Annotated in this window: 53 protein-coding genes (2 of these 53 only partly in view); 21 read left to right on the top strand and 32 right to left on the bottom strand. The window is 65.4% G+C overall.

What is annotated here, in order from left to right; genetic code table 11:
* A protein-coding gene (locus tag XH83_RS04015) for a PAS domain-containing hybrid sensor histidine kinase/response regulator (protein ID WP_194405786.1) crosses the window boundary here: on the top strand, positions 1-1,407 show its final stretch. It extends 2,103 nt beyond the left edge of the window; only the last 1,407 of its 3,510 coding nucleotides appear in the window; its start codon lies off the left edge, out of view; the stop codon is at positions 1,405-1,407.
* A gap of 113 nt (positions 1,408-1,520) precedes the next feature.
* Here the strand turns inward: XH83_RS04015 and XH83_RS04010 are convergent, their stop codons facing one another.
* The 4 genes from XH83_RS04010 to XH83_RS03995 all read right to left on the bottom strand — a co-directional run bounded on the left by XH83_RS04010 (position 1,521) and on the right by XH83_RS03995 (position 4,565).
* Positions 1,521-2,189 carry a hypothetical protein gene (locus XH83_RS04010; RefSeq protein WP_194405785.1) on the bottom strand — a complete coding sequence of 223 codons (669 nt, stop codon included), beginning with the start codon at positions 2,187-2,189 and terminating at the stop codon, positions 1,521-1,523.
* A 261-nt stretch (positions 2,190-2,450) separates the two neighbouring features.
* A complete protein-coding gene (locus XH83_RS04005) occupies positions 2,451-3,011 on the bottom strand; it encodes a cytochrome P460 family protein (RefSeq protein ID WP_194405784.1) in 561 nt (186 codons plus the stop codon).
* 69 nt (positions 3,012-3,080) lie between these two features.
* A complete protein-coding gene (locus XH83_RS04000) occupies positions 3,081-4,112 on the bottom strand; it encodes an alpha/beta fold hydrolase (RefSeq protein WP_194405783.1) in 1,032 nt (343 codons plus the stop codon).
* 33 nt (positions 4,113-4,145) lie between these two features.
* The gene (locus tag XH83_RS03995; RefSeq protein WP_194408156.1) at positions 4,146-4,565 is read right to left on the bottom strand and encodes an organic hydroperoxide resistance protein; all 420 of its coding nucleotides are present in this window, start codon (positions 4,563-4,565) and stop codon (positions 4,146-4,148) included.
* A 197-nt stretch (positions 4,566-4,762) separates the two neighbouring features.
* On the opposite strand from XH83_RS03995, the gene XH83_RS03990 reads away from it, so the two are divergent.
* Positions 4,763-7,603 (top strand): tetratricopeptide repeat protein, encoded by a 2,841-nt coding sequence (locus XH83_RS03990; protein ID WP_194405782.1) that lies wholly within the window; start codon positions 4,763-4,765, stop codon positions 7,601-7,603.
* Positions 7,604-7,609: 6 nt separating this feature from the next.
* Here XH83_RS03990 and XH83_RS03985 read toward each other — a convergent pair whose 3' ends face one another.
* Positions 7,610-8,281: a response regulator transcription factor gene (locus XH83_RS03985; RefSeq protein ID WP_194405781.1), complete on the bottom strand. Its 672-nt coding sequence runs from the start codon at positions 8,279-8,281 to the stop codon at positions 7,610-7,612.
* A 338-nt stretch (positions 8,282-8,619) separates the two neighbouring features.
* Here XH83_RS03985 and XH83_RS03980 point away from each other — a divergent pair, with 338 nt between their 5' ends.
* The gene (locus XH83_RS03980) at positions 8,620-10,245 is read left to right on the top strand and encodes an MFS transporter (protein WP_194405780.1); all 1,626 of its coding nucleotides are present in this window, start codon (positions 8,620-8,622) and stop codon (positions 10,243-10,245) included.
* A 59-nt stretch (positions 10,246-10,304) separates the two neighbouring features.
* On the opposite strand, the gene XH83_RS03975 is transcribed toward XH83_RS03980, so the two are convergent.
* Both XH83_RS03975 and XH83_RS03970 read right to left on the bottom strand, forming a co-directional pair.
* Positions 10,305-10,781: a secondary thiamine-phosphate synthase enzyme YjbQ gene (locus XH83_RS03975; RefSeq protein WP_194405779.1), complete on the bottom strand. Its 477-nt coding sequence runs from the start codon at positions 10,779-10,781 to the stop codon at positions 10,305-10,307.
* Positions 10,782-10,886: 105 nt separating this feature from the next.
* Positions 10,887-11,348, bottom strand: a complete 462-nt coding sequence (locus XH83_RS03970) for a hypothetical protein (protein ID WP_194408155.1) — start codon at positions 11,346-11,348, stop codon at positions 10,887-10,889.
* Positions 11,349-11,791: 443 nt separating this feature from the next.
* On the opposite strand from XH83_RS03970, the gene XH83_RS03965 reads away from it, so the two are divergent.
* From XH83_RS03965 to XH83_RS03945, 5 genes are all read left to right on the top strand, one after another.
* Positions 11,792-12,166: an AtpZ/AtpI family protein gene (locus XH83_RS03965; protein WP_063197865.1), complete on the top strand. Its 375-nt coding sequence runs from the start codon at positions 11,792-11,794 to the stop codon at positions 12,164-12,166.
* A 109-nt stretch (positions 12,167-12,275) separates the two neighbouring features.
* Positions 12,276-13,025 carry a F0F1 ATP synthase subunit A gene (locus XH83_RS03960; protein WP_007605089.1) on the top strand — a complete coding sequence of 250 codons (750 nt, stop codon included), beginning with the start codon at positions 12,276-12,278 and terminating at the stop codon, positions 13,023-13,025.
* A 53-nt stretch (positions 13,026-13,078) separates the two neighbouring features.
* The gene (locus XH83_RS03955; RefSeq protein WP_007599451.1) at positions 13,079-13,309 is read left to right on the top strand and encodes a F0F1 ATP synthase subunit C; all 231 of its coding nucleotides are present in this window, start codon (positions 13,079-13,081) and stop codon (positions 13,307-13,309) included.
* Between the two features lie 62 nt (positions 13,310-13,371).
* Positions 13,372-13,938, top strand: a complete 567-nt coding sequence (locus XH83_RS03950; RefSeq protein WP_194405778.1) for a F0F1 ATP synthase subunit B — start codon at positions 13,372-13,374, stop codon at positions 13,936-13,938.
* A gap of 6 nt (positions 13,939-13,944) precedes the next feature.
* The gene (locus tag XH83_RS03945) at positions 13,945-14,430 is read left to right on the top strand and encodes an ATP F0F1 synthase subunit B (RefSeq protein WP_194405777.1); all 486 of its coding nucleotides are present in this window, start codon (positions 13,945-13,947) and stop codon (positions 14,428-14,430) included.
* 154 nt (positions 14,431-14,584) lie between these two features.
* On the opposite strand, the gene XH83_RS03940 is transcribed toward XH83_RS03945, so the two are convergent.
* From XH83_RS03940 to XH83_RS03920, 5 genes are all read right to left on the bottom strand, one after another.
* Positions 14,585-15,235: a hypothetical protein gene (locus XH83_RS03940; protein ID WP_194405776.1), complete on the bottom strand. Its 651-nt coding sequence runs from the start codon at positions 15,233-15,235 to the stop codon at positions 14,585-14,587.
* Positions 15,236-15,355: 120 nt separating this feature from the next.
* Entirely contained in the window at positions 15,356-15,943 is a 588-nt protein-coding gene (locus XH83_RS03935) for a GNAT family N-acetyltransferase (protein WP_011084002.1), read from the bottom strand.
* A 39-nt stretch (positions 15,944-15,982) separates the two neighbouring features.
* Positions 15,983-17,272 (bottom strand): pitrilysin family protein, encoded by a 1,290-nt coding sequence (locus XH83_RS03930; RefSeq protein WP_194405775.1) that lies wholly within the window; start codon positions 17,270-17,272, stop codon positions 15,983-15,985.
* Positions 17,269-18,687 (bottom strand): threonine synthase, encoded by a 1,419-nt coding sequence (thrC, locus tag XH83_RS03925; RefSeq protein WP_194405774.1) that lies wholly within the window; start codon positions 18,685-18,687, stop codon positions 17,269-17,271. Before thrC ends, XH83_RS03930 begins: the two co-directional genes overlap by 4 nt.
* 568 nt (positions 18,688-19,255) lie before the next feature.
* Positions 19,256-19,900, bottom strand: coding sequence for a response regulator transcription factor (locus tag XH83_RS03920; RefSeq protein WP_194405773.1), 645 nt, complete (start codon positions 19,898-19,900; stop codon positions 19,256-19,258).
* 87 nt (positions 19,901-19,987) lie between these two features.
* Here XH83_RS03920 and XH83_RS03915 point away from each other — a divergent pair, with 87 nt between their 5' ends.
* Complete coding sequence (locus XH83_RS03915) at positions 19,988-21,328, top strand: histidine kinase (protein ID WP_194405772.1); 1,341 nt, start codon at positions 19,988-19,990, stop codon at positions 21,326-21,328.
* A 96-nt stretch (positions 21,329-21,424) separates the two neighbouring features.
* Here XH83_RS03915 and XH83_RS03910 read toward each other — a convergent pair whose 3' ends face one another.
* The 9 genes from XH83_RS03910 to coxB form a co-directional block, all read right to left on the bottom strand.
* The gene (locus XH83_RS03910) at positions 21,425-21,793 is read right to left on the bottom strand and encodes a nuclear transport factor 2 family protein (RefSeq protein ID WP_194405771.1); all 369 of its coding nucleotides are present in this window, start codon (positions 21,791-21,793) and stop codon (positions 21,425-21,427) included.
* A 114-nt stretch (positions 21,794-21,907) separates the two neighbouring features.
* A complete protein-coding gene (locus XH83_RS03905; RefSeq protein WP_194405770.1) occupies positions 21,908-22,660 on the bottom strand; it encodes an SURF1 family protein in 753 nt (250 codons plus the stop codon).
* Positions 22,657-23,058: a DUF983 domain-containing protein gene (locus XH83_RS03900; protein ID WP_194405769.1), complete on the bottom strand. Its 402-nt coding sequence runs from the start codon at positions 23,056-23,058 to the stop codon at positions 22,657-22,659. Before XH83_RS03900 ends, XH83_RS03905 begins: the two co-directional genes overlap by 4 nt.
* Positions 23,059-23,156: 98 nt before the next feature.
* Positions 23,157-24,053, bottom strand: a complete 897-nt coding sequence (locus tag XH83_RS03895; protein WP_194405768.1) for a cytochrome c oxidase subunit 3 — start codon at positions 24,051-24,053, stop codon at positions 23,157-23,159.
* Positions 24,054-24,132: 79 nt separating this feature from the next.
* On the bottom strand, positions 24,133-24,786 hold the full coding sequence (locus XH83_RS03890; protein ID WP_194405767.1) for a cytochrome c oxidase assembly protein: 654 nt from the start codon (positions 24,784-24,786) through the stop codon (positions 24,133-24,135).
* A gap of 5 nt (positions 24,787-24,791) precedes the next feature.
* Positions 24,792-24,968, bottom strand: a complete 177-nt coding sequence (locus XH83_RS03885) for a hypothetical protein (protein ID WP_063197888.1) — start codon at positions 24,966-24,968, stop codon at positions 24,792-24,794.
* A complete protein-coding gene (locus tag XH83_RS03880; RefSeq protein WP_194405766.1) occupies positions 24,965-25,909 on the bottom strand; it encodes a heme o synthase in 945 nt (314 codons plus the stop codon). The genes XH83_RS03885 and XH83_RS03880 overlap by 4 nt, the downstream gene beginning before the upstream one ends.
* A gap of 60 nt (positions 25,910-25,969) precedes the next feature.
* Positions 25,970-27,589, bottom strand: coding sequence for a cytochrome c oxidase subunit I (gene ctaD / locus XH83_RS03875; RefSeq protein WP_194405765.1), 1,620 nt, complete (start codon positions 27,587-27,589; stop codon positions 25,970-25,972).
* An 87-nt stretch (positions 27,590-27,676) separates the two neighbouring features.
* On the bottom strand, positions 27,677-28,516 hold the full coding sequence (coxB, locus tag XH83_RS03870) for a cytochrome c oxidase subunit II (RefSeq protein ID WP_194405764.1): 840 nt from the start codon (positions 28,514-28,516) through the stop codon (positions 27,677-27,679).
* A gap of 461 nt (positions 28,517-28,977) precedes the next feature.
* Here coxB and XH83_RS03865 point away from each other — a divergent pair, with 461 nt between their 5' ends.
* The 4 genes from XH83_RS03865 to XH83_RS03850 all read left to right on the top strand — a co-directional run bounded on the left by XH83_RS03865 (position 28,978) and on the right by XH83_RS03850 (position 32,423).
* The gene (locus XH83_RS03865) at positions 28,978-29,523 is read left to right on the top strand and encodes an invasion associated locus B family protein (protein WP_194405763.1); all 546 of its coding nucleotides are present in this window, start codon (positions 28,978-28,980) and stop codon (positions 29,521-29,523) included.
* A 116-nt stretch (positions 29,524-29,639) separates the two neighbouring features.
* Positions 29,640-31,067, top strand: a complete 1,428-nt coding sequence (gene tldD / locus XH83_RS03860; protein ID WP_194405762.1) for a metalloprotease TldD — start codon at positions 29,640-29,642, stop codon at positions 31,065-31,067.
* Entirely contained in the window at positions 31,064-31,840 is a 777-nt protein-coding gene (gene lepB, locus XH83_RS03855) for a signal peptidase I (protein ID WP_194405761.1), read from the top strand. Before tldD ends, lepB begins: the two co-directional genes overlap by 4 nt.
* 16 nt (positions 31,841-31,856) lie before the next feature.
* Positions 31,857-32,423, top strand: a complete 567-nt coding sequence (locus XH83_RS03850; protein ID WP_194405760.1) for a nucleotidyltransferase family protein — start codon at positions 31,857-31,859, stop codon at positions 32,421-32,423.
* Between the two features lie 125 nt (positions 32,424-32,548).
* Here XH83_RS03850 and XH83_RS03845 read toward each other — a convergent pair whose 3' ends face one another.
* The 3 genes from XH83_RS03845 to XH83_RS03835 form a co-directional block, all read right to left on the bottom strand.
* A complete protein-coding gene (locus XH83_RS03845) occupies positions 32,549-33,139 on the bottom strand; it encodes a PAN domain-containing protein (RefSeq protein ID WP_194405759.1) in 591 nt (196 codons plus the stop codon).
* 105 nt (positions 33,140-33,244) lie between these two features.
* Positions 33,245-34,615 carry a glutamate--cysteine ligase gene (locus tag XH83_RS03840; protein WP_194405758.1) on the bottom strand — a complete coding sequence of 457 codons (1,371 nt, stop codon included), beginning with the start codon at positions 34,613-34,615 and terminating at the stop codon, positions 33,245-33,247.
* 99 nt (positions 34,616-34,714) lie between these two features.
* Positions 34,715-35,212: a MarR family winged helix-turn-helix transcriptional regulator gene (locus tag XH83_RS03835; RefSeq protein ID WP_194405757.1), complete on the bottom strand. Its 498-nt coding sequence runs from the start codon at positions 35,210-35,212 to the stop codon at positions 34,715-34,717.
* A 126-nt stretch (positions 35,213-35,338) separates the two neighbouring features.
* Between XH83_RS03835 and gstA the strand changes: the two genes are divergently transcribed.
* The gene (gene gstA / locus XH83_RS03830; RefSeq protein ID WP_194405756.1) at positions 35,339-35,953 is read left to right on the top strand and encodes a glutathione transferase GstA; all 615 of its coding nucleotides are present in this window, start codon (positions 35,339-35,341) and stop codon (positions 35,951-35,953) included.
* A gap of 81 nt (positions 35,954-36,034) precedes the next feature.
* On the opposite strand, the gene XH83_RS03825 is transcribed toward gstA, so the two are convergent.
* The 4 genes from XH83_RS03825 to XH83_RS03810 form a co-directional block, all read right to left on the bottom strand.
* The gene (locus XH83_RS03825; RefSeq protein ID WP_194405755.1) at positions 36,035-38,248 is read right to left on the bottom strand and encodes an FAD-dependent oxidoreductase; all 2,214 of its coding nucleotides are present in this window, start codon (positions 38,246-38,248) and stop codon (positions 36,035-36,037) included.
* A gap of 18 nt (positions 38,249-38,266) precedes the next feature.
* A complete protein-coding gene (locus tag XH83_RS03820) occupies positions 38,267-39,475 on the bottom strand; it encodes an acetyl-CoA C-acetyltransferase (protein WP_194405754.1) in 1,209 nt (402 codons plus the stop codon).
* A gap of 73 nt (positions 39,476-39,548) precedes the next feature.
* On the bottom strand, positions 39,549-41,339 hold the full coding sequence (locus tag XH83_RS03815) for an acyl-CoA dehydrogenase C-terminal domain-containing protein (RefSeq protein ID WP_194405753.1): 1,791 nt from the start codon (positions 41,337-41,339) through the stop codon (positions 39,549-39,551).
* Positions 41,340-41,441: 102 nt separating this feature from the next.
* Positions 41,442-41,825, bottom strand: coding sequence for a nuclear transport factor 2 family protein (locus XH83_RS03810; protein ID WP_194405752.1), 384 nt, complete (start codon positions 41,823-41,825; stop codon positions 41,442-41,444).
* Positions 41,826-42,025: 200 nt separating this feature from the next.
* Between XH83_RS03810 and XH83_RS03805 the strand changes: the two genes are divergently transcribed.
* The 4 genes from XH83_RS03805 (at position 42,026) to XH83_RS03790 (ending at position 48,485) form a co-directional block, all read left to right on the top strand.
* Positions 42,026-42,613 (top strand): PadR family transcriptional regulator, encoded by a 588-nt coding sequence (locus XH83_RS03805; RefSeq protein WP_194405751.1) that lies wholly within the window; start codon positions 42,026-42,028, stop codon positions 42,611-42,613.
* 348 nt (positions 42,614-42,961) lie between these two features.
* Positions 42,962-46,444 carry a tetratricopeptide repeat protein gene (locus XH83_RS03800; RefSeq protein WP_194405750.1) on the top strand — a complete coding sequence of 1,161 codons (3,483 nt, stop codon included), beginning with the start codon at positions 42,962-42,964 and terminating at the stop codon, positions 46,442-46,444.
* Between the two features lie 356 nt (positions 46,445-46,800).
* Positions 46,801-47,718 carry a sulfite exporter TauE/SafE family protein gene (locus XH83_RS03795; protein ID WP_194405749.1) on the top strand — a complete coding sequence of 306 codons (918 nt, stop codon included), beginning with the start codon at positions 46,801-46,803 and terminating at the stop codon, positions 47,716-47,718.
* On the top strand, positions 47,715-48,485 hold the full coding sequence (locus tag XH83_RS03790) for a TIGR02186 family protein (RefSeq protein WP_194405748.1): 771 nt from the start codon (positions 47,715-47,717) through the stop codon (positions 48,483-48,485). Before XH83_RS03795 ends, XH83_RS03790 begins: the two co-directional genes overlap by 4 nt.
* A 233-nt stretch (positions 48,486-48,718) precedes the next feature.
* Here XH83_RS03790 and XH83_RS03785 read toward each other — a convergent pair whose 3' ends face one another.
* Together XH83_RS03785 and XH83_RS03780 are read right to left on the bottom strand one after the other, a co-directional pair.
* Complete coding sequence (locus XH83_RS03785) at positions 48,719-49,492, bottom strand: MBL fold metallo-hydrolase (protein WP_194405747.1); 774 nt, start codon at positions 49,490-49,492, stop codon at positions 48,719-48,721.
* A gap of 14 nt (positions 49,493-49,506) precedes the next feature.
* Positions 49,507-50,418 carry a DMT family transporter gene (locus tag XH83_RS03780; RefSeq protein WP_194405746.1) on the bottom strand — a complete coding sequence of 304 codons (912 nt, stop codon included), beginning with the start codon at positions 50,416-50,418 and terminating at the stop codon, positions 49,507-49,509.
* A gap of 98 nt (positions 50,419-50,516) precedes the next feature.
* Between XH83_RS03780 and XH83_RS03775 the strand changes: the two genes are divergently transcribed.
* Positions 50,517-51,380 carry a LysR family transcriptional regulator gene (locus tag XH83_RS03775; protein WP_194405745.1) on the top strand — a complete coding sequence of 288 codons (864 nt, stop codon included), beginning with the start codon at positions 50,517-50,519 and terminating at the stop codon, positions 51,378-51,380.
* A gap of 47 nt (positions 51,381-51,427) precedes the next feature.
* Here the strand turns inward: XH83_RS03775 and XH83_RS03770 are convergent, their stop codons facing one another.
* Positions 51,428-51,673, bottom strand: coding sequence for a hypothetical protein (locus XH83_RS03770; protein WP_194405744.1), 246 nt, complete (start codon positions 51,671-51,673; stop codon positions 51,428-51,430).
* Positions 51,674-51,871: 198 nt separating this feature from the next.
* Between XH83_RS03770 and XH83_RS03765 the strand changes: the two genes are divergently transcribed.
* Both XH83_RS03765 and XH83_RS03760 read left to right on the top strand, forming a co-directional pair.
* Entirely contained in the window at positions 51,872-54,397 is a 2,526-nt protein-coding gene (locus tag XH83_RS03765; protein WP_194405743.1) for a glycogen/starch/alpha-glucan phosphorylase, read from the top strand.
* A gap of 94 nt (positions 54,398-54,491) precedes the next feature.
* Positions 54,492-55,307 (top strand): acyl-CoA thioesterase II, encoded by an 816-nt coding sequence (locus XH83_RS03760; RefSeq protein WP_194405742.1) that lies wholly within the window; start codon positions 54,492-54,494, stop codon positions 55,305-55,307.
* A gap of 96 nt (positions 55,308-55,403) precedes the next feature.
* Here XH83_RS03760 and XH83_RS03755 read toward each other — a convergent pair whose 3' ends face one another.
* A protein-coding gene (locus tag XH83_RS03755) for a phosphoenolpyruvate carboxykinase (protein ID WP_194405741.1) crosses the window boundary here: on the bottom strand, positions 55,404-55,792 show its 3' portion. 1,228 nt of this gene lie beyond the right edge of the window; the window shows 389 of its 1,617 coding nt (coding positions 1,229-1,617); the start codon falls outside the window, past its right edge; its stop codon occupies positions 55,404-55,406.

The following is a 55,792-nucleotide window of genomic DNA, read 5'->3' as shown; positions in this document are numbered from 1 at the left end:
GACCATCAGGCCGACCGTGAGGCGATGATCGAGCAGCGGCTCATAGCCTACACCACCGACAGCGAGCCGTATCTCGAACGCCTGCCGGAACGCCACATGGTGATCGAGGTGCTCACCAACCGCATGCCCGGCGGCGGCTTCGTTATAACCTTCACCGACGTCACGCCCAGCTTCGAAGCGGCGGAAGCGCTGGAGCGCGCCAACGCGACGCTGGAAAAACGCGTGCGCGACCGCACCGAGGAGCTGACGCGGCTGAACTCCGAGCTGGCCCTGGCCAAGAGCACGGCGGAGGACGCCAGCATCTCCAAGACCCGCTTCCTCGCCGCCGCCAGCCACGACATTCTGCAGCCGCTGAACGCCGCGCGGCTCTATGTCACGAGCCTGGTCGAGCGCCAGCACAGCGGCGAGGAGACGCGGCTGGTCGAGAACATCGACGAATCGCTGCAGGCGATCGAAGAGATCCTCGGCGCGCTCTTGGACATCTCGCGGCTGGACGCCGGCGCGATGACGACCTCGATCTCGAGCTTCAAGATGGCCGATCTGATGCGCTCGCTGGAGATCGAGTTCGCGCCGATCGCGCGCGCCAAGGGCCTGGAGCTCGCCTTCGTGCCCTGCTCGCTGCCGGTCGAGTCGGATCGGCTGCTGCTGCGCCGCCTGCTGCAGAATTTGATCTCGAACGCAATCAAATACACCCCGCGCGGCCGCGTGCTGGTCGGCTGTCGCCGCCAGGGCCCGTCGCTCAAGATCTGCGTCTACGACACCGGCGTCGGCATCCCCCAGGTCAAGCGCGGCGAGATCTTCAAGGAATTCCATCGCCTCGAGCAGGGCGCGCGGATCGCGCGCGGGCTGGGGCTCGGCCTCTCCATCGTCGAACGGCTCGCGCGGGTGCTCAAGCACGGCATCGCCATCGACGGCAACAAAAGCGGCGGCTCGGTGTTCTCCGTGACGGTGCCGACCGCCAAGGCGATCACCCACACCGCCGCCGTGACCAGCGCGACGCCGCTGGCGCGCACACCGATCTCGGGCGCCCTGATCGTCTGCATCGAGAATGACGCGGCGATCCTCGACGGCATGCGCACGCTGCTGAAAGCATGGGATGCCGAGGTGATCGCGGTCGCCGATCCCGAAGGCGCGATCGCCGCGATCGAGACCGCCGGCCGCCGCGTCACCGGCCTTTTGGTCGATTATCATCTCGACCGCGGCAACGGCATCGCCGCGATCCGCGAGATCCGCCGGCGTTTCGGCGACGGCATTCCCGCGATCCTGATCACCGCCGACCGCAGCCCCGCCGTGCAGGTCGCGGCGCGGGACGAAAACGTCGCGGTGCTGAACAAGCCGGTCAAGCCGGCCTCGCTGCGCGCGCTCCTTGGCCAGTGGCGCACGCAGCAGATGGTGGCGGCGGAGTGAGGGGCGCGGCCGGTCAATAGCGGCAACTGCATCGAATGAGGCCCGCGCCTCGCGACGACGTACGATTGCCCCTTTGTCTGCTTCAGCTTCCGGGAAGTCGCCTGGCCGCCACTTCAATTCGTCGTGGTCTTGCCGCCGCGCATGGACACGAGCTTTTCCTCACGAAATCGGAGAATGAGCCATCCGGTTTCATCGAAACCGTCTGCGAGCTTTCCGGCGTGAGAATGCACCATCCGGGCAGCGTCCGACTTCGACGGCGGTCCCAGCGCCCTGACCACCTCCAAACGCGACATCCCTAAATGCAGCCTGCCGTCGAAGACGAGCGGCCCGAACTTTTCCGGGACGATGGCGCAATCGGTCGAAGCCTCGGTGTCCTTCTCGGCGAGCTCTTCGACAATCTCCGTGACGCGATGGTCCGGGCCGCCCATCTCTCCGCTGGACACGACCCATATTCGATGCTGCGCGCGCCGATAACACAGCCAATAGATGCTGTCTCCAGCATCGCCTCGATGTTGGATGGTCCCTTCGCCCACGGTGTCGCGGACCGCGCCGAGCGGCGTCTCCTCGAAGCGGCCGGCGAACGCGCCTAACGAAAAGCGGGTCGCCAATCTCTTCTTGATCGTCGGCGACACGCGCTCCAACGCATGTCCGTCGACTGGCGGCGGTGGTGTCTGCGCAAAGCCGTCATCCGCGGGGATCGCGAAAAGGAGAAGCAGCAGGAGGAGCGTCTTTCGACCATCAGCTCCGAATCGCCTCACATTGGAGATTGAGCGCTTCTGCATGGCTCAATTGCTCATCATTCTGTGCTCAACGCTTTCTTCGCTCGCCGGATCGCTTCTGGCGCGTCGGGACCCCGCGGATCAAGTTTGGAAGCCGCGTCATGATCCGCCCGCGCTTTTTGGAGAAACACTCTTCCGACCCTTGGTCGGGGTCAGAATTCAAATGGTTCATACATCGCCTCGGTCAGCTTCCCCGGGTCAAAACCGGCAAAGCTCCGAGCGCCGGATGATTCCGCTTTGCTCTTGCGCCGGCAGAGGCCCGCTTCAGGGCGCCAGCCGCGTGAAGACGTAATCGCGGCTCTTGGCGCGGGCTTCGTGGCAGCCCCAGCAGGTACGATGCTGGGCTTCGTCAACCGGCTTGCCGTTGACGAAGCGGCCAAAGCCCCAGCCGCCGGTCGCGGCGTACTTCCTGGAATCCTTGACCATCACCTGGACCGTGGTGGCGGCGCCGGGAATCGTCGCTGATGCAAACTCGGGCGACTGTTTCCGTTTCCAGGCGCGCTTGACCAGGATGCTGCCGTCCGGGAACGGAAGTTTACCGGCCTGATAGGCGTCGACTGCGGTCTGGTTGCCGACGACGGCGCGAAGCTCGTCGAGCGGGGCGGCCTCCTCGGCCGGAGCGATCAACTCCCATTGCCTGTAGCCGGGCGGAATGGTGACGCCGAAGATCGGCGAGGCTTCCGTCGAACTCTGCGCGGGCGCCTCGGCAAGGGCGATCGAAATCAGGTAAGGCACAAAGGTCAGGAGAAGGACGAGAACAAGCGCCGCCAGCGTGATCGCCGTGGCATAGGAGCGCTTCTGCGTTTCAGGTTCGCTGGACGTCATGTCATTTCTGCAGGTTGGGGGCGGCACATCCTCGGTCCAGCCACGCCGGACCGAGGATCGCATCAATAATCAGACGCCGTCGGCGTCGATGACGGCCTTGGCGAAGGCTTCTGGCGCCTCTTGCGGCAGATTATGGCCGACGCCGCCGGTGATCAGGCGAAACTCGTACCGGCCCGAGAACTTCTTGGCATAGGCGCTGGGATCGGGATGCGGTGCGCCATTTGCGTCGCCTTCCATGGTGATGGTCGGCACCTCGATGACGGGAGCAGCCGCCAGCTTCCTTTCGAGATGTTCGTATTTCGCTTCGCCCTGGGCGAGCCCGAGCCGCCAGCGGTAATTGTGGATCGTGATCGCGACATGATCCTTGTTGTCCAGCGCCGCCGCGCTGCGGGCGAAGGTGGCGTCGTCGAACTTCCACTGCGGCGAGGCGAGCTTCCAGATCAGCTTGGCGAAATCGTGCGTGTACTTCTCGTATCCGGCGCGGCCGCGCTCGGTCGCGAAATAGAACTGGTACCACCATTGCAGCTCGGCCTGCGGCGGCAGCGGCATGTTGCCGGCGGCCTGGCTGGAGATGAGATAGCCGCTGACCGACACCAGCGCGCGACAGCGCTCCGGCCACAACGCGGCGATGATGTCGGCGGTGCGAGCGCCCCAGTCGAAGCCGGCAACGACCGCCTTCTTGATATCGAGCTTGTCCATCAGCGCGATGATGTCGGCGGCCATCGCCGCGGGCTCACCGTTTCGCGGCGTCTCGCCGGAGAGGAAGTGCGTCGTGCCGTAGCCGCGCAGATGAGGGATGATCACGCGATAGCCGGCCTTCACCAGGATCGGCGCGACGTCGATGAAGGCGTGGATGTCGTAAGGCCAGCCATGCAGCAGGATCGCCACGGGACCGTTCGAAGGTCCGGCCTCGGCATACCCGACATTGAGGACGCCGGCATCGATCTGCTTGATCGCGCCGAATGACGCGGTCGATCCGGATGATCGCGGCGCTTCCGTTTCGGCGCGTGCGAGGTCGATCACGCCGAGGCCGACGGCGACGGTTCCGGCGGCCACGCCGAAAAACTTGCGACGATGCTGGTCGATGATTGGTGGCTTCATGGTCGTACCTCGTGGTGCTTGGTGATCGTTGCGTCAGATCAGCATGACCGTGACGTCGATGTTGCCGCGAACGGCCTTGGAATAGGGACAGGTCTGATGCGCATCATCGACGATGCCGCGCGCGATCTCGGGGTCGAGGCCCGGCAGGCTGACATTGAGGCGTGCCCGGAGCGAATAGGCGCCGTCGTCGAGCACGAGATCGATCTCCGCATCGACAGCGCATTTCCTGGGAAGCTCGAGCTTGCGCTTGCGGGCGGCGATCTCCATCGCGCCCTCGAAGCAGGCCGACCAGCCGGCGGCGAACAATTGCTCGGGATTGGTACCGATGCCGGTGCCATCAGGCGGCGACAGCTTGACGTCCAGGCGGCCGTCAGAGCTGCGCGATATGCCGTCGTGCCGCCCGCCGCTGGTGTGGGTCCTGGCCGTGTAGAGTAACTTCGCCGCCTGCGTCATCATGGTCTCCTCGTCGTCACGCCACTGACTAGCAGCGGCTGCGACGGCACACCCGTTTGGACTTGTGAGAAGTTGTGAGGTCTCGCCTGGCGCCTCACAAAGGCCTGCATCCGCGGTCTGATGCCGATGCAGGAGCGGCCTTGCCGGATCGCGATCATCTGGCTATCGGGTCCTTCCGAAGGGACCAAGATTTCGCCATGACAGAGCCGGCCGTCACCGCGACGGGAACATTGTCGTTCGGGCCATTTTCCGTGACGCCGCATGAAAGGCTGGTGATGCGCAACGGCGTCGCGTTGCCGCTCGGCGCGAAAGCCTTCGACACGCTGATGGCGCTGATGTCGCGGCCGAATGAGGTCGTCAGCAAATGGGACCTGATGGCGCTGGTGTGGCCCGGCATCACCGTCGAGGAGACCAATCTGCGCTTTCATGTCGCAGCGCTTCGCAAGGCGCTCGGCGACGGCAAGGATGGCGCCCGCTACATCACGACGCTTTCCGGCCGCGGCTATTGCTTCGTGGCGCCGATCTCGCAGACAAATATCGCCCCGATGCAGCGCCTCGCGCCGCGGCTGGAATTGCCGCCCGTGAAACTGCCGAACCGGCTGCAGCGGATGGTCGGGCGCGACGATGCGATCGCCGCCGTCTCCGGCAAGCTCCTCGCCTCGCGCTTCGTCACGATCGTCGGCCCCGGCGGCGTCGGCAAGACCGCGGTCGCCGTGGCGATCGCGCACGACCTGCTCGAATCATTCTCCGATGCCGCGCACTTCGTGGACCTTGCCTCGCTCAGCGATCCCGATCTCGTGATCACCTCGATCCTGCTGATGCTTGGCCTGCCGGCGGAGACCGACGATCCCCTGCCCGCGCTGCTCGCGCATCTCAGGGACAAGCGGATGCTGTTGATCCTCGACAATTGCGAGCACGTCATCGCAGGGGCCGCACCGCTGGCCGCGGAGATCTTCCATGCGGCGCCGCACGTCCATATCCTCGCGACCAGCCGCGAAGCCCTGCGCGTCGAGGGCGAGCAGGTCTATCGATTGGCGCCGTTCGCCGTCCCGCCCGACAATTCCGGCCTGACCGCCGCCGCAGCACAGACCTATCCCGCACTTCAACTATTCCTCGAACGTGCCACAGCCGGCGGCGCGCAGATCACGCTCGACGATGCAAATGCCGCAGTCATCGCGAGGATCTGCCGCAAGCTCGACGGCATGGCGCTGGCGATCGAGCTCGCCGCGGGCCGGGTCGAAGCCTACGGCCTCGCGCAGACGGCCGCACTGCTCGACGAGCGTCTCAACCTGCTCTGGCAAGGCCAGCGGACGGCGCCACCCCGGCAGAAGACATTGCAGGCCACGATCGACTGGAGCTACGGGCTATTGTCGGATCGCGAACGCCTGGTGCTGCGCAGGCTCGCGGTCTTCGCCGGCCATTTCACCCTCGACGCGGCGCTCGAGGTCGTGCCGGACGGGCGCGTCGACCACGCTCATTTGTTCGATGCCGTCGACAGTCTCGTTGCCAAATCGATGGTCGCCCCGCGCCCGATCGGCGCCATGATGCGCTACCGCCTGCTCGACACCACGCGCGCCTATCTGCGCGAGATCGAGCCTGATGACGCGGCGCTCGCCGTCCGCCACGCGACCTACTACCGGAGATGGCTGGAACAGGCCGGCATGAGCTGGGCCAATGTGCCGAGCGCGGACGAACGGGCGGCTCACTTCTCCGCGCTTCACAACGTGCGCGCCGCGCTCGACTGGTGCTTCGGCGCGGGCGGCGATCTCGGCGCCGGCATCGCGCTCGCCGCCGCCGCGGCGCCGATCTTCCTGGCGATGTCTTTGTTGATCGAATGCCGGCGCTGGTCGGAACGTGCGCTGCTGGCAATGGTGCCCTCCGCGCGCGGCAGCGCCGAGGAAATGCACATCCAGGCCGCGCTCGGACTGACCTTGATGTTCACCCGCGGCGGCAGCGAAGCGGCGCGCAACGCCCTGAGCCGGAGCCTTGCGATCGCCGAGGCGCGCGGCGACCAGATCAACCAGCTCCAGCTGCTCGGCCGGATGCATATCTTTCACGAGCGGATGGGAGAGTTCGACGCCGCGCTTGGCTATGCGCAGCAGAGCCTCGCCGTCGCAAGGTCGCTAGGCGATGCGGCCTCGATCGCCCTCGCCCATTCCCTCCTCGGCGTCTCGCTGCATCTGGCAGGCAGGCATCGCGACGCGCTGAAGATGCTGGAGATGGCCTGGCGGGGACCGGGCACGGAACGAATCAGCACGGTCTACGGCTTCGATCATCGCAACCGGGCCGGCATCACGCTGGCCCGGGAGCTCTGGCTGCAGGGCCGGCCCGCGGATGCGCTGCAACTGGCGCGGCAGACGGTCAGCGAGGCTGCGCAGATGGATCATCCGATCACGCTCTGCATCGCGCTGATCTGGGCGGTCGCCATCGAGCTCTGGAGCGGCGACCTCGACGGCGCGGAGGAGGACATCGACCGCTTCATCGCGCACGCCAATTCGCGCTCGATGGGGCCCTATCTTGCGGTCGGCCGCGGCGTCAAAGGCGAGCTGGCGATCCGGCGCGGCGATGCCGCCGGTGGCGTCGAGACGATCGCGACTTGCCTGCGCGAGCTCCACGATGCCGGCTACGAGCTGCTGACCACGACCTTCAACATCGCGCTGGTCCAGGGCTTGCTCGCGCTCGGACGGTTCGAGCAGAGCGCGCACCTCATCGACGATGCGATCCGCCTGGTCGAGCGGAGCGGCGACCACCTCTACATGCCCGAACTGCTGCGGATGAAAGGCAAGGTCCTGTCACACCAGCCGGCGCCGCGGATGCAGGACGCCGAGGCCTGCCTGCTGCAGGCGCTGCAGCTCAGCCGCGCCCAAGGCGCGAAAGCCTGGGAACTGCGGGCGGTGGTCGATCTCGCCGGGCTCATCGGCGAACGCGGCCGGCGCGAGGAAGCGAAGGGATTGCTGCAATCGTCGCTTGAAGGCTTTGCCGAAGGTTCGGAGACGGCGGATATCCGGGCTGCCGATGCGCTTCTGAAGATGTTGTAGCGAGGCTTACCCCGTCGGGGTGCCCTGCTTCCACTGGCCGCCGGCGATCTTGGCGGCGGCGATCACCGCCTGGGTGCGGCTCTCGACGCCGAGCTTTTGCAGGATCGCCGAGACATGCGCCTTGATGGTGGCCTCGGAGACCCCGAGCTCGTAGGCGATCTGCTTGTTGAGCAGCCCCTCCGACAACATCATCAGGACCCGGACCTGCTGCGGCGTCAGCGTCACCAGGCGGTCGCGCAGGCGCGTCATGTCGGGATCGCTGGCTGCGGACAGGTCGGTGTCGGCGGGAACCCAGACGTCGCCCTCCATCACCTTGAGAATGGCGTCGCGCAAGGTCTCGACGCCGAACCGCTTCGGAATGAAGCCGGAGGCGCCGAAATCGAGCGAGCGGCGGATCGTGGCACCGTCGTCGGACGCCGAGACGATCACCACCGGGATCGCCGGATATTGCGCCCGCAGGTAGATCAGGCCGGAAAAGCCCGAGATCCCGGGCATCGAGAGGTCGAGCAGAATCAGATCGACGTCCGAGGCCTGTTCCAGGAGCTTGGTCAGATCCTCGAACGACCCGGCCTCGTCGATTTGGGCCGAGTTCAGGACGCCGGCCACCGCCTGTCGCAGCGCGTCGCGGAACAAGGGATGGTCATCGGCGATGACGAGATGGGTCGAGGGAGCGTTCATCGTTCTCTTGCTGTCGTTCGCGGGCCGGCAGACCGATCCCGGATGAACCAATTCTTCCCCGAGCGGACGTGGCATGCAAGTGCACATTATCCCTTTGCTGCAAAGGGGTTAATCTTGGAATCTCCGTGGCGGCACGCCGTTGCCCGATACCGGACGTCAGCTGCACGTCAGTGCGCAAGGCCGAAAGTCGTATTGGGGCGGCTTTCACGCCGATGTTACCTTGCGGGCAAGACCTGGGTTGATCCGGCATGTCCGGACATCCGGGGCGCGAGGAAACGCATTTCGGGGAGCGATTCAATATGTCGACGATGGCTGTGTCTCAAGCACGCGCGGGAGGGATGACAAAGGACGAACGGTTCGTCATCCTCGCTTCCTCGCTCGGTACCGTCTTCGAGTGGTACGACTTCTACCTCTACGGTTCACTCGCCGGCATCATCGGCGCGCAGTTCTTCTCGGCCTATCCGCCGGCAACCCGCGACATCTTCGCGCTGCTGGCGTTCGCAGCCGGCTTCCTGGTCCGCCCGTTCGGCGCGATCGTGTTCGGCCGCGTCGGCGACATCGTCGGCCGCAAATACACCTTCCTCGTCACCATCCTGATCATGGGTCTGTCGACCTTCATCGTCGGCCTGCTGCCAAACGCGGCGACCATCGGCATCGCGGCCCCGATCATCCTGATCGCGCTGCGCCTCGCCCAGGGCCTGGCGCTCGGCGGTGAGTACGGCGGTGCGGCGACCTATGTCGCGGAGCACGCTCCGAACGGCAAGCGCGGCTATTACACCTCCTTCATTCAGACCACCGCGACGCTCGGCCTGTTCCTGTCGCTGCTGGTGATCCTGTTCACCCGCAGCGCCCTCGGCGAACCCGACTTCGCCGCCTGGGGCTGGCGCATCCCGTTCCTGGTCTCGGTGCTGCTGCTCGGCGTCTCGGTCTGGATCCGGCTCCGCCTCAATGAATCCCCGATCTTCCAGAAGATGAAGGACGAGGGGAAGAGCTCGAAGGCGCCGCTGACGGAAGCCTTCGGCAACTGGCAGAACGGCAAGCTCGTGCTGCTCGCGCTGCTCGGCGGCGTGATGGGCCAGGGCGTGGTCTGGTACACCGGCCAGTTCTACGCGCTGTTCTTCCTGCAATCGATCCTGAAGGTCGACGGTTACACCGCCAACCTGCTGATCGCCTGGTCGCTACTGCTCGGCACCGGCTTCTTCATCGTGTTCGGCATGCTGTCCGACAAGATCGGCCGCAAGCCGATCATCCTCGGCGGCTGCCTGATCGCGGCACTGACCTTCTTCCCGATCTTCAAGATGATCACCACCAACGCCAACCCGGCGCTGGAGAAGGCCATCGAGCAGACCAAGGTCGAGGTTGTGGCCGATCCCGCGGGCTGCGGCGACCTGTTCAACCCGGTCGGCACCCGCGTCTTCACGGCACCTTGCGACACCGCGCGCGCCTTCCTATCGCAGTCGTCGGTCAAGTACTCGACCGCGCCGGGAGCCGCCGGCTCGGGCGTGAAGGTGATGGTCAACGGCAAGGAAGTCGCCTACACCAACGCCAAGGACAGCAACCCGGCAGTCCTCGCCGCCGTGCAGGCAGCCGGCTATCCGAAGGCCGGCGACGCCGGCATCGTGAAGATGGCGCATCCGTTCGACATCTTCCGTCCGCAGGTGGCCGCGATCATCGGGCTGCTGTTCGTCCTGGTGCTGTTCGTCACCATGGTGTACGGCCCGATCGCCGCGATGCTGGTCGAACTGTTCCCGACCCGCATCCGCTACACCTCGATGTCGCTGCCCTACCACATTGGTAACGGCTGGTTCGGCGGCCTGTTGCCGGCGACCGCCTTTGCCATCGTGGCCTCGACCGGCGACATCTATGCCGGCCTCTGGTACCCGATCATCTTCGCTTCGATTACCGTCGTGATCGGCTTGCTCTTCCTGCCCGAGACCAAGGACGTCGACATCAAGGCGACCTGATCGAAAGCACCGATCTCAACCAGCATCAACCGGCCGCGGTTTCCGCGGCCGGTTTTGTTTTATGGGATTGCTGAGCCGACGAATTGCAGCACCACCTCGCGCCGGTGCGGGCGCCTGCGATGCTCGATCAGATAGATCGCCTGCCAGGTGCCGAGTGCGAGCCTGCCGTTCAGCACCGGGACCTGAAGCGAGGCCCCGGTCAACATCGTCTTGACGTGTGCCGGCATGTCGTCCGGGCCTTCGGTGTCGTGGGTCCACCCGGCATTCTCCGGCGCGAGCCGGGACAGCGCGGTCGTGAGGTCGACGAGCACGGAAGGATCAGCGTTCTCCTGGATCGTCAGCGAGGCCGAGGTGTGGCGGATGAACAGCGTCAACGCACCGTCGCGCGCGCGAACCTCGTTGATGAATTTTGCAGCTTCGCCGGTGAGATCGGTGAAGCCATGACCCGATGTCTGCACAGTCAGCAGTGACGATGAGACGGTGGCGGCTTGCACCGTCGATGGCGCCGAGCGGGTGACGGATTTGGTAGATGTCATGGAAGGTCTCTCAACTCGGAAAGCCGCCGTGCCCAAGATCTTTCCCGATCATTGGAATTGGCGGGCACGCTTTGCTTTGCCGACCCTACGGCATCTCGCTATGAGCTAGATCTTTCCCGACACGTCCTTTTGCACCCGGTTGGCCATGTCGATCAGCCGCCGCCAGGCCTTTTCCAGAAACGACATCACGCGATCGACGTCCTGGTCGCTCGGCAGCGGGATCTCGATCTTGCGCTCGCCCTCGGCGCTCTTCGGTTCGGCTTTCTTCAGCGGGTCGGATTTCGGCAGCGCCTCGTCGACCTTGCCCGACACCGTCGGCCCCGCCGCGAGCTGTCCCTTCAGCTTCTCGACCTCGGCCTGGAGCCGGCCGATCTCGGCATCGAGTGCGGTCCGTTCGTCCGGCACTACATAGCAGGCCCAGCCGGCGCCGTTCTTGCTGCAGGTCGAGACCGTGCCGGTGCGGGTGTCGAGCCGCAGCACGCCCTCGGGAATGGGCGTCATGCTGTAGCGACCGTTTTCGCTGTCGGGCGTCGCCGGCGCGGCCATGAGACCGCCGCCTATCGCCATCGCCGCGGCAAACGCCGCCGCCGCAAGCCAGGATGTGGCGCAGGATCTTGCGCAGGATGTTGTGGATGATTTCAGGGGTCTCATCGCGCTCTCCGCCACGACGTGGAGGTGGCAATCCGGCAAATTCTACACCCCGGCGTGGCGATCCGCCGCCCAAAACGCACACCGGCATCAACGATCCCGGCGGCGTCTTTGATCCCGGCGGCACGGCGAAAGGCCGGTCGCGTCCGCCGATCCCGAGGCGAGCTGCTGCGGTGCGGCGTCACGCTGTGTGCAGCGCTGCCGTGCACGCCAATATCTCCAAATAAATCAGATACATAAACGAAAGCGACGCAATCGTGACTTGGCTTGACTTGATTATAGGCCATCAGTATGGTCCGCGCGGCTTTTGAGGGTGGCGGGCGCAATTTCCATTCAGCCGCGGCGTTTCGGGTCTTCGTTGCATGACACAGGGCACGGGACACGGCGAGAATGGGGATCGCGATAAATCGTCCGAGGAAGCTGCGCTTTCCGAACGGCTCGGAAGTCTTGATCAGAGGTTGTCCGAATTTCGCGACCGCCGGATCAAGACCGAGCAACCCGCAGGTGACGGTGGAGACGGAGCGGCCAGAGCCTCGGCGATGGCGCTAGGTTTCCGACTATCCTCGGAGTTGATCGCCGGCGTCGTGGTCGGAGCGGGGATTGGCTGGGGTTTCGACCGCTTGCTGTCGACCTCGCCTTTCGGGTTTATCGTGTTCCTGTTGCTGGGCTTCGTCGCCGGCGTAGTGAATGTGGTGAGAACGGCAGGCGCGGGTCAGAACAGGCGCGGTGGATCATAGCCGATCCGCACCATGAGATTGATCGTGCCGGTCTTGCCGGTACGGGCCGGCCCGGCCGGCAGACCGAGACCCGCCGGCATAGCCCGGCAGACCAAGAGATGCCGCGCTGATGAAAATCGATCCGATCCACCAGTTCAACATCGAGCCTCTCTTCACCCTGGGCCATATCGGCAATCACACGATCGCCTTCACCAATTCGTCGCTCTACATGCTGGTGGCGGTGGCGATCATCTCGATCCTGATGCTTGCCAGCGGCACGCAGCTGGTTCCCGGGCGCCTGCAGTCGGTCGCCGAGATCTCCTACGAATTCGTAGCCAGCACCATCCGTTCGACGGCCGGCGCGGAAGGCATGAAGTTCTTCCCGCTGATCTTCTCGCTGTTCATGTTCATCTGCGTCTCGAACCTGGTCGGCATCATCCCCTACACCTTCACGATCTCGAGCCATCTGATCGTGACGGCAGCGCTCGCGCTTCTGGTGTTCTTTACCGTGCTGATCTACGGCGTCGCCAAGAACGGCCTGAAATTCTTCTCGATCTTCGTGCCCCACGGCGTCCCCGGCTACATCCTGCCGCTGGTGATGTTCATCGAGATCCTGTCGTTCTTCCTGCGGCCGGTCTCCCACAGCGTCCGTCTGTTCGCCAACATGCTGGCCGGCCACATCGCGCTGAAGGTGTTCGCGGGCTTCGTCGCCATGCTCGGCTTCTCGCTCGGCGCACTCGGCTGGGTCGGCGGCGTGCTGCCGCTGGCGCTCACGGTCGCGCTGTACGCCCTCGAGATCCTGGTCGCGTTCCTGCAGGCCTATGTGTTTGCGATCCTGACCTGCATCTACCTCAACGACGCCATTCATCCGGGACACTGAGCGGTCCGGGGAATTTCCACCCACAACCCAATCTTTCTTCCAAGGAGTCTAAAATGGATCCGGCAGCAGCAAAACTTATCGGCGCGGGCATCGCATGCATCGGCATGGGCGGCGCGGGCGTCGGCGTCGGCGTGATCTTCGGCAACTACCTCGCCGCGGCGGTTCGCAACCCGTCGGCCGCTCAGGGCCAGTTCGGCAACCTGATCTTCGGCTTCGCCGTGACCGAAGCGCTCGGCATTTTCTCGCTGCTGATCGCGCTGCTGCTGCTGTTCGTTCCGCTCTGAGGACGACGTTCTTCGCGCCACTTCAACCGAAGCGGCGCGCTTGACAGCAACAGGAGTACTCCATGGCTGAGAGTCATGGCGGGGCGAAGGGTCCGGCGGCGGGCGCACACACCGAGGCTGACGGTGGTCACCACGGTGGCGGCTTTCCGCCGTTCGAGAGCAGCAACTATGCTTCGCAGCTGGTGTCGCTCGCGATCTTCTTCGTCGTGCTTTATGTGATCGTGTCCAAGCTCGCTCTGCCCAAGGTCGGCGGGGCGATCGAGGCGCGTCAGAACAAGATCGAGGGCGACCTCGCCGAAGCGCAGAAGCTGAAGGACCAGTCCGACGCGGCGCTGAAGGCCTATGAAAGCGAGCTCGCCTCGGCGCGTTCGCGGGCGCAGGCGATCGGCAACGAATCCCGCGACAAGGCGAATGCGCAGGCGGACGCCGAGCGCAAGGCCGTGGAAGAGCAACTGGCGGCCAAGCTCGCCGGGGCGGAAAAGACCATCGCCTCGACCCGCGCCGCCGCCATGAGCAACGTCCGCGGCATCGCGGCCGATGCGGCAGGTCAGATCGTGCAGCAGCTCACCGGCGTCGTCCCCGATGCCGCGTCAGTCAATGCCGCGGTCGATGCGTCGCTGAAAGGTTAGCCACAGATGTTCTTCGATCCTGAAACCTGGGTCGCCATCGCCTTCGTGATCCTGATGGTCGTGTTCGGCTATCTCGGGGTCTTCAAGTCGGCGATGACCGCGCTCGATCATCGTGCCGAGCGCATCAAGGCCGAGCTCGACGACGCCCAGCGCCTCAAGCAGGAAGCCGCCAAGGTGCTCGCCGACTACAAGGCGCGCACCGCCTCGGCCGAACGCGAGGCCGCCGAGATCATCGCCAACGCCAGAAGCGAAGCCGAGCGCATCGCGACCGAGGCCAAGGCGAAGATGGAAGACTTCGTCGCCCGCCGTACCAAGACCGCCGAGAGCAAGATCGCACTCGCCGAGGCCCAGGCGGTGGCCGATGTCCGCGCCGCCGCCGCGGAGGCCGCCGTCCAGGCCGCCTCGACGATCCTGTCGCAGTCGGTCAAGGGCCAGGTCGCCGACGATCTGCTCGCCAAGGGCATCAACGAAGTCCGGCAGAAGCTGAACTGAGGCAATTGCCTTCACCAATCAAAAGCCGGCGCGATGAGCGCCGGCTTTTTTGTTGGCTCAAGGGTTTCGTGTCCCGGACGCGGCGCGGCATGCAATGACGCGACGCAGAGCACCGCTGAAGAAGCGCTGCGCTGCGTCCGGGGCACTACCCGCCCTACTTCTTCTTCCGCCCCTTCGGCTCGGGCGAGAGCGCCTGCGGGTCGAAGCCGACATAGAAAATGTAGTTGTCGGCGACCGCGGGTGCCGGCACCGGATAGGTCATGTCCTCGATCACGAAGGTAAAGGGCACGCTGCCGCCCTCGGTCATGTCGACCGTGGTGCGGTAGGCCTTCGAGGCGATCACCTTCTCGCCGACGCCGCCCTGCACGACGGCGATGCGCAAGGGCACCTCGACGGAGGCAGGCGCGCCGGCGGGACCGGCGATCACGCGGCCCTGGATACCGATCCGGGCCGTGATGCCGCCGCTGCTGCGGGCACATTCGCGCGCCATCTTGGTGATCGAGGCCTGGAAGCGAATCTCATTGCCGACAGCCGGCTTGCCGCTGGCACCGACCGCATAGGTCGAGGCCCCCGCGCGCACCGTCACCTGGGGGCAATCGAGGTCGTCTTCGGCAGGCTGGCCGGGCGCCGGCGGCGGCTTGGGCTGGGCCGGCTCGTCGGACTTGCCGCCGAACAGGCTCTTGAAACGGTCGGTCAGTGACTGGGCCGCCACCGGCGAGACAGAGGCGAGCGACACCGACACAACAAGCGCGATCGCAGGCACCTGCTGCAGGACATTCCGCGACGACCGAAGCTGCTTCCCCATCAAAGCCCCTACTCCATGACAAAACCCGGCCGATCGCCGGCAGGCCCCGCGGGTTATATCGCCAAAATCGGCGAACCCAAGGCAGCAAAATGGGGGATTTGGCCACGCGAATCGGGCGGCTCAGCCGCGGAAATCCTCATGCAGCAGGCCGAACAGCAGATGATCCTGCCAGACCCCGTTGATGCAGAGGTAGCGGCGGGCGAGCCCCTCGCGTGAGAAACCGCACTTTTCCAGCACCCGGATCGACGGCGCATTGGTGGGGATGCAGGCCGCCTCGACCCGGTGCAAATTGAGCTCGCCGAACAGTGTCGGCAGCAGCACCCGCAGCGCCGCCGTCATGTAGCCGCGATGGGCATGGGGCTGCCCGACCCAATAGCCGATGGTGCCGGCCTGCACGATGCCGCGGCGGACATTGGCCAGCGTGATGCCGCCGACCATGGCGCCGTCGAGCTCGCGGAAGATCAGAAAGGGATAGGAGCGGTCCGCGGCGATGTCCTCGGAATAGCGGCGCAGACGGCGGCGAAAGCCTGAGCGGGTGAGATCGTCCGACGGCCAGATCGGCTCCCAGGGCGTCAGGTAGTCGCGGCTGGACTCACGCAGATGTGCCCATTGCAGGAAGTCCGACATCTGCGGCGCGCGCAGCAATAGCCCGTTGCCGCGCGGTGCGAGGGCGGCGGGTCCACTGGACGGCAGGCGAAAGAGGGCCATGGTGATGCTTCCCGGGGCAGATCGACCCGCGCGCGGCTCCTAATGCAGCCGCGCCTTGGCACGTGCCCGGGTCAATCCTTCCGCAAAAGACACCGCCGTGTCCAGACCCCTGCCACTGCCCAATGCGACAACGGCCGGCCGGCTCCGCGACAACAGCGCCCGCGCCGCGTCCCGGGTCGATTCGACGCTGACGGCGTCGATCCGGGCCACCAGCTCCTCCACCGTCTGCGGCCGCCCATAGGCAAGGACATGCCGGGCAAGCTGCTCGGCGCGGGACGAGCAGCTCTCCAGCGCCATCAGGAGGCCCGCCTTCATCTGCGCCTTGGCCCGCGCGATCTCGGCCTCGGTCAGCGTCTCCACCGAATCATTCATGATGTCGACCACGACCTCCATCATCTCCGGCGCGTCGGCCGGATCGGTACCGGTGTAGAGGCCGAAGAAGCCGGTGTCGGTATAGGGCGCGTGGAACGAATAGATGGAGTAGCAGAGGCCGCGCTTCTCGCGCACCTCCTGGAACAGGCGCGAGGACATTCCGCCGCCGAGGATGTTGGTGAAGACCTGGAGCGAGAACAGCGACAGATCGCTCTGCGGCACGCCTTCCAGTGCCAGCGTCAGATGCGCCTGCTCCAGCTCGCGATGCACCACCTTGGCGCCGCCCTTGCCGAACTGGGCGGTTTGCGGCTTCGGACCCGGCGTCCCCTCGAAAGTCGCGAAGCGCTTCTCGGCCTCGGCGACCACTTGGCTGTGATCGACCGCGCCGGCCGCCGCCACCACCATGTCGGGTCCGCGATAATGCGTCGAAAGATAGCCGCGCAGCATGTCGCGGTTGAAGGCGCGCAGCGTCTTGGCCGTGCCGAGCAGTGAGCGGCCCATCGGCTGGTCCGGATAGCAGAGCTCGTTGAGATGCTCGAAGACGACGTCGTCGGGTGTGTCCTGCGCGGCACCGATCTCCTGCACAATGACGTTCTTCTCGCGCTCCAGCTCGTCGGGCTCGAAGGCGGGATTGGCGAGGATGTCGGCGAGCACGTCGAGCGCGAGCGGCACGTCGGCCTTCAGCACCCGCGCGTAATAGGACGTGGTCTCGGTCGAGGTGCCGGCATTGAGGTCGCCGCCGACCGCCTCGATCTCCTCGACGATCTCGCGCGAGGAGCGCTTGGTCGTGCCCTTGAACGCCATGTGTTCCAAGAGATGCGAAATGCCGTGCTCGTTCGGCTTCTCGTCGCGGCCACCGACGCCGGCCCAGACACCGAGCGCCGCGGTCTCGAGATGGGGCATCTCGTCAGTGACGACGGTCAGGCCGGAGGCAAGCTTGGAAATCTCGACACTCATCCGGCAACTCCCTGCTTTGCGGCGCGGCTGACCGCCAGCACGAACCGCTCGACCTCGGCCTGATCGTTCTTCATCACCTTCATGTGTTCGGATTTGGTCATCAATCCGTCGAGCCAGGCCGGCAGTTGCGGCCGCTGGCCGCAGGCCGCTTCGACGGCGTCGGGGAATTTGGCCGGATGAGCGGTGGAAAGCACGATGCTCGGCACCCCAGTGTCCGTGGTGTCGCGATCGGCGACAGCGAGCGCCACTGCCGTATGGGGATCGACCAGCTCGCCCGCCTCGCGCCAGCCGGCACGGATCGCAGCCGCGGTCTCGGTCTCGTCGGCGCGACCGGCGTCGAACTCCTCGCGGATGGCGGCCAGTGTCGCATCGGGCAGCACGAAACGTCCAGACTGCTTCAGCGAATCCATCAGGCGGCGCACACCCGCCGCATCGCGCCGGCCAGCCTCGAACAGCAGCCGCTCGAAATTCGACGAGATCTGGATGTCCATCGACGGCGACGCGGTCGCGTGCACCTCGCGCACTTCGTAGATCCCCGTCTTCAGCGTGCGCGCGAGAATGTCGTTGACGTTGGCGGCGATGCGCAGGGTCCGCACCGGCAATCCCATGCGCTTGGCGACGTAGCCGGCAAAGATGTCGCCGAAATTGCCGGTCGGCACGACGAAATCCACCGCGCGCGCCGGCGCACCGACGGCAACGGCGGACGTGAAGTAGTAGACCACCTGGGCGACGATGCGCGCCCAGTTGATGGAATTGACGCCGGAGAGCGAGGTCGCATCGCGGAAGCGATGGTTGTTGAACATCCCCTTCACGAGCGCCTGGCAGTCGTCGAAATTTCCCTCGATGGCGAGCGCATGGACATTGGCCGCGCCCGTCGTCGTCATCATCCGCCGCTGCACCTCCGAGATGCGGCCGTGCGGAAACAGCACGATCAGATCCACGTTCTCGAGGCCGGCGAAAGCCTCCACCGCGGCGCCGCCGGTATCGCCCGACGTCGCGACCACGATGGTGGTGCGCTGACCGCGCTTGGCGAGCACATGGTCCATCAGCCGCGAGATGAGCTGCATCGCCACGTCCTTGAAGGCGAGCGTCGGACCGTGGAACAGCTCCAGCACGAATTGGTGCGGCGCCATCTGGCGCAGCGGCACCACCGCGGGATGGCGGAAGGTCGCATAGGCCTCGTTCGCCATGCGGCCGAGCTCGACATCGGTGATCTCGCCGCCGGTGAAGGGACGAATCACATCGACCGCGACCTCCCAATAGGGACGGCCGAAGAAACCGGCGATGGTCTCGCTGGAGAGCTGCGGCCAGATGTTCGGCACATACAGGCCGCCGTCGCGGGCAAGCCCGGTCAGCATCACGTCGCAGAAGCCGAGTTCGGGGGCCTCGCCCCGGGTCGAGATATAACGAGTCAAACTGCCCTCCAAAGGCCGAGCGGCCTGCGCCGCTCGTTAAGCCTTTGATTTCACGAAATTACTTGTTAGCGGCCAGAGGCTTTGGGCCACCATAAAGTGTTTTGCGGCATCGGGAAACCGCTTCCCGCCTCTCCCCCGGTCAACGAAAAGGGGCTGCGGCGATGCCGCAGCCCCTCTCTTGGAAGGTCTGTCGTTGATGTGTGCAGACCGATTTGCCTCTCGGGGTCGTCGCCCCCTCAAAACTGTTCGCGCAACTCTTTCGTCGCCTGTCACGAAACCGTCAAGGGCGAAAACGATGAGGGCAAGCAAATGTTCCTATTTTTCCCGATCGAGATCCGGGCCCGGCAAACGCTCCCGTGCAGCAGCACGTCGCACATTGCCGCTCTTTCCCGAATTATGGGATTCGTTGGGAACGAACCCTGCCTCCGCCCATTGGGGTCGGCGGATGGGTGTCGGCGGTGTCCATGCATTGCCCGGCTGCGCGCTGACACCGATCCGTCCCGCCGAACCGGCTGGAGCGGCCGGTTCGGCGCTTCCGGGCCGGTGGTGCCCGGGCAGCCCCGGGACGTCAATTCATCCCGATTTCCACTGCGATCCTGATCAGGTCGGAGTGGTTCTTGGCCCCCAATTTCTGCTTGAGCAGGGACGTGGTGTTGGCGACCGTCTTGTAGGAGATGCCGAGCGCTTCCGCGACTTCCACGATCTTGTCGCCGCGTCCGAGCAGGCGGAGAATCTCGAGCTCCCGCGGCGTCATCTGCGAGGCCGGGTTGGCCTTGATCGCCGCGCCGGAAAACGTCACGGCTTCCGCGAGTTGCGGTGAGATGAAATTGTCGCCCGCGACCACCTTGCGCACCGCTTTCAGCAGGATCCTGGGATCGTCGCCCTTGGAAACATAACCCTGCGCCCCAAGCTCGACTGCCCGCACCACGAAGGCCGGATCGTCGTTCATGCTGAACATGATGATCTTGGCGTCGGGATCGTCCTTGCGGATCCGTCGCATCAGCTCGAAGCCGGAGACATCGGGCAGGCTGATGTCGATCACGGCGACGTCTGGACGCTTGCTGACATAGGCGCGATGCCCGGATTTGGCGTCCGTCGCCTCCTCGATACGGATCGAATGGTCGGACGCGAACAGGGTGCGGCAACCGGACAGCACCACGGGATGGTCGTCGACGATCAGGACCCGGGTCCCCGGCTTGGCAGTATCTTGCATCGCGCGCTCTCTTGTTTTCTTGACTCATAGACCGCCGGGAACAAATGGAAAGAGCAAATCCCGCCGATGCGCGTTAGAATTGACCTAATGTGGCACCAACTGTCGTTCAGAACACAACTGTTTCTTCCGCTCGGCGCGAGTTTTCTCGCCGCGCTGATCCTGGGCGGCATATTGCTGCAGATATTTGCAACCGGGCAGCTTGCCGATGAGAACGAGCCGGCCCGGCGCTCGACCAGGATTCTTGCCACCGCGCTCAACAACACGCTGCGCGCCTCGGACAATCCGCAGAAGACGCTGGATGCCTTCGTCCAGTCGCTGGACACCTCCTCCGATATTCAATTCCGTCGGGTCGAAGAGGGTCCTTCTCCCTCCCCGAGAGATGACACGCGCAACCTGAAGCTGGTTCCAGGGTGGTTCATCAATCTTCTGACCATACCGGACATGGATACCGCGTCTGCTGTGGTCATTGATGGCAAGCACATCGGCGATATCGTGTTTTTGCCGGATCTGTCAGCCGACCTATTCGAGAAGTGGATCGGCTTTCTCGCTTTGACCAGTCTCGTCGCCATGCTGATGGTGCTCACTGGAATTATCGCCTACGCCTTCACTGGATCGGCTCTGCGCCCCCTGCAGCATCTCGGCAAAGGCCTGACGCGGATGCGGCGTGGCGATTACGCGACGCCGATCCCGGTCGGAGGGCCGCCCGAGATTCGGCAGAGCTGTGCGGAGGCAAACGCGCTGGCGGCAACGCTCGCGCAATTGAGCCAGGACAATCGCGATCTGATGCATCGTCTGGTATCGCTCCAGGACGACGAGCGGCGCGATCTCGCCCGCGAATTGCACGACGAACTCGGACCGCTGCTGTTCAGCATCCGCGCCGGCACGATCGCACTGATCGACGCCTCGCCCCAGGCGGGAAATCTCGGCAACTCGGCGGAAGAGGTGCTGCAATCGGTCGAAGCGCTGCAGCAGACCAACCGGCGCATCCTCGATCGGCTGCGGCCGCTCTACATCGAGGAGCTGGGCCTTGCGACCAGCGTGCAGACGCTGCTCCGAAACTTTCGCAAGCAGGCGCCTCATATCATCCTGACGGATACGATCGATCCGGATCTCGACGTGATCGACGGGCCGTTGGCGCGTACCGTCTATCGCGTGATCCAGGAGTCACTGACCAACGTGCTGCGCCACGCCAAGGCCGGCAGCGCCCATGTCCAGGCGACCATCGCCGGCGAAACACTGATCGTCGAGATCTCCGACGACGGCGGCGGCTTCCCCGCCGACAATGCCTTCGGCCGCGGCCTGACCGGCATGCATGAGCGCGTGCGCGCGCTCAGCGGATCGCTGTCACTGCTGCGCGTGGACGAGCGAACCTATGTCCGTTGCCGCCTTCCGGCCGAGACGACACGCGAGGCGCCGGCCAGCGGCTAAAGCGCAACGCGATGAGGAAGAATCGTCATCGCGCTCTAGGTTGTTCTTCAAGCGTGATCTCTTCGGAAAACCGCTGCGCACTTTTTCGATCGTGCTTCAGCAGGCGCAACAGCCGTCATGCGCGTTCTGCCGCGCCGGCTCGCACAGCGTGCTGCGGATCTTGCCTTCCGGACTGAAGCGAAAGGAGGCGTGAATGCGCAGCGCGCCGGCGACGGAATATTCGAGATCGACGCCATGGGGCGCCGGGCGAATTTCCTCCAGCCCGAAACCCGCCAGCGAGAACGCGCTGAGCCGCGGCTGCCAATAGGCCTCAAGCTCGCTCCGGCCGCGATAGCGCCGCGCGCCGTTGCACGTGCATTCGACCTGGGCGTCGTCCGCATAGAGGTCGAGCAACGTCGTGAGGTCGCCCTTCCGGCAGGCGTCCAGCCAGTCGACGACAATTCCCATCTGATCGAAATCGCTCACGCCGCAATCCTGTCTGCCGCGGGAAACCACTGGCGGCTTAGGACCACACTCGTGAATGTGCGCTGAATAATAAACCCCGGGCGATACCGGGTTCCCGCGCGGAGACCGACCAGCTCAGCTCTGCCGCCGGCCTCTGGCCCACACCGCAAAGGCGATCAGCACGGCGCCCGCGAGCAAGAACCAGGTGACGGCATATTGCAGGTGGTCATCCTTCAGATGCACGTCGAGCGGCCCCGGACGGGGAATGCCGTTCTCGGGCGCCGGCTGCTCGAGATCCACATAGAACGGCGCCACCGCGCCCCAGCCGAGCGCGCTTGCGATGGCCGGATGATCGCGCACGAACCAGAGCCGCTTGTCGCGGTTCTCCGTCGGCGTCAGCCAGCCGGCCGCCTCGGGAAAGCGCAGATAGCCCGTGAACGCGACCGGCTGCCCGGTCACGAGCTTCTTCACCGCGCGATCCTCGACGCCGCGGTCCTGCATGGTGTTCTCGACGAAGCCCGCATCGATCACGACCGTCTCGCCGCTCGGAAGCCGCGCCGGCAGGAACGCCCAGGTGCCGGGGCCGGAGGCATCCTTGCGCACCGCCGAGCCGGACGAATAGACCATCGCATCGGGCAGGGCCGCGTAGGTCGCCGTGAAGCTGACGCGGCGGAATTCGTCGCGTGCGGGATTGAGCGCAGCCCATTGGGCCGGTGACGGCAGCGCGATGGGCGCCGCGGCAAGCCGCTCGGTGAGCGCCGCGATCAGCTCGTGCTTTGCGGTCCGCCGCTGCAATTGCCAAAGGCCGAGCGCCAGCAGAACAGCCGTCAGGAACAGCGTGAACAGCGCGAAGCCGGCCACGCGAGGCTTGCGCGCGGGCTGGTTCATTTCGTGCGGTCGACCAGTCGGCCCGGCGCCGCCTTGTGGTGGAATTGCAGCGCGATCAGCAGCGACTTCATCGCACGCAGCGGCAACAGCGTGGTGGCCAGGATCAGCGGCAACCACAGCACCGCATGCAGCCAGTATGGCGGCTGGTATTTGACCTCGACGATGAGCGCTGCCGCAACGACGATCCCGCCGGCCAGCATGATGATGAAGATCGCCGGACCATCGCCGGTATCGATGAAGGCGTAGTCGAGACCGCAGCGCTCGCAGGCGGGCGCGAGGTTGAGGAAGCCCGCATAGAGCTTGCCCTGGCCGCAACGCGGACATCTGCAGGCAAGCCCGCGCAGCGCGCTCTGCAGGACGGTGGTCTCGGGCTCGGATTTGCCGGCGGTGTCGTTCATGATGGCGGACTCTATCACACTTCTCGCCGAAACTTGCGGCGTCCCAAATGCGAAAGGGCGGCCCTGCGGCCGCCCTTTGTGATCATCTGCCTCGCGGCTCAGTGCGCGCCGTGGGCCATGGTCTCGGCGCCGTGTCCCCAGACGTAGATGCAGAGGAACAGGAACAGCCAGACCACGTCGACGAAGTGCCAGTACCAGGCGGCGAACTCGAAGCCGAGGTGCTGCTTCGGCGTGAAGTGGCCGGCATAGGCGCGGAACAGACACACGAGCAGGAAGATGGTGCCGACCAGCACGTGGAAGCCGTGGAAGCCGGTCGCCATGAAGAAGGTCGCGCCGTAGACGTTGCCGCCGAACGAGAACGCCGCATGGCCGTACTCATAGGCCTGCACGCAGGTGAAAAGCGCGCCGAGCACGACGGTGAGGATCAGGCCGTATTTCAGGCCCTGGCGGTCGTTCTCGAGCAGCGCGTGGTGCGCCCAGGTCACGGTGGTGCCCGAGGTCAGCAGGATCAGCGTGTTCAGGAGCGGCAGGTGCCAGGGATCGAAAGTCTCGATGCCCTTCGGCGGCCAGGTGCCGGGGACCGCGCAGGCGCCGGCCTGGGTGCCAAGGCCGCAGCCGAACACGGCGTCGCGGGTGGCGTGGACCGCGTCGGCCGGAAACAGCGCCGCGTTGAAATAGGCCCAGAACCAGGCGACGAAGAACATCACCTCGGAGGCGATGAACAGGATCATGCCGTAGCGGTGATGCAGCTGCACGACGCGGGTGTGGTCGCCCTTGTACTGGGCTTCCTTGATCACGTCGCCCCACCAGCTCACCATCGTGTAGAGCACGCCCACGGTGCCGACGCCGAACACGATCGGCGCGGCCGAGTACATGTGATGCATCCAGGAGATCGCGCCGACCGCCATGATGAAGGCCGAGAGCGAACCGACGGCCGGCCACGGAGAGGGATCGACCAGATGATAGTCGTGATGCTTGGTGTGCGCCGTTGCCATTTGCGGTCTCTCTCCTCAATCCCGTGCCTGTCAGGCACTTATCCCCTTGGTTCCGACCTTGCGAGCGCGAGCCCGGCGGTCAGAGATTTCCCTTGCGCTTGTCGCCTTCGCCCGATGCCAGCGGCTTCACCACGGGATCCTTCACCGGATAGAAGGTGTAGGACAGCGTGATCGTGTTGAGCCCGTCGTTCTCGTGATCCTCGGTGATCGACGGGTCGACGTAGAACACAACGGGCATCTCCCGCTTCTCGCCGGGCGCCATGGTCTGCTCGGTGAAGCAGAAGCAGTTGATCTTCTGGAAGTAGGATCCGACCGTCAGCGGCGCGACATTGTAGGCGGCCTGGGCGGCCGTGGTGCGCGCGGCCTGGTTGGTCACGGTGTAGAAGACGGTCACGACCTCTCCGATCTTGACCTCGATCTCGTTCTGCTCCGGCTCGAACTTCCAGGGCAGGCCGGGCGCGACGTTGGAATCGAAACGCACGGAGATCTTCCGCGCGATCGGCCCCGTGGCCGGCGCGGAGGTCGCGACTTGCGTCGTGCCGTTGAAACCGGTGGCGCGGCAGAACCAATTGTAGAACGGCACCGCCGCGTAGGACGCACCGACCATCAGCGCGACCACGCCGCCGCAGATGGACGCAACCACCGCATCGCGGCCCAGCCCACGGCGCTTGGCCGGCTTACGATCGCCCGGCTTGGCGCTGACATCCTGCGATATGGTCGGCTCGTGATTCATCTGTCCTACATCGGCCGCACGAGAACGGCCGGTCCCTTGACCATGGTGACGGCGAAGAACAGCACCACCAGCACGCCGAGCGCGAGTGCGATCGCGATCGAGCGCTGACGACGGCTCTTCTTCTGCGCCTCGGTGAGGACGATTCCGTCTGTCTCGGGTTTGTCGGCCATCGCGGTGATCATGCGCCCCCAACCATCGGAGCCAGTGCCCGGAACACGACCTCGGCCAGCAGGGTCGCGAACAGCACGAACAGATAGAGGATCGAGAAGGCAAACAGCTTGCGGGTCGCGCGCAGCGACGCAGCCCGCTCGCGGCGCATATAGACGTTGATCGCGAGCACCAGCATGCCGGCCCCCAGGATCAGCGAGACGATGCCGTAGACGGCGTCGAAATAGCCGAGCGCCCAGGGCGCCGCGGCGACCGCGATCAGCACGATGGTGTAGAGCAGGATCTGCAGGCGCGTCGCATCGGGACCGGCGACGTTGGGCAGCATCGGAATGCCGGCGCGCGCGTAGTCGTCGGAGCGGAACAGCGCCAGCGCCCAGAAGTGCGGCGGGGTCCAGAAGAAGATGATGGCGAACAGCAGCAGCGGCTCGACGTCGACCGTGCCCGTGACGGCAGCCCAGGCCACAACCGGCGGCAGCGCACCGGCGGCGCCGCCGATCACGATGTTCTGCGCGGTCCAGCGCTTCAGGCCCATCGTGTAGATCACGACGTAGAAGAAGATGGTGAAGGCGAGCAGGCTGCCCGCGATCCAGTTGACGAGGATGCCGAGCGTCATCACCGAGAAGAAGGACAGCGTCAGGCCGAACGCCATCGCCTCGGGGCGGGTGATGCGGCCGCGCGGGATCGGCCGGTTCGCCGTGCGAGACATCTTGGAGTCGATGTCGCCTTCGAGCGCCATATTGAGCGCGCCGGAGGCGCCGGCACCGACGGCGATGCAGAGCAGCGAGGTCAACGCGAGCACGGGGTGGAAGTGTCCGGGCGCCATCGCCATCCCGACCAGCGCGGTGAAGATCACCAGCGACATCACCCGCGGCTTCAACAGCGCGATGTAGTCGCCGACCTCCGCCTCGGAGATGCGGGGATTGATGTCGATGGCGTTCTGGTCGAGGACGGACACGAATTCAACTCGCTTCGTTAGAAGAGCCGCGGCGCCCGTGACGGGCGCCGCGGGAGATCGTTACTGAACGCGGGGCAGCACTTCGAACTGGTGGAAGGGCGGCGGCGAGGGCAGCGTCCATTCCAGCGTGGTCGCACCGGCACCCCACGGATTGTCGCCCGCCGGCACCTTCTTCATGAAGGCGTCGAACACGCAGTAGAGGAAGATCAGCACGCCGAAGCCGGAGATGTAGGAGCCGACCGACGAGACCAGATTCCAGCCCGCGAACGCATCGGGATAGTCGACATAGCGGCGCGGCATGCCCGACAGGCCGAGAAAGTGCTGCGGGAAGAACACCAGGTTGACGCCGATGAAGGTGACCCAGAAGTGCGCCTTCGCGAGCGTCTCGTTGTACATGTAGCCCGACATCTTCGGGAACCAGTAGTACCAGCCGGCGAAGATTCCGAACACCGCACCCAGCGACAGCACGTAGTGGAAGTGCGCGACGACGTAGTAGGTCTCCTGCAGCACGCGGTCGACGCCGGCATTCGCCAGCACGACGCCGGTGACGCCACCGACGGTGAACAGGAAGATGAAGCCCACCGCCCAGATCATCGGCGCCCGGAATTCGATCGAACCGCCCCACATCGTGGCGATCCAGGAGAAGATCTTCACGCCGGTCGGAACCGCGATGACCATGGTCGCGGCGACGAAATAGGCCTGTGTCGCCGAGGACATGCCGACCGTGTACATGTGGTGCGCCCACACCACGAAGCCGATGCCGCCGATCGCGACCATGGCGTAGGCCATGCCGAGATAGCCGAACACGGGCTTGCGCGAGAAGGTCGAGACGATCTGGCTGATCATGCCGAAGGCGGGCAGGATCAGGATGTACACTTCGGGGTGGCCGAAGAACCAGAACAGATGCTGGAACAGCACGGGGTCGCCGCCGCCTTCGGGGTTGAAGAACGTCGTGTGGAAGTTGCGGTCGGTGAGCAGCATGGTGATCGCACCGGCAAGCACCGGCAGCGACAGCAGCAGCAGGAACACCGTCACCAGGATCGACCACACGAACAGCGGCATCTTGTGCAGGGTCATGCCCGGCGCGCGCATGTTGAAGATCGTGGTGATGAAGTTGATGGCGCCGAGGATCGACGAAGCGCCTGCCAGATGGAGCGACAGGATCGCGAAGTCGACGGCCGGACCCGGATGGCCGGAGGCCGACAGCGGCACGTACATGGTCCAGCCCGCGCCGACGCCGTTGGCGCCCGGCTCGCCCTCGACGAAGGTCGACATCAACAGCAGCGCGAACGAGGCCGGCAGCAGCCAGAAGGAGATGTTGTTCATGCGCGGGAACGCCATGTCCGGCGCGCCGATCATCAGCGGGACGAACCAGTTGCCGAAGCCGCCGATCATCGCGGGCATGACCATGAAGAAGATCATGATCAGACCGTGAGAGGTCACGAACACGTTATAGGTGTGCGTCTCGTGGAAGATCTGCACGCCCGGATACATCAGCTCGGCACGGATCGCGATCGACATCGCGGCGCCGATGACGCCGGCGATGACCGCGAAGATCAGGTACATCGTGCCGATGTCCTTGTGGTTGGTCGAATAGACGTAACGGCGCCATCCGGTCGGATGGGCGTGCTCGTCATGTCCGTGGGCGTGATCGCCGTGTGCCGCTGCGCTCGTTGCCATTTTCAAATCCTGCCTTGCGTCCCGTTCGGACCTCCAGGAGGTCCCGCCCTTCTATCGCTTTCAGTCCCTCACGCCGTCACCCGACGCTTACTGCGTCGGGCCGGCCGCGGAGGCGTAGGTGCTGGTGCCGCCGCTCGCAAATTTCTTCTTCGCGGTCTCGACCCAGGAGGCGAATTCCTGGTCCTCCACGACGCGAATCGCGATCGGCATGAAGGCGTGGTCCTTGCCGCACAGCTCCGAGCACTGGCCGTAGAACATGCCGGTCTTGGTGGCCTTGAACCAGGTCTCGTTCAGGCGACCCGGAATGGCGTCGATCTTGACGCCGAAAGCCGGCAGCGCAAAGGCGTGGATGACGTCCGCGCCGGTGACCTGGACGCGAATCACCTTGTTGACCGGAACCACCATCTCGTTGTCGACGCCGAGCAGACGGGGCTGCTTGTCCTGCGCCATCAGCGAGTCGAACTCGAACTTGCCGTTATCCGGATAAGCATAAGACCAGTACCACTGCTTGCCGGTCGCCTTGATGGTCAGATCCGCCTTCGGCACGTCGAGCTCGAGGAACAGAAGCCGGAACGACGGCACCGAAATGCCGACCAGGATCAGCACCGGAACGAGCGTCCAGGCGACCTCGATCAGCGTGTTGTGGGTGGTCCGCGACGGCACCGGATTGGCCCGCGCGTTGAACTTGATGACCACGACCACCAGCAGCGCCAGAACGAACAGCGTGATCAGCGTGATCAGCACGAACAGAAAATTGTGGAACCAGACGATGTTGTCCATCACCGGGGAACCGGACTCCTGAAGCGTCCATTCCCAGGGCTTCGGCTGTCCGAGCTCGGCAAATGCCGCACCGCCTGTCGCCAGCGTCAGACCCGCCACGGCCAATCCCAGCAAGTGCCGGCCTATCCGGCCCATCGACATCCTCATGCCGTTCGCGCTCCCCTTACGAAGTCACCCCAAGTGCGCTCCCCTGTGTCCGGGAAACGCTTATTCGATCCGCCCGCCTGACAAACCGCCGCGCAAGAATACCTCTAAGAGGAATTGGGGCCAGATCGCTAGAACGCCGAAATCAAGCCTCTCAAACCATAGTTTTTGATCTATCGCAATGCAGTCTTGAGCCCTGTCTGCCAGCGATCACCCGCAAGATATTTCCTAGTAAGATCAGACAAAAATACCGTTCGCCGGGATGCTGCCGCTTGACAGCGGAATTGCCCGCGTTAGGCACTGGCGGATGGCCGCGCAGGAACCTGATTCGTGCGGGCGGCGGCGGCGTGAGGCGGCGTGGAATTTGCTTGGGAATTGCCTTCAAGACGCCGTCATTCCCGTATCAGTCCGCCAGATTAGTCCGCCAAGCGCGAGCGAGGAAGGCGAGCAGAGGGACCGAGCCGATGGGGCTTTCGAAAGCGATGGCTAGGCCGGCGACAAGGCAGCTTAACCACCTCCCGGCGCTGGCCGCCATGCTGGTCTCGCTCGCCCTGCTGGCGCTTCCCGGCCTCGCCCATGCGCAGGGCGCAGTACGCTCCGTCCATGGCGACTGGCAAATTCGCTGCGACACGCCGCCGGGCGCCCAGACCGAGCAATGCGCCCTGATCCAGAGCGTGGTCGCGGAAGACCGTTCCAATGCCGGCCTGACCGTCATCGTGCTGAAGACCGCCGACCAGAAGAGCCGCCTGATGCGCGTGGTCGCACCGCTGGGGGTCCTGCTGCCCTCCGGCCTCGGCCTCAAGCTCGACAACCAGGACGTCGGCCGTGCCGGCTTCGTCCGCTGCCTGCCCAATGGCTGCGTCGCCGAGGTCGTCATGGACGACAAGCTGCTCGGCCAGCTCCGCACCGCCAAGACCGCCACCTTCATCATCTTCGAGACCCCCGAAGAAGGCATCGGCTTCCCGCTCAGCCTGAACGGCCTCGGCGAGGGCTACGACAAGCTGCCGTAGCGGGCGGTCTGTCGGTCGGCGAATCCTATTGTTTCCGTAATGTGAGGCTTGGCGCTCTCGCGGAACCGGTCCGAAACCATTATCTTGCCCCAGATCTTCCGCTAATGGACGGACGCATGACAAATCCTGCCACGACCTCCCTGCTCGACCGCGCCAATCTCGACCGCGACCAGGTTCGCCACGAGGTCGCGCGCGGGCTTTCCGGCGCCGACGATGGCGAGCTGTTCCTGGAGTACAGCCAGACCGAAGCGCTGATGTTCGACAATGGGCGGCTGAAGCAGGCGACCTACGACACCTCGCAGGGTTTTGGCCTGCGCGCGGTCAAGGATGACGCCGTGGGCTATGCCCACTCCTCCGACGTCTCGCTGCCGGCGCTGATGCGCGCGGCGGACGCGGTCGCGGCCGTGCGCGGCGGCTATTCCGGCAGCTTTGCCGCGCCGCCTCCCCGCACCAATGTGCGGCTCTATGGCGACGACAACCCGCTCGACGCACCCGGCTTCGAGACCAAGGTCAAGCTGCTCGCCGAGATCGACGCTTATTTGCGCGACAAGGATCCGCGGGTGCGGCAGGTCAGCGTCAGCCTGGGCGCGACCTGGCAGGTGGTCGAGATCCTGCGGCCGGACGGCGAGAGCTATCGCGACATCCGCCCGCTCGTGCGCGTCAACGTCTCCGTCGTCGCCGGCCAGGGTGACCGCCAGGAGAGCGGCAGCAAAGGTTATGGCGGCCGCGCCGGCTATGCCGAATTCATCGAGAGCCGGAGCTGGCGTGAGGCCGCCGATGGCGCGCTGCGCGAGGCCTTGGTCAATCTGGAATCGATCCCCGCCCCCGCCGGCGAGATGGACGTCGTGCTCGGGGCCGGCTGGCCCGGCGTGATGCTGCATGAAGCGGTCGGCCACGGACTCGAAGGCGATTTCAACCGCAAGAAGACGTCTGCTTTTGCGGGCCTGATGGGCAAGCAGGTCGCGGCCAAGGGCGTCACCGTGGTCGACGACGGCACCATTGCCTCGCGTCGCGGCTCGCTGTCGATCGACGACGAGGGCACGCCGACCAATCGCACCGTGCTGATCGAGGACGGCATCCTGGTCGGCTACATGCAGGACCGCCAGAACGCGCGGTTGATGAACATGAAGCCGACCGGCAACGGCCGCCGCCAGGGCTATGCCCATGTGCCGATGCCGCGCATGACCAATACCTACATGCTCGCGGGCGACCGCGACCCGGCCGAGATCCTCGCCTCGGTGAAGAACGGCGTCTTTGCCGCGAATTTCGGCGGCGGCCAGGTGGACATCACTTCGGGCAAGTACGTGTTCCAGTGCACCGAGGCCTACAAGATCGAGAACGGCAAGCTGGGCGCGCCGCTCAAGGGCGCCATGCTGATCGGCAACGGGCCGACCGACCTGCATCGCATCCGCATGATCGGCAACGATCTCGCGCTCGATACCGGCATCGGCACCTGCGGCAAGAACGGTCAGGGCGTGCCTGTCGGCGTCGGCCAGCCGTCGCTGCTGATGGAACGCATCACGGTGGGTGGAACGGGCGCATGAGCGTTGAAAAAGTAACTGTCGCCTCCAAGCGGAAGAGCAGCGGCTGGGGCGGGCAGATCGTTCAACTCGCCGGCATCGTCGTCGCCGTGTTCATCGCCAAGGGCGCGCTCGCCGAACCGTTTTACGTTCCGTCGGGCTCGATGGAGCCGACGCTGCTGATCGGAGACGCGCTGCTCGCCTCGAAATTCCCCTATGGCTACGGCAGCTCCTCCCTGCCGATCCAGATCAGCCTGCCCGAGACCGGCCGCGTGTTCGCGGAGACGCCGAAGCAGGGCGACGTCGTGGTGTTTCGCTGGCCGGGCGATCGTTCGCAGGCCTGGGTCAAGCGCGTGGTGGGTCTGCCCGGTGATCGCATCCAGATGCGGCAGGGCCAGCTCTTCATCAACGACCGCCCCGCCGAGCTCAAGCCGGACGGTGTTGGAGCAGCCGAGGACGACAATGGCGGCAGCGAGCCCGCCTACCGCTATGTCGAGACGCTGCCGAACGGCGTCTCGCACCTGATCTTCAAGATGCGCGACAACGGCCGGCTCGACAACACACCGGAGGTGACGGTGCCGGCCGGTCATCTCTTCGTGCTCGGCGACAACCGCGACAACTCCTCCGACAGCCGCGTGTCGGTGCGCTCCGGCGGCGTCGGCCTGTTGCCGATCGACAATCTGATCGGCCGCGCAGATGCGGTGCTCGGCTCCTGGGATCTCGGCATGCGCAGCCAGCCGGTATGGACCTGGCTGTCCGGCTTCCGGCCCGCACGGTTCTTTACCGCCGTGCATTGACCCTCCTCATCTTACGATGAACCGCGACGAATTCCTCGCGCTCGCGCTGAGAAATCCCGTCAACGTCGCGATCATCGATGAACTGCACCGCCTCGCCCTGCCGGACGCGTGGCTCGTCTCTGGTTGCCTGGTGCAGACAGTGTGGAACGCGCTCACGGGCCGCGCGGTCGATCACGGCATTGCCGATTACGACGTGTTCTATTTCGATCCCGATATTTCGTGGGAGGCGGAGGACGCTGTGATCCGCAAGCTAGATGCGCGGCTCACGCATCTCGGCGCCAAGATCGAGATCCGCAACCAGGCGCGTGTGCATCTATGGTACCCCGACAAGCACGGCCTGCCCTATCCGCCGTTGACGCGTTCGACCCACGGCATCGACCGCTTCCTCACGCAGAATACGCAGGTCGGCGTGAGGCGCGCAGGGGATGGCTACGAGGTGTACGCGCCGCACGGCTTTGACGACGTTGGGGGATTGATCGCGCGGCCCAATCCAGGACCGAATTTTTCCGCGGCGAATTACGCGGTGAAGACCGCACGATGGAAGACCTTGTGGCCGGAGCTCACGGTGATCGCAGCGGACTGAGAATCTCGTAGGGGGCAAAGCGAAGCGTCCCCACGTATCCGTCGCCGTATTGGAAAGTTCGTGGGCACGGAGCAGGGGCGCCTTTCCCCAACCAACGGCACCTGCGCCTGCAGTGAGACCGGCCCCTACCGCACCACGCCCGACGTGAACCCTGCCTTGCGGCGCGGCGGCTTGATTTCCTTTTTCAGGAAGCAGCGCGCCTCGCGCCCGGTGTAGCCGGGGCGGGCATAGGTAAAGGCGCGGCACTTGTTGTCGGCGGTGCACGCGGCCTTGCAGGCCTCCACGCTCTCGCCGTCCTTCAGCTCGAAATTGCGCAGGTCCCCGCCGGGGCGGTCGATTGACGTCTCCACGCCCTCGACCCGCGGCTCGATCACGCCAGCGCCGCGCACGCCGGAGATACAGCAGCTTCCCGGCACGCGCGCCGGCACGGTGTTCTTGAGCCAGCACACCGCCGAGCCGCCTTCGACGTCGGGATAGCTGAAGCTCCAGGAGCGGCATCGGCGGTCGCGCTCGCACAGCAGCGCGCAATCCTCCGGATCGCCCGACGCGACCGGCGAGCTGAAATAGTCGCCGCCGGGCCGGTCGAACGCCGTCTGGGCGCGCGCCGGCACGCTCGCAAATGCGAGCGACAGCAGCGCGGCACAGGCCACGACGCTTGCCAAGACCTTTGCCAAGACCTGTGCCATGACGGCGCCGGACAGGCGGCCCTTCCCCATCGGAACAGCTTTCGAGTTATTGAGGACGCTCAGGTTTTTTCAGCCGGTCATTTGATCGCCGCAAACCTGTATGGGCGATGAACGGCTGAACTCCCGATCGGGTCCCTAGAACGCGTATTCCGCGTAGGCCGGTTCCACCGAGCCCTTCCAGGGACCGTTGAACTTGTCCAACATTTCCTCGGCCGGCGTCCGGCCGGAATCGATGATGCGGTCGAGCGGCTCCAGATGCCGGGTTTCGTCGCGGCCGAGCTGGTCGATCCGGCCGCGACGGCGCAGGCCGGCATGGGCCAGAACGAGGCATTCCTTGGCGATCTCGAACAGGTAACGGTTCTTGATCCGCGCCTTGAAGCCGAACCGCGGCACGTCGTCGCGCAGGGCCTGACGCTCGGGCGCGGTCCAGTGCTTGACGATCTCCCAGGCCGCATCGAGCGCGACATCGTCATAGAGCAGCCCGACCCAGAACGCCGGCAGCGCCGGCAAGCGGCCCCACGGACCGCCGTCGGAACCGCGCATCTCAAGATAGCGCTTGAGCCGCACTTCCGGGAAGATGGTCGACAGATGATTGGCCCAGTCCGACAGCGTCGGACGCTCTCCGGGAAGGTTGTTGTTGCGGCCCTCGAAGAACGCCCGGAACGAGGAGCCCGACACGTCGATGTAGTCCTCGTCGCGCTTGACGAAATACATGGGCACGTCGAGCGCGTAGTCGACATAGCGCTCGAAGCCCATGCCGTCCTCGAATGCCCACGGCATCATGCCCGACCGCGCGTTGTCGGTGTCGCGCCAGATCTCGGAGCGGAAGGAGAGGAAGCCGTTCGGCTTGCCTTCGGTGAACGGCGAGTTGGCGAACAGGGCGGTTGCGACCGGCTGCAGTGCGAGCGACACGCGCAGCTTCTTGACCATGTCGGCTTCGGAGGAGAAGTCGAGATTGGTCTGCACCGTGCAGGTCCGGTACATCATGTCGAGGCCGTACTGGCCGACCTTCGGCATGTAGTTGGTCATGATCTTGTAGCGGCCCTTGGGCATCATCGGGATGTCGGCGCGCGACCAGGACGGCGTCATGCCGAGGCCAAGGAAGCCGATGCCGAGCGGCGTTGCGATCTCGCGCACCTGCGCCAGATGCGCCATCAACTCGCTCTGGGTCTGGTGCACATTCTCGACCGGGGCTCCGGAGAGCTCGAACTGTCCGCCGGGCTCGAGCGAGATCGCGCCGCCGCCGGTGACGTCGTAGAGGCCGATGATGTTGCCCTTCTCCATGATCGGCTCCCAGCCGAGCAGGAGCTTCATGCCTTCGAGCAGCGCGCCGATGCCCCGCGCGCCCTCATAGGGCACCGGACGGTGGCCTTCGAGCGTGAACGGCGTCTTCTCGTGCTCGGTGCCCATGCGCCACTCGGACGCCGGCTTGCAGCCGGCCTCGAACCACGCCACGAGCTCGTCGCGCGATTGCAGCGGCGTCATATCGATCTGGTCTCGCGCCATATCAAACTCTAATCAAAGGCGCTTCGACCGAATGCGCGCGGGTGACGGGGATGGTCCGCGAACCCACCGGGCGCACGGACGAGCTGGTGTGCCGCGCGATCATCGCGACGGCGCGGTTTCGTTGACGTTGGCGACGGGCGGCAGCTTCATCTCGCCGCACGAGCAGCCCAGCCGGTCGAGCAGACCGCTGAGCTTGACGGCATCGGCATCGGACAGTTTCGAACCGACATATTTCTCGATCGCGGCCGAATAGGCGCCCCACATCCGCTTCTGCAGCTCGCGGCCGGCTTCGGTGATCTCGACGAACTGGCCGCGCTTGTCGATCTTGCATTCGCGCCGTGAGGCGAGGCCCTCGTCGACCAGGCGGTCGATCAGGCGCGAGGTGGAATATTGCGGAATCAGCATCTGCCGTTCGAGCTCCACCGGCCGCAGCTCGCCGCTCGGCGCCCGTGACAATTCGAGCAGCGCATCGTACCAGGCAAGCGGCGGGAAACCGGCCTTCTTCAAATCCTGCTCGACGCAATCGAGCACGCGGCTCTGCACCCGCATCAGGCGGATCCAGGCGGAAGTCGCCTCGGTCGATGGTTTGCGTTTCATGGTCCCGCTCAAGCTCGTCGCCCGTCTCTTACCTCATTTGATGCAGCTGCATCAATCTTGACTATTCCAAGCAACTGCATGTAATCGTTCTTTCGGCCGAACCAAGCATCAGGAGAAGGAAATTCCATGAAACTGTATTATTCGCCCGGTGCCTGTTCGCTGTCCCCCCACATCGCGCTCCTGGAAGCCGGCCTGCCCTATGAGCTGGTCAAGGTCGATATCCGGGCCAAGAAGCTCGAAAATGGTGAGGATTATCTGAAGCTGAACCCCAAGGGCCAGGTCCCTGCGCTGGGCCTCGACAGCGGCGAGATCGTGACCGAAGGCCCGGTCATTGTCCAGATGATCGCCGATCAGGCAGCGGCCAAGGCGCTGGCGCCGGCCCACGGCAGTTCCGAGCGCTACAAGCTGCTGGAGTGGCTGAACTTCCTCACCTCCGAGGTGCACAAGAGCTTCGGTCCGCTGTTCGCGCCGGCGCTGAACGACGAGGCCAAGGCCTTCTTCAAGGACCGCGTCATGGGCAAGCTGAAATATATCGACAGCCAGCTCGCCGGCCGCGACTACCTGATGGGCAAGCAGTTCACGGTGGCCGACGGCTATCTGTTCACGATGCTGGTTTGGGCCGACCGGATGAAGTTCGACCTCACGGCGATGCCGAACCTGGCCGCCTACAAGGCCCGCGTCGCGGCGAGGCCGCAGGTGCAGGAAGCACTGCGGAAGGAAGGCCTCGCGCAGGCGAAGTAAGGCAGAGCTCTCCCGAAATAGTGAAAGGGCCGGATCGATGGATCCGGCCCTTTTTGATTCTGCGCAGCTACAGGCTTCTCGTCAGGCCGCCGCCTTCTTCGGCGCGAAGCGGCCGTAGAAGGTTTCGCCCTTCGCCGCCATCTCCTCCAGCAGCTTCGGCGGGGTGAAGCGCGAGCCGTACTTCGCCTCGAGCTTGTGGCAGAGCTCGACGAACTTCTTCGTGCCCATGAAGTCGATGTAGGACAGCGTGCCGCCGGTGAACGGCGCGAAGCCGAAGCCGAGGATCGAGCCGACATCCGCCTCGCGCGGATCGGTGATGACGTGATCCTCGACCGTGCGCGCGGCTTCCACCGCCTGCACCACCAGGAAGCGCTGCTTCAGCTCCTCGATGTCGAGCGTGTCGGGGTCGAGCTGCTTCGGCTGCAAGGCCGAGAGGCCCGGCCACAGGCTCTTCGAGCCCTTGCCCTTCTCGGGATAGTCGTAGAAGCCCTTGCTGTTCTTGCGGCCGAGACGGCCCTGCTTCTCGACCATCTCCACCATCAGCTTCTTCTGGTCGGGATTGATGGCGTTGGGGCCGAGATCGGCCTCCGTCGCCTTCATGATCTTCAGACCGAGGTCGAGCGCGACTTCGTCCGAGAGCGAGAGCGGGCCGACCGGCATGCCGGCCATCTTGGCGCAGTTCTCGATCATCGCCGGCGGCACGCCCTCGAGGAACATCTCGTTGCCCTCGGCGACGTAGCGGCCGACGCAGCGGTTGGCGAAGAAGCCTCTGGAGTCGTTGACGACGATCGGCGTCTTGCCGATCTGCCGGACATAGTCGAGCGCGGTCGCGAGCGCGAGATCGCCGGTGTTCTTGCCCTTGATGATCTCGACCAGCATCATCTTCTCGACCGGCGAGAAGAAATGGATGCCGACGAACTTGCCCTGGTCCTTGAAGCTCTCGGCCAGCGAGGTGATCGGCAGCGTCGAGGTGTTGGACGCGAAGATCACGTCCGGCTTCATGTGCTCCTGCGCCTTGGCGAAGGTATCGGCCTTGACCTTGCGATCCTCGAACACGGCCTCGATGACGAGGTCGACGTCCTTCAGCGCGGCGTAGTCCGCGGTCGGCGTGATCCGCGCGAGCAGCGCTTCGGCGTCCGCAGGCTTGGCGCGGCCCTTCTTGATCTGGTCCTCGATCACCTTCTGCGCATGCGCCTTGCCCTTGTCGGCGCTTTCCTGGTCGCGGTCGATCAGGACGACGTCGAGGCCGGCACGGGCCGAGACGTAGCCGACGCTCGCGCCCATGAAGCCGGCGCCGATCACGGCGATCTTCTTGACCTTGGTGGCGGGCACGTCCTTCGGACGGCGGGCGCCCTTGTTGAGCTCCTGCATCGACAGGAACAGGCTGCGAATCATCGCGGCCGCTTCCTTGGAGCGCAGCACCGAGGTGAAGTAGCGCGACTCCACGCGAAGAGCTGCGTCGATCGGCAGCTGCAGGCCTTCATAGACGCAGCTCATGATGGCGCGCGCGGCCGGATAATTGTCGTAGGTCTCGCGGCGATAGATCGCGTTGCCGGCGGGGAACATCATCATGCCGGCCTTGGAGAACACCGGGCCGCCCGGCAGCTTGAAGCCCTTCTCGTCCCAGGGCGCGATCGCCTTGCCGCCGCCCTTGATCCAGTCCTTCGCCGCCTTGACGAGGTCGGCCGCCGGAACGATGGCGTGAATCAAATTCAGCGCCTTGGCCTTCTCGACCGTCACAGGATCGCCCTTGAGCAGGATCGTCATGGCGTCCTGCGGCGGCACCAGGCGCGGCACGCGCTGCGTGCCGCCGGCGCCGGGGAACAGGCCGACCTTGACCTCGGGCAGGCCGAGGCGGGTCTTGGGATTCTCCGCGGCCACGCGGTAGTGGCAGCACAGCGTGATCTCGAAACCGCCTCCGAGCGCGAGGCCGTTGATTGCGGCCGCCCACGGCTTGCCTGAGGTCTCGATCGAACGCAGCACCAGCGAGAAGCGCCGGCTCTGGTCGAACAGCATCTGGTTCGCGGCGGTCTCGCTCTGCTCCTTGAAGACCTTGGCATAGGCCTGGTTCATGCCTTCGAGCATGGAGAGGTCGGCGCCGGCGCAGAACGCTTCCTTGGCGGAGGTGATGACGACGCCCTTCACCGCGGCATCGGCCGTGGTCGCCTTGACGATGGCGTCGAGCTCGTTGGTCGAGGTCTCGTCGAGCACGTTCATCGAACGGCCCGGAATGTCCCAGGTGACGAGCGCGATGCCGTCGGAATCGGTCTCAACCCTGAAGTTCTTGTAAGACATGTTGGTTGCTCCCTACCCTTAGACGCGCTCGATGATGGTCGCGGTGCCCATGCCGCCGCCGATGCACAGCGTGACGAGGGCGGTGGACTTGTTGGTGCGCTCGAGCTCGTCGAGCACGGTGCCCAAAATCATCGCGCCGGTGGCGCCGAGCGGATGGCCGAGCGCGATGGCGCCGCCATTGACGTTGATCTTGGCGTTGTCGATGTCGAAGGCCTGGATGTAGCGCAGCACGACCGAAGCAAAGGCCTCGTTGAGCTCGAACAGGTCGATATCCGACTTCTTCATGCCGGAGCGCGCGAACAGTTTTTCGGTGACGTCGACCGGACCGGTCAGCATCATCGCCGGCTCCGAGCCGATATTGGCGAAGGCGCGAATCTTCGCACGCGGCTTCATCCCGTACTTTGCACCCGCCTCCTTGCTGCCGAGCAGCACCGCGCCGGCACCGTCGACGATGCCGGAGGAATTGCCGGCATGGTGCACGTAGTTGACGCGCTCGATCTCCGGGTGCGACTGGATCGCGACACCGTCGAAGCCGCCCATCTGCGCCATCATCGTGAACGAGGGCTGCAGCTGCGCCAGCGACTGCATCGTCGTCGAAGGACGCATGTGCTCGTCCTTGGCGAGGATGGTGAGGCCGTTGATGTCCTTCACCGGCACGATCGACTTGTCGAAGCGGCCTTCTTCCCAGGACTTCGCCGCGCGCTGCTGGCTCTGCACCGCATAGGCATCGACGTCGTCGCGGGAGAAACCGTATTTGGTGGCGATCAGATCGGCCGAAACGCCCTGCGGCATGAAATAGGCCGGCACCGCCATCGACGGATCCATCGGCCAGGCACCGCCGGAGGCGCCGATGCCGACGCGGCTCATCGACTCGGCACCGCCGCCGATCACGAGCTCATGCTGGCCGCTCATGATCTGGGCTGCGGCAAAATTCACGGCATCGAGCCCGGAGGCGCAAAAGCGGCTGATCTGCACGCCGGGGACGGCTTCGCCGAGGCCGGCCTTGAGCGCGGCGAAGCGCGCGATGTCGCTGCCGGCTTCGCCGACCGGATCGACCACGCCGAGCACGACGTCGTCGACGGAATCCTCAGGCAGATTGTTGCGGTCCTTCAGCGCCTTCAGCGGCACGGTCGCAAGCGCGAGCGCCGTGACTTCGTGCAGCGCGCCGTCGGCCTTGCCGCGGCCGCGGGGGGTGCGGACGTGATCGTAGATATAGGCATCTGCCATGGGGAGCCTCCTGATTGCAGTTATTGTTGCGGCGACCGCTGCGCGGTCGCGATCTCCAGTGAAGCGGAAAGCGTCAGAACGCTTCCGCCGGCAATTCCATGATGGTGGCGCAGCCGGCCTGGATGCGCGCGAGATTGGCGGCCGTCTCCGGCAGCATCCGTTCCATGAAGAAACGGCCGGTGACCAGCTTGGTCGAGAGATAGGGCGTCGCCCCGCTCTCGGCAATCTTGGCATTGGTCACCTTGGCCATCTTCGCCCACATGTAGCCGAGCGCGACGAAGCCGAAGAGATGCAAATAATCGGTTGCGGCGGCGCCGGCATTGTCGGGCTTCGCCATCGCGTTCTGCATCAGCCACGTCGTGGCCTGCTGCAGATGGCCGAGTGAGGCCGACAGCGGGGTGATGAAAGGCTTCAGCGCCTCGTCGCCGCCATTCTCCTTGGCGAAGGCCATGACCTCGCCGAAGAAGGCCATGATGGCGCGGCCGCCGTCGCGCGGCAGCTTGCGGCCGACGAGGTCGAGCGCCTGGATGCCGTTGGCGCCTTCATAGATCATGGCGATGCGCGCATCGCGCACGAACTGCTCCATGCCCTGCTCGGCGATGTAGCCGTGGCCGCCATACATCTGCTGCGCCTGCACCGCGTTGGCAAAGCCGTAATCGGTGAGGAAGCCCTTCAGCACCGGCGTCATCAGGCCCATGTGGTCGTCGGCGGCCTGGCGGTCCTTCGGGTCCTCCGAGCGATGCGCGACGTCGCTCTTCAGCGCGGTCCACATCACGAAAGCGCGCGCGGCTTCGTTGAAGGCGCGGATCGACAGCAGCGTGCGGCGCACGTCGGGATGCACGATGATCGGGTCGGCCGGCTTGTCCGGCGCCTTGGCGCCGGTCAGCGCGCGGCCCTGGATGCGCTCGCGGGCGTAGGCGACGGCGTTCTGATAGGCCACTTCGGACTGCGCGAGGCCCTGCACGGCGACGCCGAGGCGGGCCTCGTTCATCATCACGAACATGCCCTGCATGCCCTTGTTCTCTTCGCCGATCAGCCAGCCGGTGGCGTTGTCGTAGTTCATCACGCAGGTCGAGTTGCCGTGGATGCCCATCTTGTGCTCGATCGAGCCGCAGACGACGCCGTTACGCGCGCCCACCGAACCGTCGGCATCGACCAGGAATTTCGGCACCACGAACAGCGACACGCCCTTGATGCCGGCGGGTGCGCCCTCGATGCGGGCCAGCACGAGGTGGATGATGTTGGAGGCCAGATCATGCTCGCCGGCCGAGATGAAGATCTTGGTGCCCGTGATCTTGAAGCTGCCGTCCGCCTGGCGCACCGCCTTGGTGCGGAGCATGCCGAGATCGGTGCCGCAATGCGGCTCGGTCAGGTTCATGGTCCCGGTCCACTCGCCGGCGACCATCTTCGGCACATAGATCTGCTTCTGCTCGGGCGAGCCGTGCACGATCAGCGCCGCGGTCGCGCCCATGGTGAGGCCGCCATACATCGAGAACGCCATGTTGGCGGAGATCTGGAATTCGTTGACGGCTTGCGAGAGCGTCACCGGCAGGCCCTGGCCGCCGAACTCGGTCGGCGCCGACAGGCCGAGCCAGCCGCCTTCGGCGACCTGCTTGAAGGCGTCCTTGAAGCCCTTCGGCGTGGTGACGCTGCCGTCATCGGCGCGCTTGCAGCCTTCGAGATCGCCGACGCGATTGAGCGGCTGCAGCACCTCTTCGGCTAGCTTGGCAGCTTCGCCCAAAATGGCTTCGCGCACGTCGCTCGACGCATCGGAGAAGCCGGCGAGATTGTCGTAGCGGTCGATCTGGAAGACGTCGTTGAGCAGGAAGTTCACGTCTTCGACGGGGGCTTTGTAGATCGGCATGGGGGTCTCCCGGCAATGGGCCTTCGAAAGTGGTGATGTCAGTCGTTCCTGCGGCGCAGCCTGGCCCGCGAGCTTAGCGGGTTCCGCAACCTCAGGGCAGGGTCATGATTGGGCGGCCAGCCGCTCCGCCATCAGGCGGTGCAGCATGTTGATCGCCTTGAGCGGACGCACCATCACCTTGAAATGCGTGATGCGTCCCTCGGCATCGAAGCTGATGATGTCGACGCCGTTGATCTCGATGCCGTCGATCTCGGTCTTGAATTCGAGCACGGCGCCGTTGTCGCTGCGCCATTCGCCGACATAGGTGAAGGTCGGGCCGCCGAGCACCTGCTCGGCGCTGGAAAGGTATTTGAAGGTGATGTCGCGCCCGCGCTGCGGCGTGTGGACGACGGGGCTTTCGAACACGGCATCGCGATGCAGGAGATCCCAGAGCGCGGCGCGATCATGAGACTTCATGTAGGCGTACCAGGAATCGAGGCCGGTCATTCTCAGCTGCCTCCCTAAAGGCCTGGACTAAAAAGGGCGAAAACAACCCCATGCACAGTAGCGTGGTGATTGATTTCGCTGGGCTTTTCGGGTCGGATCTTTCGCCCGGCCCGAGATGCCGCGATATGCACATTGACGCATATGCGCCAATGCGCATAAAGTCAAGCACGATGGTCGAGGTTGAAACAAGGAGGCCGGGCATGGCCCTGGGCGACGCGATCCTCGCATGTCTGACGGAACGTCCGATGACGGGCTACGAGCTCGCCAAGACGTTCGACTCCTCGATCGGCTTCTTCTGGAAGGCCGACCATCAGCAGATCTACCGCGAGCTCTCCAAGCTGCGCGACCGCGGCCACATCCAGGGCCGCGAGGTCGTGCAGACGGGCAAGCCCAACAAGCTGGTTTATACGCTCACTCCGGAGGGGCGAACAGCGCTGCGGCACTGGGCCGCGCGGCCAAGCACGCCGGCCTCGACCAAGGACGATTTGCTGGTCCGCCTCCACGCCCTCGACAGCATCGACATCGAGCCGCTGCGCGCCGATCTGATGGCCCGCCTGGAGCACCACCGCGACCGCCACGCCAATTACGAGCGCATCCTGAAGAAGCGCTTTCCCGACGGCACCGCGGAGGGAAGGCTCGACCTCGGCAATCTGCTGCTGCTCCGCCTGGGCGCCCGGCATGAGCAAATGGTGGCCGACTTCTGCGAGGAGACCCTCGCCGCGCTGTCGGCGATGAGCGGCAAGGCCACGGTGGTACCGCTGGACGAGGGCAAGCGGGAGAAGGGCTGAGAATTCGATCAGCGACGGCGTGCCAAAACCTCTCCCGCTTGCGGAAGAGGTCGCGCCGAAGGCGCGGGTGAGGGCTTTCTCCTCTTGGGGGCTGTCCCATCACGGAGGCACCTCTCCCAGCCCTCCCCCCGCAAGCGGGGAGGGAGCGCACCGGTTTCCGGGGCTGGTGTTCCCCGCCCAACTTTAAGACACCGGCAAGGCATTCCTTAACCCGTTATTTACCGTAACGGACAAAAGTCGGTTTTCGAGGCAGACGACCCGCGCCAAATTCGATTGTCTTTGCAACCGGCACGCGTGGGGAGACTGGAGGCGCCGGGTGGGGCGCCGGAGTCGGAACCGGACAGAGTCATGAATTCGCGCGTATCGTGGAGTGTTGACGGCATCGACCCATCCGTCAGGGAGCGGGCCGAAGCTGCTGCGCGCAGAGCCGGCATGTCGCTCAACGATTGGCTGAACTCCACGCTCGGCGAAACTGCCCCGCCAAACTTTCGCGGATCTTACGACCAGCGTCCGCAAGCTGCGCACGTTCCGAGCCAAGGTGCGAGCCAGGGACCGAATCAAGGACCGAGCCAGGAAAGCCGCGAAGTCGCCGACATCCATCAGCGGCTCGACGCGATCACCCAGCAGATCGAAAGAATTTCAAAGCCCGCGCCGCGCCAGGATTCCTCAAGGGACGTCTCGCGCGAGCAGGGCGTCGCGCGCCAGCTCAACGACGCGATCTCGCGGCTCGATGCGCGGCTGTCGCAGATTTCCAAGCCGCAGCAGCCCCAGTCGCAGCAAGCGCCGCGCCCGGCGCCTGCGCCCTCGCCCGTTGAAACACGCCAGCGCCAGGCCGACATGGTCGAGCGCGCGGCCGCGCAGGTCTATCGCAACTCCCCTCCCCTGAGCCCCGCGTCGTTCGACGTCGCCGTGGCCGAGATCACCGCGCGGCAGAGCGAGCTCGACGGCTTTACGCCGCGGCAGATGCCGCCGCGCGCCGCGCCATCGATTGCGCCTTCGGCTGCTCCTTACGCGCCGCCCATGACACCGATGGCGGCGCCGCCCGCGCCTGCCTATGCTCCGCCGCCGCCGCAAGCAGGGCCGGATTTCTCCTCGCTCGAGCGCCATCTGCTCAAGATCACCAGCCAGATCGAATCGCTGCAGCGGCCGGACAATACCGAGCAGGCGATCAACGCCTTCCGCAGCGAGCTCGCCGAGATCCGCACCGCCATCACCGAGGCGATGCCGCGGCGCGCGATCGAATCGATCGAGAACGAGATCCGCTCGCTGCATCGGCGGATCGACGAGACGCGGTCCAACGGCACCGACGGCCAGGTGCTGTCCGGCATCGAGCATGCGCTGTCCGACATCAAGCAGGTGCTGCGCACGCTGACGCCGGCGGAGCAGCTCACCGGCTATGACGAGGCGATCCGCAATCTCGGCGCCAAGCTCGATTTGATCTTGCGCGCCAATGACGATCCCTCGACCGTGCATCAGCTCGAAAGCGCGATCTCGGCGCTGCGCGGCATCGTTTCCAACGTCGCCTCCAACGAAGCGCTGGCACGCCTGTCCGAAGACGTGCAGCTGCTGTCCTCCAAGGTCGACCAGGTCACCCGCGCCTCCGGTCAGGGCGACAGCTTTGCAGTGCTGGAGCAGCGCATTGCGGCGCTCACCGCGGCGCTGGAAACCCGCGAGCGGCCGCAGCCCTCCGAGAGCACCGAGCATCTCGAATCCGCGATCCGCGCCCTGTCGGACCGCTTCGACCGCATGCAGGTCGGCAACGATTCCGCCTCGACCTTCGCCCATCTCGAACAGCGCGTCTCATACCTGCTGGAGCGGATCGAAGCCGCCTCCGACCCGCGCAACGGCAATTTGAGCCGCGTCGAGGACGGGCTGCACGACATTCTCCGGCACCTGGAGCGGCAGCAGGCGACTTATTCCGCACTGGCCGAGAGCCGCAGTTCGGCACCTGCCGATTCCGGCGTTGTCGATCTCGTCAAGCGCGAGCTGTCCGACATCCGCTTCAGCCAGGCCGAGACCAACCGCAGCACGCAGGACTCGCTCGATGCCGTCCACAGCGCGCTCGGCCATGTCGTCGATCGCCTGTCCATGATCGAGGGCGACCTGCGCGCGGTGCGCACGGCGCCGCCGGCCGCCGCGCCGCAGCCGATGCCGATGGCGGCTCCCATGGCTGTTTCCATGGAGCCCGCGCCTGTCGCGCGCGAGCCGCGGCCGCAGGCACAACAGCCGAAATACGATCCGAAGCCCGAGCTGCCGAATCCCGCCGCGCAGCAGCAGGCGCAAGCCGCCTTCGCCGCCGCGCCGCGTGAATTCCATGCCGCGGCCCCCGCCGCGCCGCCGCCGGTGCCGTCGGCACCGCCAATTCCGCCGCGCGCGATCAGCGAGATCCTGGAGCCGCATACGGCGCCCGCCCGCGCCGCGCTCGCACCCGAACTGCCGCCGGATCATCCGCTCGAGCCGGGCACACGGCCGGGTGGACGCGCCGCCACGCCGTCGGAGCGCATTGCCGCCTCCGAGAGCGCGATCAGCGACATTCCCGCTGCTGCGAAAGAGCCGGTCTCCTCGTCGAGCTTCATCGCGGCCGCCCGCCGCGCCGCACAGGCCGCCGCCGCGCAGCCGGAAAAGCCGGCGCGTGGTGCCAAGGGTGGTGCAAAGGCCGGCGCCGATCGCGGCAAGGACAAGGGCAAGGACGGCGCTTCGACCATCACCTCGAAGATCCGCTCGCTGCTGGTCGGGGCGAGCGTGGTCGTGATCGTGCTCGGCACCTTCAAGATGGCGATGAACCTGCTCGAAGGCAGCCCGTCGCCAGCGCCGCAGGCGATGGACACGTCCAGCCAGCCCGCGCCGCAGGCCCCTCCGCCGCCGCCGGTGATCGAGAACAAGCCCGCCACGCCCGAGCAGGTCACGCCATCGATGACCTCGCCGACGCCGATCGGACGGCAATCCCAGAACAATTCCGCGCCGGCTCCCGCCGCCAATTCGGGCAACTCGGCCTCGGTTGAGATTCCGACGGCGCCGGCCACGGTGCCGCCCGCAGTTGCGCCGAGCAGCGACGTCACCGGCGCGCTGTCGGGCACGAGCCGCGCCAAGCTCGGCTCCATCCAGGTGCCGCCGAGCGAAAAGCTGCCTGACGGCATCGGCGGCCCCGGCCTGCGCAGCGCCGCGATGAAGGGCGATGCGACCGCGGCCTACGAGATCGGTCTGCGCTTTGCGGAAGGCAAGGGCGTTGCGACGAACTACGACGAAGCCGCCAAATGGTACGACCGCGCCTCACAGGCCGGCGTGATCCCCGCGACCTTCCGCCTCGGCACGCTCTACGAGAAGGGCTTGGGCGTGAAGAAGGACGCCGACATCGCGCGCCGCTACTACACCCAGGCCGCCGAGCGCGGCAACGCCAAGGCGATGCACAATCTCGCGGTGCTCGACGCCGATGGCGGCGGACGCGGCGCCAATTACAAGAGCGCGGCGCAATGGTTCCGCAAGGCCGCCGATCGCGGCGTCGCCGACAGCCAGTTCAACCTCGGCATCCTCTATGCCCGCGGCATCGGCGTCGAGCAGAACCTCGCCGAATCCTACAAGTGGTTCAGCCTCGCCGCTGCCCAGGGCGACGCGGATGCGTCCGGCAAGCGCGACGACGTCGCCAAGCGCCTCGACCCGCAATCGCTCGCCGCCGCCAAGCTCGCGATCCAGACATTTGCGGCCGAGCCGCAGCCGGATGATGCGGTCAATGTCGCAGCTCCCGCCGGTGGCTGGGACAGCGCCCCGCAGGCAAGCGCCAAGCCCGCACCGAAGCCGGTCGCGGCGAAGAAGTCGGCCTCGGCTGCGCATTAAAGGCGAACAGCTTTAGACGGACAGTACGAGCCACGCGCTCGGTGTGCACCTCTCCCGCTTGCGAGGGAGGTCGACGCGCGAAGCGCGGCGGGTGGGGGTTCTCTCCTCTTGGGGAGCCCCACCGCGGAGGTACCCTCTCCCCAACCCTCTCCCGCTTGCGGGGGAGGGAGCGCACTTCCGCTGCCGTAACGATCAAGCCCAATTCAACACGCACTCGTCGCAGCCATTCACCACGCCAGAATTTCTAGGGTCCCTCCCGCCAGCAAATTCCGCTATTGAGGGGCGCGGCAATCGTTCCGACCGTCCGGCGGGCATTCCGCGATAGTCGATCCGTCTCGCCGGAGCGTGGTCCTTCGATGCAGCTCTATCTTCCGATCGCCGATCTTCCCGTCAACGTCTTCCTGGTGCTGGCGATGGGCGCCGCGGTCGGCTTCGTCTCGGGCATGTTCGGGATCGGCGGCGGCTTCCTGATGACGCCGCTGCTGATCTTCATCGGCATCACGCCCGCGGTCGCGGTCGCCTCGGTCACCAGCCACATCGCGGCGTCCTCGTTTTCCGGCGCGCTGTCCTATTGGCGGCGGCGCGCGATCGATCCGGCGTTGGCGAGCGTCCTGTTATGCGGCGGCGTGACGGGCACGGCGCTCGGCGTATGGACCTTCACGCAGCTTCGCGCGCTCGGCCAGCTCGATCTGATGATCGCGCTCTCTTACGTCGTGCTGCTCACCACTGTCGGCAGCCTGATGTTCTCGGAAGGCCTGCGCGCGCTAATGCGGACCCGCCGCGGCGCACTGCCGCCGCGCCGCACGCACAACTGGATCCACGGCCTGCCGCTGAAGATGCGGTTCAAGCGCTCGAAGATCTATCTCTCGGTGATTCCCGTGGTGGTCGTCGGCATCATGATCGGCTTCATCGGCGCCATCATGGGCATCGGCGGCGGCTTCATCCTGGTGCCGATCATGATCTATCTCTTGCGGGTGCCGACCTCGACGGTGATCGGGACCTCAATGGTCCTCACCCTCGTCACCATGCTGTTCGCGACCATGCTGCATGCGGTGACCAATCACCTCGTCGACGCCGTGCTGGCACTGATCCTGATGGTCGGCGGCGTCACCGGCGCGCAGTTCGGCGTCCGCGCCGGCCAGAAGATCCGCGGCGAGCAGCTGCGGCTGCTGCTCGGCCTTCTCATCCTCTCGGTCGGAATCCGCTTCGCGATCGAGCTGGTGATCCAGCCTGCGGACCTCTTCACCATCCGTGACCTCGGAGCGAGCGGATGAAGCGCACGGCGCTCGCCCTCCTGCTCGTCCTGCTGCTCGGCTCGGTTGCGCACGCCGAGCGGCTGATCGTGTCGGTCTCCAACCACCGCGTCACGGTGACGCCGAACTATTCCGGCGAGGAGCTGGTGTTGTTCGGCTCGGTGGAGAAGGACGCCACCACGCCCGCCGATCGCACGTCCTACGATCTCGTCGTCACCGTGATGGGCCCGCGCGCCGACATGGTGACGCGTCGCAAGGAACGCACCTTCGGCATCTGGATCAACACCGATTATCGGCAGTTCCTGCAGGTGCCGAGCTATCTCGCGCTGTTCGCCAACCGCCCCTTCGACGCCATCACCTCGCCCGAGATCGCGCGGCGGCAGCAGATCGGGCTCAACAACGTGCTGCTGACGCAGCGGGTCGGCGGCGATTATGCCGACGTGGTGCCGAACGACGCGTTCCGTTCGGCCTTCATCCGCCTGCGCACCCAGCACGGGCTCTATCGCGAGGATGGGAGCGCCGTCACGTTCCTGACGCCGACCCTGTTCCGCACCGGCATCCCGCTGCCGGCGGAAGTGCCGATCGGCACCTATGAAGTCGAGATCAAGCTGTTCGCGAACGGCGCGTTCATCGGCAAGACCGAGACCGCGTTCGAGATCGTCAAGGTCGGCTTCGAACAGTTCGTCGCCACCACCGCCCGGCAGAACGGGTTGATCTACGGCCTCGTCACAGCCGCGATGGCGCTGATGACGGGCTGGATGGCGTCGATCGTGTTTCGGAAGGATTGACGATCGCTGTCATTGCAATGAGGGAGGTTGTGTTTATCGCGTTCCTTCCTCTCGTGTCCCGGACGCGGCGCAACGCTCTTGCGTTGCGGTGCGAGCCAGGACCCAGAAAGCCCGTGATGAATGCGGAGGCATGGGCCCCGGCTCAGCAGCGCACCGCCGAAAAGGCGCTGCGCTGCGTCCGGGGCACGAGACCTGCGTTCGTGCATGAATGGCCGCAATGACGGCCGCGGCAGCTACGGCGCTTCCACCACCGTCGGCACGCCCGGCTCCAGCAGGCGCAGCCGTGGTCCGAATCCGAGCGCGTCGAACGTCTTGCGCAGATCCTCGCTGTTCTGGCGGAAATGCGCCCAGCCTTCGGTGTGCACGGGCACGATCATCGCATCGGGAAAGGCGCGCGCGGTCTCGATGGTGTCGTTGGTGTCCATGGTGAGATGGAACGGCCCGCGCGTCTGCGCGGCGCCGGCGAAGGGCAGCACCACGCCGCATTTGAAGCGGCGCGCGACTTCGGCGACGCCGTCGAACCAGGTGGTGTCGCCGCTGATATAGACCGAAGTCGTGTCCTTGCGGCTCGAGGACACCACGAAGCCGATCACGTCGCCGGACAGCGGCTCGATGCCGGCCGGGCCATGGCGCGCCGGCGTTGCGGTGATGGTCAGCGTGTTGCCGTCGCGATCCTTCAGATGCGAGGTCGCCCAGGGCGCAAGGCCCTCGACATGGCCGCCGAGCCGCTTTGCGCCCGCTTCCGTCGTCAGCACGCGCTTGACCTTATGGAGATAGTCGCGGCCCGAATTGTCGAGATTGTCCGAATGCTGGTCATGGCTGAGCAGCACGGCATCGACCGGTCCGATCGCTTCGGGCTTCAACGCGGGGCCGATGGTCTTCTCCAGCTTCACATGCAGCAGCTGATAGGCGCCGGGCGCATCGAAGGTCGGATCGGTCAGCAGGCGAAAGCCGTCGATCTCGATCAGCGCAGTGGGGCCGCCGATCAGGGTGATGGAAATGGGCATGGGACAAACTCCTCTTATGCGACGGTCTTCGCCGGCCGCGTCACCAGATAGATGCCGAGCGCGACCGGAATGATGCCGAGCAGATCGCGCGCTTCGACATGCTCACCAAGGACGAGATACGCGAACAGCATGCCGAGCGGCGGCATCAGGAAATGATAGGCGCTGGCGGCGGTCGCGCCGCACACTTTCAGGAGATGGAACCAGAGCCAGTAAGCGAGGATCGAGCCGCCGAGCACGAGGAACGCGAAGGCCCCGATCAGGCCCGGCGTGACATCGATCGCGTGGACATCGGCGAAGGTGAGCGCGACCGGCGTCAGCACGAGGCCGGCGACGAGGTTCTGCACGCCGTTGCCGATCCACAAGCTTCCCTTCGGCGCAAGAAGCTTGAACAGGATGGTGCCCGCGACGATCGAGGCGAGCGAGGCCAGCGTGAACACGATGCCGTGCAGGGAATCCGTGCCGACCGACAGGCGATGCCAGACAATCAGCGTCACGCCGGCGATGCCGAGCAGCAGGCCACTTGCCTTGCGCCAGGTCATGCCTTCGCCGAGCAGCAAGGCTGCGAGCGCCGCGGTGAAGACCGGATTGGCCGACACGATCAGGCCGCCGAGGCCGGCGGAGACCGATTGCAGGCCGGTGTAGCCGAGGCCGAGATAGAGCGCGTTGTTGGCGATGCCGAGCACGGCGAAGATCGCCGCATCGCGCCAGGACAGCGACCAGGCCTCGCCGCGGATCAGCGTTGCACCCAGGATCAAGATGCCGGCAAGCGAGAAGCGCGCGGCGAGCAGGATCAGCGGCGGGCAATGGGTGACGCCGATCTTGCCGGCGACGAAGGCGTAGCTCCAGAGCAGGCAGAACAGGCCGATGGCGAGCGGCAGCGTGTTGAAGCGGCGGCTGGGGACCGAGATCGAGGGGGCGAGCGACATGAGGGCATTCTCCTGAACCCTCGATCTAGGGAGGCCGCTTGTCATTTGGAAATTAAATGATTAACTGCCGATAAGTGGATTTTCGAATGGAGGCGGTGATGCTCGATCTCGAGCTGCTACGCAGTTTCGTCTCGGTGGTCGAGGCCGGCGGCTTTACCCGCGCCAGTGCGCGCGTCCACCGCACGCAGTCGACGGTCAGCCAGCAGATCAAGCGGCTGGAGGACGATATCGGCCAGGTTCTGCTGCATCGCGACGGCAAGAACGTGCGCCCGACCGAGGCCGGCGAGCGGCTGCTGTCCTATGCGCGCCGGCTGCTCTCGCTGGCCGAGGAGGCGCGCGACGTGCTGCGCCAGCCGGAGGGCGAAGGCGCGATCCGGCTCGGCATCCCCGAGGATTTCGCGGCGTACCGGCTGACCAAATTGCTCGGCGCGTTCGCGCGCTCGCATCCGGGCCTGCGGCTCGACGTGCGCGCCGACCAGAGCAAGCACCTCGCGCGCGATCTCGAGCGCGGCGAGCTCGACCTTGCGCTGTTCAAGCGCGCCGCCGGCGAGAACGGCGCCATCGCGGTGTGGCCGGAGCGGGTGCACTGGGTGACCAGCAAGAGCCATCCGGTCGACGTCCACGCCGCATCCGTGCCGCTGATCGGTTTCCCGGCCGGCTGCCTCTACCGCGCCGGCGCCATCCACGCGCTGGAAAGCATCGGCCGCGCCTGGCACATGGCCTATTCCTCCTCGAGCCTGTCAGGCATCCAGGCCGCGGTCGCCGCCGGCATGGGCCTCAGCATCTTGTCGGAGATGTCGATCCAGTCCGACCACCGCGTGCTGACGGCGAAGGAAGGTTTTGCGCCGATCGACAAGACCGAGGTCGCACTGATGGCTTCGCCCGATGCGAGCCCGGCCACGCTGCGGCTTGCGGACCGTCTTGCCGAATTTTGCGATGCGGTGCAGGCCAAGGCGGCTTGAAGGCAGCCTGACGCCGACTCGAAGCCGCGACGATTGCCGCCCGGCTCTCAATTCACCGCGGACATCAGCCTGTCGCCGCACGCATTCGCGTAAAACTTGCCGCCGCATTGGCGCTTGATGGCGGCGCAGCGCGCCGCGGGCGAGGCATTCTGCGGGACGGTGAAGCCGCAGCTCAGGCCATCCGCGCTGCGGCCGGGCTTGCCGGCGGCAAATGCGGCACTGGAGGCGCTGATGCAGATGACGAGCAGGGCCGCGGCGGCGATTTCAATCAGCAGTCGCTTCAGCAGTTTCATGGGGATGTTCCTCCACACTGATGGCTGAATTGATCGGCAATCTAGCACGGAAACTTAGGTTTCTCCGTGCTCGTCCGGGTTCCCAAATCGGCCCGTTCCTTGCATAATTTTACCTCCGTGCGGGACACGGCCGCGCCAGCGATGGTTCCGGTCCAGGAGCAGGGTGCGTAGAGTGAGTAGCGCTTCGTCGACCAGGAAATGACAGCTTTGCAAGATTCATCGTTCCAGCCCAGTTCTTCCGCTGCCACGCAGCCCATCGACGAGCTCGCGCTGGCCGAGATCAAGGGCGTGATCCTGGCGAAGCTGCGGCTTGCCATCGGCAAGGATGCCGGCATGGCAACCAAGCACGACTGGTACCAGGCCGCGGCGCTCGCGCTGCGCGACCGCATCGTGCATCGCTGGCTCACCGCGGAGAAGCACAGCTACGACGCCGGCCGCAAGCGCGTCTATTATCTCTCGCTCGAATTCCTGATCGGTCGGCTGTTCAGCGACGCGCTCAACAACATGGGCCTCCTCAAGATCTTCGAGGTCGCGCTCGGCGATCTCGGCGTCTCGCTGCCCGAGCTGCGCAAATGCGAGCCCGACGCCGCGCTCGGCAATGGCGGCCTCGGGCGGCTCGCCGCCTGCTTCATGGAGAGCATGGCGACGCTGTCGATCCCCGCGATCGGCTACGGCATCCGCTACGATTACGGCCTGTTCCGCCAGATCATCAATCAGGGCTGGCAGCAGGAATATCCGGACGAATGGCTGAGCTTCGGCAACCCCTGGGAATTGCAGCGGCCCGAGGTGATCTACGACATCAATTTCGGCGGCGCCGTCGAGCATGTCGACGACAAGGGCCGCGACCGCGCGATCTGGCATCCCGGCGAGACGGTGCAGGCGATTGCCTATGACACGCCGATCGTCGGCTGGCGCGGCCAGCACGTCAACGCGCTGCGGCTGTGGTCGGCGCGCTCGCCCGATCCGCTGAAGCTCGATGCCTTCAACAAGGGCGATTATGTCAGCGCCAGCGCCGAGCAGTCGCGCGCGGAGGCGATCTGCAAATTCCTCTATCCGAACGACGAGAGCCCGGCGGGCCGCGAGCTGCGGCTGCGCCAGGAATATTTCTTCGTCTCGGCTTCGCTGCAGGACCTGGTGAAGCGGCACCTCGCCTCCGACGGCCAACTCCGCAGCCTGTCGTCCAAGGTCGCGGTGCAGCTCAACGACACCCATCCGAGCCTTGCCGTCACCGAGCTGATGCGCATCCTCGTCGACCTGCACAATTTCCGCTGGGACGAGGCCTGGAAGATCACGGTCGCCACGCTGTCCTACACCAACCACACGCTGCTGCCCGAGGCGCTGGAGACCTGGCCGGTCGAGCTGTTCGAGCGGCTGCTGCCGCGGCACCTCGAGATCATCTACCGTATCAACGTGCAGCATCTGGCGCTGGCCGAGGCGCGCTGCCCCGGCGACATCGACTTCCGCGCCTCGGTCTCGCTGATCGACGAGAAGAGCGGGCGCCGCGTGCGCATGGGCCAGCTCGCCTTCGTCGGCTCGCACCGCATCAACGGCGTCTCGGGGATGCATTCGGACCTGATGCGCGAGACCGTGTTCCACGACCTCAACCATCTCTATCCCGGCCGCATCACCAACAAGACCAACGGCATCACCTTCCGCCGCTGGCTGATGCTGGCGAACCCGAAGCTGACGGATCTGTTGCGCGAGACCTGCGGCGAGGCCGTGCTCGACGATCCCTCGCAGCTTTCGCTGATCGAGGCCCGCGCCAGCGACGTCGAATTCCAGAAGAAGTTCCGCACCGTCAAGCTGCACAACAAGACCGCGCTGGCGCGCCTGATCGGCGAGCGGCTCGGCATCAAGGTCGACCCGACCGCTCTGTTCGACGTGCAGATCAAGCGCATCCACGAATACAAGCGCCAGCTGCTCAACGTCATCGAGACGGTCGCGCTGTACCAGGCGATCAAGGACAATCCCGACGGCAATTGGGTGCCGCGGGTGAAGATCTTCGCCGGCAAGGCGGCGGCGAGCTACCGCTACGCCAAGCTGATCATCAAGCTGATCAACGACGTCGCGGAGGTCGTCAACAACGATCCCGCGATCGGCGGCAAGCTCAAGGTCGTGTTCCTGCCCGACTACAATGTCAGCCTCGCCGAGGTGATCATTCCGGCGGCCGATCTCTCCGAGCAGATCTCGACCGCGGGCATGGAAGCCTCCGGCACCGGCAACATGAAGCTGGCGCTCAACGGCGCCATCACCATCGGCACGCTCGACGGCGCCAATATCGAGATCCGCGACCATGTCGGAGCTGAGAACATCGCGATCTTCGGCATGGAGGCCGGCGACGTGATGATCCGGCGCAAGCAGGGGCTGGACGCCTCCGACGTGATCCTCAATTCGCCGAAGCTGCAGCGCGCCATCAACGCGATCGGCACCGGCGAATTCTCGCCCGGCGATCCCGGCCGCTTCGAATCCATCGCGCATGCGCTGCGTTATCTCGACCATTACATGGTCAGCGCCGATTTCGATTCCTATTACGAAGCGCAGCGCGCGGTCGACGCACGCTGGCAGGTGACGCCGGCCTGGACCCGCGCCTCCATCCTCAACGTCGCGCGCATGGCGTGGTTCTCCTCGGACCGCACCATCCGCGAATACGCCGAGGAGATCTGGAACGTGCCGGTCAACCCGACCACGCCGCTACTGCCTGATCTGCGCGACGTCGCGGGCTGATTTTCCGCAGGATGGAAGCGGCTACGTCAGAGGTAATTGCATCAGCCGGCGCCGGACGTGATATGACGTTCGACATCGAAAGCCGGATCAAACAATGCACGCCAAGCTCCCGCATCCCTTCGACGACGCCACCCGCATCACCGCGGGCGACTCGAGCTGGCAGGGGCACACCAGCGACGATTACTGGGCCTTTGTCGGCCCGTTCGGCGGCGCCACCGCCGCGACGATCCTCCGCGCGCTGATCGAGCACCCGCAAGCCGCCGGCGATCCGCTGGCGCTCACCGTCAATTACTGCGCGCCGATCGCGAAGGGTCCGTTCGATCTCGATGTGCGTCTGGTGAAGGCCAACCGCTCCAGCCAGCATTGGAGCGTCGAGCTCAGCCAGGGCGGCGGCGAGGTCGCAACGCTCGCGACCGCGGTGTTCGCCGAGCGCCGGCCGTCCTGGGAGCATCGGGTGGCGCAATATCCTCAAACAAAGCCGTTCGAAGAGACGATGCCGTTCCCGAAGATCGCGGCGTCCTGGGCCAACCAGTACGAATTCCGCTTCGTCGAGGGCGAGATGCGGATCGGCCCACCGCAGGCCGAGCTTGCCGGCACCTATTCGAAGATCTGGATCAGCGACCGCACGCCGCGCAAGCTCGACATGCTGTCGCTGATGTCGATGTCGGACGCCTTCTTCGGCCGCATCTTCCACGCGCGGCGCGAGCTGGTGCCGTTCGGCACGGTGTCGCTGACGACCTATTTTCACACGGACAGCGAAGAGCTCGCGGCCGAAGACATCACGCGCGTGCTGGCGACGGCGGATTCGAAGATCATGCACAAGAGCTACGCCGACCAGAATGCCGAGTTGTGGTCGCCGAACGAGCGGCTGCTCGCGACGAGCACGCAGATCGCGTATTTCAAGGCGTAGCTCCTTCTTCCGCGGACTCGTCTGCGGAGAGTATCGCACACAAACAAAAAGGGCGGCCTCGCGGCCGCCCTTTTGCATTGATGACGATGCGAGAGGTTACTCCGCCGCGAGCTTCACGTCCGGCGCGGCGGCGCGGACGTCGGCGTCGACCTGGGCTTCGAACTTGGCGAAGTTCTTCTGGAACATGCCGACCAGCGCGCGGGCGGTCTTGTCGAACTCGTCCTTGTCCTTCCAGGTGTTGACCGGGTTGAGGATCTCGGCCGGGACGCCCGGCAGCGCGGTCGGGACCGCGAAGCCGAAATATTTGTCGGTGCGGAATTCGACGTTGCGCAAGCTGCCGTCGAGCGCCGCAGTGAGCAGCGCGCGCGTCACCTTGATCGGCATGCGCGAGCCGACGCCGTACTTGCCGCCGGTCCAGCCGGTGTTGACCAGCCAGCAATCGACATTGTGCTGGGCGATGAGGTCGCGCAGCATGTTGCCGTAAA

The organism is Bradyrhizobium sp. CCBAU 53351, assembly GCF_015291745.1.
Taxonomy (GTDB): domain Bacteria; phylum Pseudomonadota; class Alphaproteobacteria; order Rhizobiales; family Xanthobacteraceae; genus Bradyrhizobium.
Note: the sequence above shows the minus strand (reverse complement) of the source record. Positions and strands in the feature narration are given on the sequence as shown.

What these genes read in the sequence shown, in the direction of transcription:
- XH83_RS03810 (WP_194405752.1), bottom strand. Translation starts at nt 41,825, where the DNA reads ATGACCGGCCTCGATTCCTGGTACGCCTACATGAAGTCTCATGATCGC.
- XH83_RS03965 (WP_063197865.1), top strand. Translation starts at nt 11,792, where the DNA reads ATGACACAGGGCACGGGACACGGCGAGAATGGGGATCGCGATAAATCG.
- XH83_RS03790 (WP_194405748.1), top strand. Translation starts at nt 47,715, where the DNA reads ATGAAGCGCACGGCGCTCGCCCTCCTGCTCGTCCTGCTGCTCGGCTCG.
- XH83_RS03995 (WP_194408156.1), bottom strand. Translation starts at nt 4,565, where the DNA reads ATGACGCAGGCGGCGAAGTTACTCTACACGGCCAGGACCCACACCAGC.
- XH83_RS03760 (WP_194405742.1), top strand. Translation starts at nt 54,492, where the DNA reads ATGCACGCCAAGCTCCCGCATCCCTTCGACGACGCCACCCGCATCACC.
- XH83_RS03905 (WP_194405770.1), bottom strand. Translation starts at nt 22,660, where the DNA reads ATGAACCAGCCCGCGCGCAAGCCTCGCGTGGCCGGCTTCGCGCTGTTC.
- gstA (WP_194405756.1), top strand. Translation starts at nt 35,339, where the DNA reads ATGAAACTGTATTATTCGCCCGGTGCCTGTTCGCTGTCCCCCCACATC.
- XH83_RS03955 (WP_007599451.1), top strand. Translation starts at nt 13,079, where the DNA reads ATGGATCCGGCAGCAGCAAAACTTATCGGCGCGGGCATCGCATGCATC.
- tldD (WP_194405762.1), top strand. Translation starts at nt 29,640, where the DNA reads ATGACAAATCCTGCCACGACCTCCCTGCTCGACCGCGCCAATCTCGAC.
- XH83_RS03820 (WP_194405754.1), bottom strand. Translation starts at nt 39,475, where the DNA reads ATGGCAGATGCCTATATCTACGATCACGTCCGCACCCCCCGCGGCCGC.
- XH83_RS04010 (WP_194405785.1), bottom strand. Translation starts at nt 2,189, where the DNA reads ATGCAGAAGCGCTCAATCTCCAATGTGAGGCGATTCGGAGCTGATGGT.
- XH83_RS03990 (WP_194405782.1), top strand. Translation starts at nt 4,763, where the DNA reads ATGACAGAGCCGGCCGTCACCGCGACGGGAACATTGTCGTTCGGGCCA.
- lepB (WP_194405761.1), top strand. Translation starts at nt 31,064, where the DNA reads ATGAGCGTTGAAAAAGTAACTGTCGCCTCCAAGCGGAAGAGCAGCGGC.
- XH83_RS03915 (WP_194405772.1), top strand. Translation starts at nt 19,988, where the DNA reads ATGTGGCACCAACTGTCGTTCAGAACACAACTGTTTCTTCCGCTCGGC.
- XH83_RS03940 (WP_194405776.1), bottom strand. Translation starts at nt 15,235, where the DNA reads ATGGGGAAGCAGCTTCGGTCGTCGCGGAATGTCCTGCAGCAGGTGCCT.
- XH83_RS03920 (WP_194405773.1), bottom strand. Translation starts at nt 19,900, where the DNA reads ATGCAAGATACTGCCAAGCCGGGGACCCGGGTCCTGATCGTCGACGAC.
- XH83_RS03845 (WP_194405759.1), bottom strand. Translation starts at nt 33,139, where the DNA reads ATGGGGAAGGGCCGCCTGTCCGGCGCCGTCATGGCACAGGTCTTGGCA.
- XH83_RS04005 (WP_194405784.1), bottom strand. Translation starts at nt 3,011, where the DNA reads ATGACGTCCAGCGAACCTGAAACGCAGAAGCGCTCCTATGCCACGGCG.
- XH83_RS03890 (WP_194405767.1), bottom strand. Translation starts at nt 24,786, where the DNA reads ATGAATCACGAGCCGACCATATCGCAGGATGTCAGCGCCAAGCCGGGC.
- XH83_RS03980 (WP_194405780.1), top strand. Translation starts at nt 8,620, where the DNA reads ATGACAAAGGACGAACGGTTCGTCATCCTCGCTTCCTCGCTCGGTACC.
- XH83_RS03795 (WP_194405749.1), top strand. Translation starts at nt 46,801, where the DNA reads ATGCAGCTCTATCTTCCGATCGCCGATCTTCCCGTCAACGTCTTCCTG.
- coxB (WP_194405764.1), bottom strand. Translation starts at nt 28,516, where the DNA reads ATGAGGATGTCGATGGGCCGGATAGGCCGGCACTTGCTGGGATTGGCC.
- XH83_RS03800 (WP_194405750.1), top strand. Translation starts at nt 42,962, where the DNA reads ATGAATTCGCGCGTATCGTGGAGTGTTGACGGCATCGACCCATCCGTC.
- XH83_RS03885 (WP_063197888.1), bottom strand. Translation starts at nt 24,968, where the DNA reads ATGATCACCGCGATGGCCGACAAACCCGAGACAGACGGAATCGTCCTC.
- XH83_RS03840 (WP_194405758.1), bottom strand. Translation starts at nt 34,615, where the DNA reads ATGGCGCGAGACCAGATCGATATGACGCCGCTGCAATCGCGCGACGAG.
- XH83_RS03815 (WP_194405753.1), bottom strand. Translation starts at nt 41,339, where the DNA reads ATGCCGATCTACAAAGCCCCCGTCGAAGACGTGAACTTCCTGCTCAAC.
- XH83_RS03935 (WP_011084002.1), bottom strand. Translation starts at nt 15,943, where the DNA reads ATGGCCCTCTTTCGCCTGCCGTCCAGTGGACCCGCCGCCCTCGCACCG.
- XH83_RS03805 (WP_194405751.1), top strand. Translation starts at nt 42,026, where the DNA reads ATGGCCCTGGGCGACGCGATCCTCGCATGTCTGACGGAACGTCCGATG.
- XH83_RS03780 (WP_194405746.1), bottom strand. Translation starts at nt 50,418, where the DNA reads ATGTCGCTCGCCCCCTCGATCTCGGTCCCCAGCCGCCGCTTCAACACG.
- ctaD (WP_194405765.1), bottom strand. Translation starts at nt 27,589, where the DNA reads ATGGCAACGAGCGCAGCGGCACACGGCGATCACGCCCACGGACATGAC.
- XH83_RS03835 (WP_194405757.1), bottom strand. Translation starts at nt 35,212, where the DNA reads ATGAAACGCAAACCATCGACCGAGGCGACTTCCGCCTGGATCCGCCTG.
- XH83_RS04000 (WP_194405783.1), bottom strand. Translation starts at nt 4,112, where the DNA reads ATGAAGCCACCAATCATCGACCAGCATCGTCGCAAGTTTTTCGGCGTG.
- XH83_RS03850 (WP_194405760.1), top strand. Translation starts at nt 31,857, where the DNA reads ATGAACCGCGACGAATTCCTCGCGCTCGCGCTGAGAAATCCCGTCAAC.
- XH83_RS03765 (WP_194405743.1), top strand. Translation starts at nt 51,872, where the DNA reads ATGACAGCTTTGCAAGATTCATCGTTCCAGCCCAGTTCTTCCGCTGCC.
- XH83_RS03930 (WP_194405775.1), bottom strand. Translation starts at nt 17,272, where the DNA reads ATGAGTGTCGAGATTTCCAAGCTTGCCTCCGGCCTGACCGTCGTCACT.
- XH83_RS03975 (WP_194405779.1), bottom strand. Translation starts at nt 10,781, where the DNA reads ATGACATCTACCAAATCCGTCACCCGCTCGGCGCCATCGACGGTGCAA.
- XH83_RS03970 (WP_194408155.1), bottom strand. Translation starts at nt 11,348, where the DNA reads ATGGCGATAGGCGGCGGTCTCATGGCCGCGCCGGCGACGCCCGACAGC.
- XH83_RS03775 (WP_194405745.1), top strand. Translation starts at nt 50,517, where the DNA reads ATGCTCGATCTCGAGCTGCTACGCAGTTTCGTCTCGGTGGTCGAGGCC.
- XH83_RS03900 (WP_194405769.1), bottom strand. Translation starts at nt 23,058, where the DNA reads ATGAACGACACCGCCGGCAAATCCGAGCCCGAGACCACCGTCCTGCAG.
- XH83_RS03950 (WP_194405778.1), top strand. Translation starts at nt 13,372, where the DNA reads ATGGCTGAGAGTCATGGCGGGGCGAAGGGTCCGGCGGCGGGCGCACAC.
- XH83_RS03770 (WP_194405744.1), bottom strand. Translation starts at nt 51,673, where the DNA reads ATGAAACTGCTGAAGCGACTGCTGATTGAAATCGCCGCCGCGGCCCTG.
- XH83_RS03960 (WP_007605089.1), top strand. Translation starts at nt 12,276, where the DNA reads ATGAAAATCGATCCGATCCACCAGTTCAACATCGAGCCTCTCTTCACC.
- XH83_RS03945 (WP_194405777.1), top strand. Translation starts at nt 13,945, where the DNA reads ATGTTCTTCGATCCTGAAACCTGGGTCGCCATCGCCTTCGTGATCCTG.
- XH83_RS03895 (WP_194405768.1), bottom strand. Translation starts at nt 24,053, where the DNA reads ATGGCAACGGCGCACACCAAGCATCACGACTATCATCTGGTCGATCCC.
- XH83_RS03785 (WP_194405747.1), bottom strand. Translation starts at nt 49,492, where the DNA reads ATGCCCATTTCCATCACCCTGATCGGCGGCCCCACTGCGCTGATCGAG.
- XH83_RS03985 (WP_194405781.1), bottom strand. Translation starts at nt 8,281, where the DNA reads ATGAACGCTCCCTCGACCCATCTCGTCATCGCCGATGACCATCCCTTG.
- XH83_RS03865 (WP_194405763.1), top strand. Translation starts at nt 28,978, where the DNA reads ATGGGGCTTTCGAAAGCGATGGCTAGGCCGGCGACAAGGCAGCTTAAC.
- XH83_RS03825 (WP_194405755.1), bottom strand. Translation starts at nt 38,248, where the DNA reads ATGTCTTACAAGAACTTCAGGGTTGAGACCGATTCCGACGGCATCGCG.